Annotated in this window: 52 protein-coding genes and 4 tRNA genes (2 of these 56 running past the window's edge); 19 read left to right on the top strand and 37 right to left on the bottom strand. The window is 69.0% G+C overall.

The window, feature by feature from the left end:
- Positions 1 to 57 carry the 3' end of a cupin domain-containing protein gene (locus tag AJAP_RS16475; protein ID WP_038512503.1) on the top strand. 390 nt of this gene lie to the left of the window's left edge, so 57 of the gene's 447 nt are visible here — the last part of the coding sequence; its start codon lies beyond the left edge, outside the window; it ends in the stop codon at positions 55 to 57.
- A gap of 113 nt (positions 58 to 170) precedes the next feature.
- Here AJAP_RS16475 and AJAP_RS16470 read toward each other — a convergent pair whose 3' ends face one another.
- The 5 genes from AJAP_RS16470 to AJAP_RS16450 form a co-directional block, all read right to left on the bottom strand.
- Entirely contained in the window at positions 171 to 701 is a 531-nt protein-coding gene (locus tag AJAP_RS16470) for a DUF4262 domain-containing protein (RefSeq protein ID WP_038512502.1), read from the bottom strand.
- Positions 702 to 852: 151 nt separating this feature from the next.
- Positions 853 to 1,602, bottom strand: a complete 750-nt coding sequence (locus AJAP_RS16465) for a YebC/PmpR family DNA-binding transcriptional regulator (protein ID WP_016334762.1) — start codon at positions 1,600 to 1,602, stop codon at positions 853 to 855.
- Between the two features lie 51 nt (positions 1,603 to 1,653).
- Positions 1,654 to 2,283, bottom strand: coding sequence for a pyridoxal 5'-phosphate synthase glutaminase subunit PdxT (pdxT, locus tag AJAP_RS16460; protein WP_038512501.1), 630 nt, complete (start codon positions 2,281 to 2,283; stop codon positions 1,654 to 1,656).
- Between the two features lie 54 nt (positions 2,284 to 2,337).
- Positions 2,338 to 2,658 carry an AzlD domain-containing protein gene (locus AJAP_RS16455; protein WP_007034928.1) on the bottom strand — a complete coding sequence of 107 codons (321 nt, stop codon included), beginning with the start codon at positions 2,656 to 2,658 and terminating at the stop codon, positions 2,338 to 2,340.
- On the bottom strand, positions 2,658 to 3,371 hold the full coding sequence (locus tag AJAP_RS16450) for an AzlC family ABC transporter permease (protein WP_037338952.1): 714 nt from the start codon (positions 3,369 to 3,371) through the stop codon (positions 2,658 to 2,660). Before AJAP_RS16450 ends, AJAP_RS16455 begins: the two co-directional genes overlap by 1 nt.
- Positions 3,372 to 3,439: 68 nt before the next feature.
- Between AJAP_RS16450 and AJAP_RS16445 the strand changes: the two genes are divergently transcribed.
- On the top strand, positions 3,440 to 4,006 hold the full coding sequence (locus AJAP_RS16445; protein ID WP_037338954.1) for a helix-turn-helix domain-containing protein: 567 nt from the start codon (positions 3,440 to 3,442) through the stop codon (positions 4,004 to 4,006).
- Here the strand turns inward: AJAP_RS16445 and AJAP_RS16440 are convergent, their stop codons facing one another.
- Positions 4,007 to 5,383 (bottom strand): APC family permease, encoded by a 1,377-nt coding sequence (locus tag AJAP_RS16440; protein ID WP_038512498.1) that lies wholly within the window; start codon positions 5,381 to 5,383, stop codon positions 4,007 to 4,009.
- A 142-nt stretch (positions 5,384 to 5,525) separates the two neighbouring features.
- On the opposite strand from AJAP_RS16440, the gene AJAP_RS16435 reads away from it, so the two are divergent.
- The gene (locus AJAP_RS16435) at positions 5,526 to 6,137 is read left to right on the top strand and encodes a TetR/AcrR family transcriptional regulator (RefSeq protein WP_038512496.1); all 612 of its coding nucleotides are present in this window, start codon (positions 5,526 to 5,528) and stop codon (positions 6,135 to 6,137) included.
- On the top strand, positions 6,134 to 7,201 hold the full coding sequence (locus AJAP_RS16430) for a DmpA family aminopeptidase (RefSeq protein ID WP_038512493.1): 1,068 nt from the start codon (positions 6,134 to 6,136) through the stop codon (positions 7,199 to 7,201). Before AJAP_RS16435 ends, AJAP_RS16430 begins: the two co-directional genes overlap by 4 nt.
- Here the strand turns inward: AJAP_RS16430 and AJAP_RS16425 are convergent.
- The 3 genes from AJAP_RS16425 to AJAP_RS16415 all read right to left on the bottom strand — a co-directional run bounded on the left by AJAP_RS16425 (position 7,191) and on the right by AJAP_RS16415 (position 11,023).
- The gene (locus tag AJAP_RS16425) at positions 7,191 to 9,893 is read right to left on the bottom strand and encodes an AfsR/SARP family transcriptional regulator (RefSeq protein ID WP_051972485.1); all 2,703 of its coding nucleotides are present in this window, start codon (positions 9,891 to 9,893) and stop codon (positions 7,191 to 7,193) included. The genes AJAP_RS16430 and AJAP_RS16425 overlap by 11 nt on opposite strands.
- 89 nt (positions 9,894 to 9,982) lie before the next feature.
- A complete protein-coding gene (locus AJAP_RS16420) occupies positions 9,983 to 10,483 on the bottom strand; it encodes a peptidase inhibitor family I36 protein (protein WP_038512491.1) in 501 nt (166 codons plus the stop codon).
- Positions 10,484 to 10,606: 123 nt separating this feature from the next.
- Positions 10,607 to 11,023: a DUF6892 domain-containing protein gene (locus AJAP_RS16415; RefSeq protein ID WP_038512487.1), complete on the bottom strand. Its 417-nt coding sequence runs from the start codon at positions 11,021 to 11,023 to the stop codon at positions 10,607 to 10,609.
- Positions 11,024 to 11,099: 76 nt separating this feature from the next.
- Between AJAP_RS16415 and AJAP_RS16410 the strand changes: the two genes are divergently transcribed.
- Complete coding sequence (locus tag AJAP_RS16410; RefSeq protein WP_038512484.1) at positions 11,100 to 11,525, top strand: PaaI family thioesterase; 426 nt, start codon at positions 11,100 to 11,102, stop codon at positions 11,523 to 11,525.
- 60 nt (positions 11,526 to 11,585) lie between these two features.
- Here the strand turns inward: AJAP_RS16410 and pdxS are convergent, their stop codons facing one another.
- A complete protein-coding gene (gene pdxS, locus AJAP_RS16405; protein ID WP_038512481.1) occupies positions 11,586 to 12,500 on the bottom strand; it encodes a pyridoxal 5'-phosphate synthase lyase subunit PdxS in 915 nt (304 codons plus the stop codon).
- A gap of 195 nt (positions 12,501 to 12,695) precedes the next feature.
- Positions 12,696 to 14,114 (bottom strand): FAD-binding oxidoreductase, encoded by a 1,419-nt coding sequence (locus AJAP_RS16400; protein WP_038512478.1) that lies wholly within the window; start codon positions 14,112 to 14,114, stop codon positions 12,696 to 12,698.
- Positions 14,115 to 14,278: 164 nt separating this feature from the next.
- On the opposite strand from AJAP_RS16400, the gene AJAP_RS16395 reads away from it, so the two are divergent.
- The gene (locus tag AJAP_RS16395) at positions 14,279 to 16,387 is read left to right on the top strand and encodes an elongation factor G-like protein EF-G2 (protein ID WP_038512475.1); all 2,109 of its coding nucleotides are present in this window, start codon (positions 14,279 to 14,281) and stop codon (positions 16,385 to 16,387) included.
- A gap of 70 nt (positions 16,388 to 16,457) precedes the next feature.
- On the opposite strand, the gene AJAP_RS16390 is transcribed toward AJAP_RS16395, so the two are convergent.
- The 6 genes from AJAP_RS16390 to AJAP_RS16365 all read right to left on the bottom strand — a co-directional run bounded on the left by AJAP_RS16390 (position 16,458) and on the right by AJAP_RS16365 (position 20,781).
- Positions 16,458 to 16,919: an XdhC family protein gene (locus AJAP_RS16390; RefSeq protein ID WP_038512472.1), complete on the bottom strand. Its 462-nt coding sequence runs from the start codon at positions 16,917 to 16,919 to the stop codon at positions 16,458 to 16,460.
- A gap of 12 nt (positions 16,920 to 16,931) precedes the next feature.
- Positions 16,932 to 17,414, bottom strand: coding sequence for a hypothetical protein (locus AJAP_RS16385; protein WP_038512470.1), 483 nt, complete (start codon positions 17,412 to 17,414; stop codon positions 16,932 to 16,934).
- Positions 17,411 to 18,556, bottom strand: coding sequence for a glycosyltransferase family 4 protein (locus AJAP_RS16380; protein WP_038512468.1), 1,146 nt, complete (start codon positions 18,554 to 18,556; stop codon positions 17,411 to 17,413). Before AJAP_RS16380 ends, AJAP_RS16385 begins: the two co-directional genes overlap by 4 nt.
- Positions 18,557 to 18,578: 22 nt before the next feature.
- Positions 18,579 to 19,496: a phosphatidylinositol mannoside acyltransferase gene (locus tag AJAP_RS16375; protein WP_038512466.1), complete on the bottom strand. Its 918-nt coding sequence runs from the start codon at positions 19,494 to 19,496 to the stop codon at positions 18,579 to 18,581.
- A complete protein-coding gene (gene pgsA / locus AJAP_RS16370; protein WP_016334780.1) occupies positions 19,493 to 20,134 on the bottom strand; it encodes a phosphatidylinositol phosphate synthase in 642 nt (213 codons plus the stop codon). The genes AJAP_RS16375 and pgsA overlap by 4 nt, the downstream gene beginning before the upstream one ends.
- 104 nt (positions 20,135 to 20,238) lie before the next feature.
- Positions 20,239 to 20,781 (bottom strand): MarR family winged helix-turn-helix transcriptional regulator, encoded by a 543-nt coding sequence (locus AJAP_RS16365; protein ID WP_038523217.1) that lies wholly within the window; start codon positions 20,779 to 20,781, stop codon positions 20,239 to 20,241.
- A gap of 118 nt (positions 20,782 to 20,899) precedes the next feature.
- On the opposite strand from AJAP_RS16365, the gene AJAP_RS16360 reads away from it, so the two are divergent.
- Entirely contained in the window at positions 20,900 to 21,442 is a 543-nt protein-coding gene (locus tag AJAP_RS16360) for a YceI family protein (RefSeq protein ID WP_038512463.1), read from the top strand.
- Between the two features lie 84 nt (positions 21,443 to 21,526).
- Here AJAP_RS16360 and AJAP_RS16355 read toward each other — a convergent pair whose 3' ends face one another.
- The 5 genes from AJAP_RS16355 to AJAP_RS16335 all read right to left on the bottom strand — a co-directional run bounded on the left by AJAP_RS16355 (position 21,527) and on the right by AJAP_RS16335 (position 27,475).
- A complete protein-coding gene (locus AJAP_RS16355; protein WP_037338994.1) occupies positions 21,527 to 22,063 on the bottom strand; it encodes an HIT family protein in 537 nt (178 codons plus the stop codon).
- Positions 22,060 to 24,120: a threonine--tRNA ligase gene (gene thrS, locus AJAP_RS16350; protein WP_038512460.1), complete on the bottom strand. Its 2,061-nt coding sequence runs from the start codon at positions 24,118 to 24,120 to the stop codon at positions 22,060 to 22,062. Before thrS ends, AJAP_RS16355 begins: the two co-directional genes overlap by 4 nt.
- 138 nt (positions 24,121 to 24,258) lie before the next feature.
- Positions 24,259 to 24,873 (bottom strand): malonic semialdehyde reductase, encoded by a 615-nt coding sequence (locus tag AJAP_RS16345; RefSeq protein WP_016334785.1) that lies wholly within the window; start codon positions 24,871 to 24,873, stop codon positions 24,259 to 24,261.
- 108 nt (positions 24,874 to 24,981) lie between these two features.
- Positions 24,982 to 26,508, bottom strand: coding sequence for a sugar transferase (locus AJAP_RS16340; RefSeq protein WP_038512453.1), 1,527 nt, complete (start codon positions 26,506 to 26,508; stop codon positions 24,982 to 24,984).
- 895 nt (positions 26,509 to 27,403) lie between these two features.
- Positions 27,404 to 27,475, bottom strand: a tRNA-Val gene (locus tag AJAP_RS16335).
- A gap of 400 nt (positions 27,476 to 27,875) precedes the next feature.
- Between AJAP_RS16335 and AJAP_RS16330 the strand changes: the two genes are divergently transcribed.
- From AJAP_RS16330 to AJAP_RS16315, 4 genes are all read left to right on the top strand, one after another.
- Positions 27,876 to 28,301 (top strand): SsgA family sporulation/cell division regulator, encoded by a 426-nt coding sequence (locus AJAP_RS16330; RefSeq protein WP_005159130.1) that lies wholly within the window; start codon positions 27,876 to 27,878, stop codon positions 28,299 to 28,301.
- A gap of 136 nt (positions 28,302 to 28,437) precedes the next feature.
- A tRNA-Gly gene (locus tag AJAP_RS16325) sits at positions 28,438 to 28,510 on the top strand.
- Between the two features lie 25 nt (positions 28,511 to 28,535).
- Positions 28,536 to 28,606: transfer RNA gene (locus tag AJAP_RS16320), tRNA-Cys, on the top strand.
- A gap of 1 nt (position 28,607) precedes the next feature.
- Positions 28,608 to 28,682 (top strand) — tRNA-Val (locus AJAP_RS16315).
- A gap of 1,072 nt (positions 28,683 to 29,754) precedes the next feature.
- Here AJAP_RS16315 and AJAP_RS16310 read toward each other — a convergent pair.
- From AJAP_RS16310 to AJAP_RS16300, 3 genes are all read right to left on the bottom strand, one after another.
- Complete coding sequence (locus AJAP_RS16310; protein WP_051972484.1) at positions 29,755 to 31,917, bottom strand: DUF6461 domain-containing protein; 2,163 nt, start codon at positions 31,915 to 31,917, stop codon at positions 29,755 to 29,757.
- 270 nt (positions 31,918 to 32,187) lie between these two features.
- Positions 32,188 to 33,075, bottom strand: a complete 888-nt coding sequence (locus AJAP_RS16305) for a hypothetical protein (RefSeq protein ID WP_228694960.1) — start codon at positions 33,073 to 33,075, stop codon at positions 32,188 to 32,190.
- Positions 33,076 to 33,174: 99 nt separating this feature from the next.
- A complete protein-coding gene (locus AJAP_RS16300) occupies positions 33,175 to 33,789 on the bottom strand; it encodes a hypothetical protein (protein WP_228694959.1) in 615 nt (204 codons plus the stop codon).
- A gap of 260 nt (positions 33,790 to 34,049) precedes the next feature.
- Here AJAP_RS16300 and AJAP_RS45085 point away from each other — a divergent pair, with 260 nt between their 5' ends.
- A complete protein-coding gene (locus AJAP_RS45085; RefSeq protein ID WP_267284152.1) occupies positions 34,050 to 34,178 on the top strand; it encodes a hypothetical protein in 129 nt (42 codons plus the stop codon).
- A 140-nt stretch (positions 34,179 to 34,318) separates the two neighbouring features.
- Here the strand turns inward: AJAP_RS45085 and AJAP_RS42995 are convergent.
- From AJAP_RS42995 to AJAP_RS16280, 3 genes are all read right to left on the bottom strand, one after another.
- Positions 34,319 to 35,136 (bottom strand): IS5 family transposase gene (locus AJAP_RS42995; RefSeq protein WP_148311518.1). Its coding sequence is split into 2 segments (ribosomal slippage): positions 34,319 to 34,788 and positions 34,788 to 35,136, totalling 819 coding nucleotides; the frame shifts between segments, so codons are not numbered across the junction.
- Between the two features lie 209 nt (positions 35,137 to 35,345).
- A complete protein-coding gene (locus AJAP_RS16285) occupies positions 35,346 to 35,771 on the bottom strand; it encodes a DUF4267 domain-containing protein (RefSeq protein ID WP_038512441.1) in 426 nt (141 codons plus the stop codon).
- Between the two features lie 44 nt (positions 35,772 to 35,815).
- A complete protein-coding gene (locus tag AJAP_RS16280) occupies positions 35,816 to 36,457 on the bottom strand; it encodes a hemerythrin domain-containing protein (RefSeq protein WP_038523208.1) in 642 nt (213 codons plus the stop codon).
- A gap of 115 nt (positions 36,458 to 36,572) precedes the next feature.
- On the opposite strand from AJAP_RS16280, the gene AJAP_RS16275 reads away from it, so the two are divergent.
- The gene (locus AJAP_RS16275) at positions 36,573 to 39,839 is read left to right on the top strand and encodes a BTAD domain-containing putative transcriptional regulator (RefSeq protein WP_051972481.1); all 3,267 of its coding nucleotides are present in this window, start codon (positions 36,573 to 36,575) and stop codon (positions 39,837 to 39,839) included.
- 266 nt (positions 39,840 to 40,105) lie between these two features.
- Here AJAP_RS16275 and AJAP_RS44090 read toward each other — a convergent pair whose 3' ends face one another.
- From AJAP_RS44090 to AJAP_RS16260, 3 genes are all read right to left on the bottom strand, one after another.
- Positions 40,106 to 40,618: an MmyB family transcriptional regulator gene (locus AJAP_RS44090; RefSeq protein ID WP_158509799.1), complete on the bottom strand. Its 513-nt coding sequence runs from the start codon at positions 40,616 to 40,618 to the stop codon at positions 40,106 to 40,108.
- Positions 40,618 to 41,571 (bottom strand): Dyp-type peroxidase, encoded by a 954-nt coding sequence (locus AJAP_RS16265; RefSeq protein ID WP_038512438.1) that lies wholly within the window; start codon positions 41,569 to 41,571, stop codon positions 40,618 to 40,620. The genes AJAP_RS44090 and AJAP_RS16265 overlap by 1 nt, the downstream gene beginning before the upstream one ends.
- Before the next feature lie 244 nt (positions 41,572 to 41,815).
- On the bottom strand, positions 41,816 to 43,045 hold the full coding sequence (locus AJAP_RS16260; protein ID WP_051972480.1) for a PucR family transcriptional regulator: 1,230 nt from the start codon (positions 43,043 to 43,045) through the stop codon (positions 41,816 to 41,818).
- 443 nt (positions 43,046 to 43,488) lie between these two features.
- Here AJAP_RS16260 and AJAP_RS16255 point away from each other — a divergent pair, with 443 nt between their 5' ends.
- The gene (locus AJAP_RS16255; RefSeq protein WP_038512435.1) at positions 43,489 to 45,756 is read left to right on the top strand and encodes an FdhF/YdeP family oxidoreductase; all 2,268 of its coding nucleotides are present in this window, start codon (positions 43,489 to 43,491) and stop codon (positions 45,754 to 45,756) included.
- On the opposite strand, the gene AJAP_RS16250 is transcribed toward AJAP_RS16255, so the two are convergent.
- Both AJAP_RS16250 and AJAP_RS16245 read right to left on the bottom strand, forming a co-directional pair.
- Positions 45,734 to 46,798 (bottom strand): FUSC family protein, encoded by a 1,065-nt coding sequence (locus tag AJAP_RS16250; protein ID WP_051972479.1) that lies wholly within the window; start codon positions 46,796 to 46,798, stop codon positions 45,734 to 45,736. The genes AJAP_RS16255 and AJAP_RS16250 overlap by 23 nt on opposite strands.
- Positions 46,799 to 47,023: 225 nt before the next feature.
- The gene (locus tag AJAP_RS16245; protein WP_051972478.1) at positions 47,024 to 47,671 is read right to left on the bottom strand and encodes an RNA polymerase sigma factor; all 648 of its coding nucleotides are present in this window, start codon (positions 47,669 to 47,671) and stop codon (positions 47,024 to 47,026) included.
- Positions 47,672 to 47,822: 151 nt separating this feature from the next.
- On the opposite strand from AJAP_RS16245, the gene AJAP_RS16240 reads away from it, so the two are divergent.
- Complete coding sequence (locus tag AJAP_RS16240; RefSeq protein WP_456061788.1) at positions 47,823 to 48,512, top strand: TetR/AcrR family transcriptional regulator; 690 nt, start codon at positions 47,823 to 47,825, stop codon at positions 48,510 to 48,512.
- 49 nt (positions 48,513 to 48,561) lie between these two features.
- Here AJAP_RS16240 and AJAP_RS16235 read toward each other — a convergent pair whose 3' ends face one another.
- Positions 48,562 to 49,938, bottom strand: a complete 1,377-nt coding sequence (locus AJAP_RS16235) for a sensor histidine kinase (protein ID WP_038512432.1) — start codon at positions 49,936 to 49,938, stop codon at positions 48,562 to 48,564.
- Positions 49,935 to 50,606, bottom strand: coding sequence for a response regulator transcription factor (locus tag AJAP_RS16230; RefSeq protein ID WP_038512429.1), 672 nt, complete (start codon positions 50,604 to 50,606; stop codon positions 49,935 to 49,937). Before AJAP_RS16230 ends, AJAP_RS16235 begins: the two co-directional genes overlap by 4 nt.
- A 101-nt stretch (positions 50,607 to 50,707) precedes the next feature.
- On the opposite strand from AJAP_RS16230, the gene AJAP_RS16225 reads away from it, so the two are divergent.
- Together AJAP_RS16225 and AJAP_RS16220 are read left to right on the top strand one after the other, a co-directional pair.
- On the top strand, positions 50,708 to 51,436 hold the full coding sequence (locus AJAP_RS16225; RefSeq protein ID WP_038512426.1) for an ABC transporter ATP-binding protein: 729 nt from the start codon (positions 50,708 to 50,710) through the stop codon (positions 51,434 to 51,436).
- Positions 51,436 to 53,895, top strand: coding sequence for an ABC transporter permease (locus AJAP_RS16220; protein WP_038523189.1), 2,460 nt, complete (start codon positions 51,436 to 51,438; stop codon positions 53,893 to 53,895). Before AJAP_RS16225 ends, AJAP_RS16220 begins: the two co-directional genes overlap by 1 nt.
- Before the next feature lie 29 nt (positions 53,896 to 53,924).
- Here AJAP_RS16220 and AJAP_RS16215 read toward each other — a convergent pair whose 3' ends face one another.
- On the bottom strand, positions 53,925 to 54,626 hold the full coding sequence (locus AJAP_RS16215) for an SMI1/KNR4 family protein (protein ID WP_202965568.1): 702 nt from the start codon (positions 54,624 to 54,626) through the stop codon (positions 53,925 to 53,927).
- A 51-nt stretch (positions 54,627 to 54,677) separates the two neighbouring features.
- On the opposite strand from AJAP_RS16215, the gene AJAP_RS16210 reads away from it, so the two are divergent.
- Together AJAP_RS16210 and AJAP_RS16205 are read left to right on the top strand one after the other, a co-directional pair.
- Complete coding sequence (locus tag AJAP_RS16210; RefSeq protein WP_038512423.1) at positions 54,678 to 55,391, top strand: hypothetical protein; 714 nt, start codon at positions 54,678 to 54,680, stop codon at positions 55,389 to 55,391.
- A gap of 2 nt (positions 55,392 to 55,393) precedes the next feature.
- Complete coding sequence (locus AJAP_RS16205) at positions 55,394 to 55,777, top strand: GntR family transcriptional regulator (protein WP_143202348.1); 384 nt, start codon at positions 55,394 to 55,396, stop codon at positions 55,775 to 55,777.
- 49 nt (positions 55,778 to 55,826) lie between these two features.
- Here AJAP_RS16205 and AJAP_RS16200 read toward each other — a convergent pair whose 3' ends face one another.
- A protein-coding gene (locus tag AJAP_RS16200) for a TetR/AcrR family transcriptional regulator (RefSeq protein WP_202965567.1) crosses the window boundary here: on the bottom strand, positions 55,827 to 56,107 show its 3' end. 316 nt of this gene lie beyond the right edge of the window; 281 of the gene's 597 nt are visible here — the last part of the coding sequence; its start codon lies beyond the right edge, outside the window — the gene reads right to left on this strand; it ends in the stop codon at positions 55,827 to 55,829.

The raw sequence follows: 56,107 nt of genomic DNA, 5'->3' as shown, positions 1-56,107 counted from the left end.
GCGTTGGCCGCCGAGTGGCCCGACGCGACGGAAGACCTGGCGCCCTGGCTTCGGTGACCCCGCAATTAGTCCTCTGAATGCGTGGACGCAGGTGCCCCGAACGCTATGAAAGGTCCTTTCCTTGCAAAATTTGCAAGGAAAGGACCTTTCATAGCACGCGCAGCGGTGGCTCAGGGGCCGTCGACGCCCGGGGTCCAGCTCTCCGGGTCACCGGATTCGGTCAGTACCGGCTGGTACCGCGCGAAGCCCTCGGGCGCGTCCGGATGCCACGGGAAGTGGCCGTCCGGCGTGGCGACGATCAGTTGCAGCGCTGGGAAGTCCCCGTCCGGGTAGATCAGGAACGCGCTCCCGAAGTACTCGGGATAGTGCCCCTTCGCGACCCGTTCGAAGACCACCGGCGCGCCCTCGAAGAAATCGTCGTAGCGCTTGCCGACCTCGAAGATCTCGCCGGCGGCCGCACGGTCGACGTAGGCGTCGAGAAGGACCGGCCCCATGTGCCCGGGCAGTCCGATCACGACCGCTTCCGCCACGTTGTGCAGCGCCCAGGCGCACGCGGTGAAGCAGAAGGGCGCGTCGTTCTCGTCGCCGTCGACCGCGATGACCGCGTTCCCTCTCGCCTGCGCCTGCGACTCGATCCACTGGATCAGTTCGGTTTCTTCGGCGGTGAGGGCATCGGCTTCGGAGGTCGTCACGCGCGACATTGTGCCCCACGCGAGCGCCCGTACCTAGTCCCGGGACCGATTTTCCGCGGCATGGCGGGAAAATCGATCAGCCGACCTCGGCCATGACCTCGTCGGACACGTGGAATCCGGCGCAGTGCGTACACGTTCTGCACGTCGGCGCGAGCAACCGTCAGCCGACCTCGGCCATGACCTCGTCGGACACATCGAAGTTCGCGTACACGTTCTGCACGTCGTCGCAATCCTCGAGCGCGTCGATGAGCTTGAAGACCTTCTTCGCGCCTTCGACGTCCAGCGGGACGCTGACCGACGGCAGGAAGGTGAGATCCGCGGACTCGTACTCGAAACCGGCCTCCTGCAAGGCTTTCCGGACCGGGACGAGGTCGGTGGCCTCCGAAACGATCTCGAAGTTCTCGTCGAGGTCGTTGACCTCTTCGGCGCCCGCGTCGAGGACGGCCATGAGGACGTCGTCCTCGCCGGCGTCACCCTTGGGCATGATCACGACGCCCTTGCGGTTGAACATGTAGGCGACCGAGCCCGGGTCGGCGAGCGAGCCGTTGTTCCGGGTGAGCGCGGTGCGCACCTCCATGGCGGCGCGGTTCTTGTTGTCGGTGAGGCATTCGATCAGGACGGCCACACCGTTCGGGCCGTAGCCTTCGTAGGTGATGGTCTGCCAGTCGGCGCCACCGGCCTCTTCACCGGCGCCGCGTTTGCGGGCGCGCTCGATGTTGTCCTGCGGGACCGAGTTCTTCTTGGCCTTCTGGATGGCGTCGTAGAGCGTCGGGTTGCCGTCCGGGTCGCCACCGCCGGTCCGGGCCGCCACCTCGATGTTCTTGATCAACCGGGCGAAGAGCTTGCCGCGCTTCGCGTCCAGGTTGGCCTTCTTGTGCTTCGTGGTGGCCCACTTGGAGTGGCCGCTCATCTCTCCTCCATCTACTCCTGTGCCCGCCGCTGAGCACAGTGTCGGTTTTGCTTAAGCCTGCCGCACGAGGTCGACGAACAGCCTGTGCACGCGTTCGTCCCCGGTGAGTTCGGGGTGGAACGACGTGGCGAGTACCGCCCCCTGCCGGACCGCGACGATCCTAGCGGCCGCGTCCTCGGAGCCCGGCATTTCGGGGACACTGGCGAGTACCTCGACCCCGTCGCCCGCTTTTTCGACCCACGGGGCGCGGATGAACACAGCGTGCACCGGGCCGCCTTCGATACCGGTGAAGTCGAGGTCGGCTTCGAAGGAGTCCACCTGCCGCCCGAACGCGTTGCGCCGGACGACGACGTCGAGCCCGCCGAGTTGCCGCTGGTCAGGCCGTCCGTCGAGGGCCTGACGGGCGAGCAGGATCATCCCGGCGCAGGAGCCGAACGCGGGCATCCCGTCCGCGATGCGCTCGCGCAGTGGCTCCAGCAGTTCGAAGGTCTCCAGGAGCCTCGACATGGTGGTCGACTCGCCACCCGGCAGCACCAGACCGTCCACTTCGGACAGTTCGCTCGCGCGACGGACCGGCAGTGCACGCGCACCCGCTCGTTCCACCATCGCGGCGTGCTCCCGCACGTCGCCCTGCAGTGCGAGCACGCCGACCACCGGCCGTGCCCCCGTCGCGATCGCCACCCGACCTCCCGAAAGACCTTCCCCTTAGCTTAGGCGCCTCGGGGAAGGGCCAGGTCAGGGGACCCCGGCCAGCCGCAGCAGGGCCGCGGTCGCGGCCGCCGCGACGACGACCAGCGCGAACGGCGCCTTGCGCCAGGCGAGCACGCCGCCGACCAGCACTCCGGCGGGCCGGGCGTAACCGGCGAACTCGTGTCCCTCGGTGAGCGCGGCGACCGCGACGAGGGCGGCCAGCAGGACGACGGCCGAGCGCGCCATCAGCTTCTCGGCCTTGGGCGAGACGGTGAACCGTGCCTTCAGCACCGGCCCGGCGAACCGGAAGGCGAAGGTCCCGGCGGCGAGCACACCGCCGGCGATGATCAGTTCCAGCGGATCCATCAGTGCACTCCCTCGGGTTCGCGTTCGGCGGGTTCCTTGGCGGCCACCCCGGCCAGCACGCCGACCAGCGCGAGCAGCACCGGCAGCCCGGCGGGCAGGAACGGCGTCGTGGCCAGCGCGACGGCGACGCCGACGAGCACCGGCAGCCGGGCGGCGCGGTCGCGCAGCGACGGCAGGACCAGCGCGAGCAGGACCGCCGGGAAGGCCGCGTCGAGCCCGAACGCGTCGGTGTCGCTGATCGCCGTCCCGGCGTAGGCCCCGGCGAGGACGCCGACGTTCCAGCAGACGAACAGCCCGATCCCGCACACCCAGTACGCCGCCTTGCGCCGCTCTTCGTCGCGCTGGGCCAGCGCGAACGCGACGGATTCGTCGATCATCAGGTGGCTGCCGACCACCCTCGACGACCATCGTTTCCCGAGGACGTCGCCGATCGCGAAGCCGAAGGGCAGATGCCGCGCATTGGCCAGCAGACCCGCCGCGACGGCCGCGACCGGGCTGCCGCCCGCGGCGATGATGCCGACGAACATGAACTGCGAGGCGCCGGCGAAGACCAGCACCGAGAGGAGCATCGGCGCCCAGATGGGGAAGCCGGAGCCCACCGCGATGGCGCCGTAGGAGATGCCGACAATGGTGTCGGCGAGGCAGACCAGCCCGATGTCACGGAGAAGATCGCGCCCCAGGACACGAGTGGTTGTTCGCCATATCGAACGCATAGCGTCATACAATGAACGAACGCAGCCGTGTTCGTCAAGGCGAACGCAACGACCGATGGAGCGAACGCATGTCCCCGACCGCGTCCGACGGTGCCCCACTGGACGTCATCGCCATGTCCCTGCGCCGGGAACGTGCCCGCACCGGGCTGTCCCTCACCGAGGTCGCCAAACGCGCGGGCATCGCGAAATCCACGCTCTCGCAGCTGGAGTCCGGCACCGGGAATCCGAGCGTCGAGACGATCTGGGCGTTGTGCGTCGCGCTCGACGTCCCGTTCTCGCGGGTGGTCGAGCCGGAACGCCCTCGCGTGCAGGTCATCCGCTCGGGCAGCGGCCCGACGGTGTTCGCCGAACACGCCGATTACGCGTGCACGCTGCTCAGCTCCTGCCCTCCCGGCGCCCGGCGCGACGTGTACCTGATTCGCGCCGAGCCCGGGAAACCGCGGCTCTCGGATCCGCATATGAGCGGCATCGTCGAGCACATCGTCCTCAGCGCGGGCCGCGCCAAGGTCGGGCCGCTGGACGAGCCGATCGAACTGCTGCCCGGCGACTACATCTGCTACCCCGGCGACGTGCCGCACATCTTCGAGGCGCTCGAACCGGGTACGTACGGCGTGGAGATCGCCGAGTACACCTGATCAGGCCGGCTCCTCCGCCTTCTCCTCGGTGACGTCGGCCAGCTTCCAGCCGCCCTTCCGCCGCAGCACCAGGACGTAGTACGCGATCGACAGCAGGGCGACGCAGGCGGTGACGATCAGGCTCGGCCGTCCGACCGCCGGGTCGAGCACGTTCTGGTAGACCACGAACACCAGGACGCCCAGCGCCAGCACCGGCGCGACCGGGAACCACGGCATCCGGTACTTCGCGTGCGCGGTGGCGCCGGTGCGCCTTCCGACGATCGCGCCGAGACAGAGCGCCGCGTAGACGGCCACGATCGACGTGCTGGTCACCACCAGCAGCAGTTTCGGGTCGACGAAGCAGAGCAGCGCGGCCACCAGCCCGGTGCCGACGGTGGCGACCCACGGCGTCCCGAACTTCGAGTGCACCGAGGCGAGCGCCCGGTTGACCGGCGACGGCCACGCGCGGTCGCGGCCGCTGCTGAACAGCATCCGTGAACTGATCAGCACGATCGCCAGTACGGCGTTGATGATCGCGAGCGCCACCGCCAGGCCGATCACGGTGTCGAGAGTGCCGCCGCCGCGCGAACCGATGAAGTAGGACAGCATGTTCTCCGAGGTGAACAGCGCGTTCAGATCGGGCGCGCCGAGCAGGACCGCGGTCACCGGGATCAGTTCGGCGAGCACCGTGATGCCGAGGGCCATCAGGATCGCGCGCGCGATGCCGCGCGAGGCGTCCTGCGTCTCCTCGCCGAAGTACACCGCCGAGCCGTAGCCGTTGTAGGCGAAGATCGCGACCGAGGTGGCGATCGCGATGGCGCCGACCGTGGCCGGGCCGCCGTCCGAGGCGACCGGATGGGCCAGCAGTTCGGTGAACGAGCGCGCCGGGTTCAGCAGCCCGAGCGCGCTGACCACGATCAGCGCGAGGATCTCGATCGCCAGGAAGATCCCGGTGACCCAGGCGTTGAGCTTGATGTCGAACACCCCGACGACGGCCGCGACCACGCAGGTCACGGCGGCGATCACCGAGCCTGGGACACCGGGCAGGAGCACGCCGAGGTAGGTGCCGACGCCGAGCGCGATCACCGCGACGATGAGCACCTGCGTGATGATCATGAGGCCGAGTACCGCGAAGCCGGGCAGGCGCCCGAGCGTGCGGGTGACGATCGCGTACTCGCCGCCCGCCAGCGGGAAGGCCGACGCGAGTTCGGCGTAGACGAAGGCCATGAACACACCGACCACCGCGGCGGCCACGAAGCTGTAGAAGGCGCCCGTCCCGGCGCCGGAGATCACCCCCGGCGCGATGATGAAGACCGACGAGGCGGGACTGATCGCGGAAAGCGTGATGAGCAGCGTGCCGAGGGTGCGCAGACCGCGGCGCAGGGCGGGAGTGGACACGGCCGACCTCCTACAAGGTGGGTTCCTTGAATCTCCTTCGAAGAACTGTTGAGCACGCATCAAAGGCCCTCCACGGTGTGACGTCAAGAGCTGATCGCGCGCAGCCCTTGCGTTTTTCGAACAAGATTCGAAGAATGAAGGCATGGCGAGACCGAGCAAGGCACCGGAGCGACGGGCCGAACTGATCGAGGTGGCCAGACAGGCCGTCCTCGACCGCGGCGTACTGAACCTGCGGCTGAGGGACGTCGCCGAGGGCGCGGGCCTGTCGCCGGGTTCGGTCCTGTACTACTTCCCCACCCTCGCCGATCTGCTCCAGGAGGTGCAGCGCGAGGCGGTGGCGCGGTTCTGCTCGGCGAGGGAGCAGGCCGCGGGCACGAAGACGAAGCCGTCCGACCGGCTGCTGGCGATGATCCGCAGCGGTCTGCCGACCGGTCCCGACGACGAACTCTGCGTGCTGCTCTACGAACTCGGCACGATCGCCCGCCGCGATCCCGCGTACGCCGCCCGGCACATCACGCTCTACGAGCAGCAGGTCGGGATCTACACCGGCATCCTCGAAGCCGGCGCGGCCACCGGCGAGTTCACCCTGACCGCGGAGCCGGTGTCGATCGCGCGGAACCTCGTCGCACTGGAAGACGGCTACGGCCTGCACCTCACCCAGGCCGTGCCGACGATGGAAACCGCCACCGCCGAAGCGATGTTGCTCTCCTATGCCCGCACCGCCACCTCGAACCCCTTGGAGGACCGTCCATGACCCGCGCCCGCGACCTGGGTGTCCCGCTGCCCGGCCGGACCGGCGAGCACAACGCGCTCACCGACGTCCCCGGTGTCGAGATCGGTTTCACGACCCTCGTCGAGGGCGAGTCGGTGCGCACCGGCGTCACCGCCGTCCTGCCGCGCGGACGCGAGGACTTCGCCGTGCCGTGCGCGGCCGGGACGTACGCCCTCAACGGCAACGGCGAGATGACCGGCACCGCGTGGCTGGCCGAGACCGGGTCGCTGACCCTGCCGGTGCTGATCACCTCGACGCACGCCGTCGGCGCGTGCCACCGCGGCACGATCGACTGGGTCGTCCGCGAGCGGCCCGACGTGGCCGCGGAATGGCTGCTGCCGGTGGTCGCCGAGACCTGGGACGGCTATCTGAACGACAGCACCGCACCGACCATCCACAGTGGACACGCCATCGCCGCGATCGACGCCGCGCGGCCGGGCCCGGTCGGTGAGGGCTCCGTCGGCGGCGGCACCGGGATGACCTGTTACGGCTTCAAGGGCGGCACCGGTACGGCCTCCCGTGTCGTGTCCTACGGGGACGACGAGTACACCGTGGGAGCGTTGGTACAGGCCAACTTCGGCTCACGCCGCGAGCTCACCGTCGCGGGCGAGCACGTCGGAGCGGAACTCGGTGCCGACAACCCGATGGAGGAGACTTGGGCGGCGCCGTCCGGTGCCGGGTCGGTGATCGTGATCATCGGCACCGACGCTCCCCTGCTGCCCGGCCAGTGCACGTCGCTCGCCCGCCGGGTCCCGCTCGGCCTCGCCCGCACGGGAACCGCGGGTTCACACTTCTCCGGCGACCTCTTCCTGGCGTTCAGCACGGCGAATCCGGGAGCGCTCACCAGCCGGTTCCCGCGTACGGACGAGGCCGAGTACGAAAGCATGCGGTTCGTCCCGTGGGGCAGGCTCGATCCCTTCTTCGAGGCCGTCGTGCAGGCGACCGAGGAAGCGGTGCTCAACGCGCTGTTCGCGAACGAGGAGATGACCGGTCACCGCGGGCGCCGGGTTCCCGCGCTGCCGACCGGACGCTGGTCTAGGTCCTGATCAAGACCTTCCCCGACGGCGGCCGGTCGCTGGATCTCGCACGGATTCGCGCGAGATCCAGCCGGACCCGCGAGGCGCAGATCTCGTCGGATAGCGAGTCGAGCAGTTCGAGCGCGCGGCACAGGCACGACATCGCGCCCCGCCGGTCGCCGCGCCGAAGGTGCAGTTCTCCCCGCCTGCGCAGGACGAGCGCCGTGCGATGCGGATCGTTCAGCTCGGCGCAAAGCCGCCCGGCCTCGTCCAGTTCCGCTTCCGCCTCGTCGAGCAGACCGAGATCCGTGCTCGCGACGGCGTACGAGGTGTGGGCGTGCGCCATCCCGAGGACGTCCCCGATCTCGCGGAAGAGGGCCAGCGCCCGCCTCCCCGTCGCGCGCGAGGTCTCGGGCCGCCCGGCCGCCCGCGCGAGCACGCACAGCCCGGTCAGCGCTCTGGCCCGCCCCGCCCGGTCGCCGATCCGGTCGCTGATCCGGCAAGATTCGGTGAGCGCCTCGCGCGCCGTCCGGAAATCGTCGCGGTAGAGGTGGATCTGGCCGATTCCCCGCAGCAAGGCGGCTTCCCCGCGCGCGCATCCCGACGCCCGCGCCGCGGTCAGCGCGCATCGGTGGCACCGCGACCATTCCGCGTACAGTCCACTGTGGTCGAAGTACGACGCGGCCACGACGGCGAGTTCCCAGGCGAGCTCGCCGAGCCCGGCGTCCGCCGCGTGCGAGACCGCGGCCTCCAGCGCGGGAACCTCGTCCCGGAACCACGAAAGCGGTTCGGCCACCAGTCCTTCGTCGAGCGAGGTCCGGACGGCCGTGCCGGGCTCCGGCCGCAACACGCTGCGGGACAACCGGTCCGCGGCCTTCTCCGCGAGCCAGAGCCAGCCGCCGAGCACTCGCTCGGTCGCCTCCGCGCGGACCTGTTCCGGTTCGACGGCGACCTCCTCGACCGCGAACGCGCGCAAGAGATCGTGGACCCGGTAACGAGGAGCGCCGGTGGCACGCGGGGCGGGCTGGACCATGTTCCGATGCCGCAGGTCTTCCAGCGCGCGAGACGTCGTTTCGGGCTCTCCGTCGTCGGCGAGCGCCGCCGCCCAGGCGGGGAAATCGGCCGGAGGCAGCAAACCCAGCCTGCGGAACAGCCGCTGCCGGTCCGGCTCCAGCTGCTGATAGCCGAGGGACAGGCTGCCGCGGACGGCGAGATCCCCCGCGCACAGCCAATCCAACCGCCGCCGTTCGACCGCCAGCTCCCCCGCGACGTCGGCGAGCCGCCAGCCCGTGCGGTCGCCGATCCGGCTGCCGACGATCCGCAACGCCAGCGGGAGCCCGCCGCAGTGTTCGAGAACCTGTTGGGCGGCAACGGGATCTTCGTCGGTATCGGTGAGCTTGGCGAGAAGGGCTTCCGCGTCCGCCAACGACAGGACGTCGACCGGGACCTGCCTGCCGAGTTCGAGCCCGGCCAGCACGAACCGGCTCGTGACGATCACCGCGCAGCCACCACCGGCGGGCAGCAACGGCCGCAGCTGGGCCTCACCGGCGGCGTCGTCGAGGACGAGCAGCACGCGGCGATCGTGGACCAGGCTGCGGAAGAGGCAGGCGCGGTCGTCGACGTCCGCCGGGATCCCGTCGGCCGGAACACCGAACGCGCGCAGGAATCCGGTGAGCACGGCCTCCGGAGTCCTGGGCTCGTCCGTGGTCCCGCGCAGGGCCGCGAACAGCCTGCCGTCGGGATAGTCGTCGGCGACCTGATGCGCGAGCCTGATCGCGAGCGAGGACTTCCCGATCCCGCCGGCGCCGGTCAACAGGACCACGGGCAGGGTGTCGCGGCCGTCGTCCCGCCGCAGTTCCGCGAGCAGATCCGCGATCAGCGCGTCCCTGCCGACGAAGTCCGGGATACCCGGCGGCAGCTGGCTCGGCACGGCGGGTTCCTGGTACGCGGGATATTCGCGCGCCGTCATGCCTTGGCCGTCGCTCAGGATCTCGCACTGCAGGGAGCGGATCGACGGCGACGGCTCGACGCCGAGTTCGTCGACCAGCCTGCGTCGCCATCCGGCGTAGACGTCGAGTGCCTCCGCCACGCGGCCCGCCCTCGCGAGCGCGGTCATCAACAGCCCGCAGACCCGCTCCCGGAACGGGGCGGCCGTGAGCAGGTCGCGGAGTTCGGGCACCAGCCGGTCGTGCTCGCCGAGCCCGAGTTCGGCCTCGGCCTTGTCCTCCAGCAGCGAAAGCCGTTCCTCCTCCCAGCGCGCGACGACCTCCGCCGCGGCCGGGATCCCGGCCAGTACCGGCCCCCGCCACAGTTCGAGCGCGTCCCGGAAGTGCCGGGCGGCCTCACGATGGCGGTCGCGGGCCAGCAGTTCGCGGCCCCGCGCGGCGAGGCAGATGAACCGGCCGGCGTCGGTGTCCTCCGGCCGCGCGTCGAGCTGATACGCCGCTCCCCTGGTCAGGATCGGCTGGTCGCCCCGTGGCGAGCGCAAGGCGCGGCGCAGGCCCGAGATGAGCCCCTGGATCTGGACTTTCGCCGAGACCGGTGGCGTTTCGCCCCACAGCTCGTCGATGATCCGGTCCGACGGCACCGGGCGGCCGGCCTCGATCAGCAGGAGCGCGAACACCCGGCGCGCCTGTGGCGGGCCGAGTGGCAGGTCCGTGCCCTGCCACTCGGCCGCGGGTTCACCGAACAGGCGATAGAAATAGAAACTCTTTTCCTTCACCGATTTCTCCCCCAGTAAAACGAGACACCCCAGTCGAGAGTCTCAGAAATATCCGGGGGCGGCGTCCGGCATTCGAAGGAACACTTCGCTCAGCAGGCGCTGGCCGACGTGTAAATTCTCAACGAACTCGCCTGGTCGTTGTCGGCGTTCCCGACATACGACGACTGCGAGTTCGCCTGCATGCAGCGACTGGTCCCGCTGCCGATGTTGTAGTACCAGCGGGCGTCGACGGAGCGTCGGTTGTGCCAGGACGACATCTGGTCGTTGAATCCGTAGTCGACCAGATTCTTCAGCCCCGGGTCCCGGAACTGCAGCCGCCGTCCGCCGAAGTCGCGATGCTCGTACAGGCACACGAAGTTCGCTTGGCAGTTGCTGGCCGCGCTGGGCGACAACGACAGAGTGGTCTCCCCACCGTTCCAGACGACCTGGTCTCCGGTGACCTTCCATCCGGGAGCGAGCTTCGCCGCGTCGATGCCGGCGGCGCGCAGCGTGGCCGGCCCTTCCGTCGCGGCCGAAGCGGGTGCCGCGGCGAGTGCCGTCGCGATCGCGGCGGCCCCCAAAGTGGCGGAAACGAACCGAAGAGTGCGCATTTGTCCTCCTTGATCCCGGCGTGCCCTCCGCACGCCGGGATCAAGGTCCCGCGCACCGCTTCCCGATGCCTAAGCAGTCGAAAAGGGACCGCGGTTCCTCCGCTTAGCTCCGCAGGTCGCCGATCAGAGCCAGTCCGCCTCGATACCGCGGGCACGCAACGACTCCAGCGCCTCTTCGTTACCCGTGAAGAGCAAGGTCATCGACTTCAGGTTGGGAAAGTGTGCGACGTCGGCGAACTCGTCGACGTCGAACAGCGAGTCCTCGCCGTCCCAGTTCGGCGCGATCTCGAGGTAGATCTCGTTGCCGCCGTCCATCTCGATCTCGGTGATCTTCTCCGCGAGCTCGGCGGGGACCTCGAGCGCCTCGAAGTAGGCCGACGCCTCGGGGACCGCCTCGACGCTCCCGGCGTCGTAGGTGAAGCCCTTCTCGGCGGCGTACTCCCGCAGGTCGAACTTCGGGAGGAGTTCCTGGTTGTACATCAGCTCTTGGACCACCGCGAGCTTGAAGTTGAAGTCGGTGAACGGAATCGTCTGGCTCATGCCCGGACCTTATAGCGCGGCATGTCCGGACAGGTCGGGTTCCGGAGAAGTCGTCCGATGGCAGGATGGTGGCCTGATGACAGCACTGACACTCGAAGACGCCCGGAAGGGCCTCGCCTCGCAACCGTTCAGCGTCCTGCTCGGGGCCAGGGTGGCCTCGTTCGGGAACGGTGCCGCGACCCTGGAACTCGACATCCGCGATGATCTGTTGCAACAGAACGGGTATCTCCACGGCGGCGTGCTCGCCTACGCCGCGGACAACGCGATCACCTTCGCGGCCGGGACCACACTGGGTCCGGACGTCCTCACCGGCGGCTTCAGCATCAACTACCTGCGGCCGGCACAGGGAATCCGGCTCGTGGCGGAGGCCAAGGTCCTGCACAGCGGCCGGCGCCAGGCGACTTGCCGCTGCGACCTGTACGTGATCGGCGAAGACGGGACCACGACACTCAGTGCCGCGGCGCAGGGAAGCGTGCTGACGAGGAACGGCCCCACCCGCTGATGGACGCGGGACGGCCCGGCACTCTTCGAGGAGTGCCGGGCCGTCCCGAGATCGTGTGACTTACCAGCCGCGCTCGGAGAGACGGTGCGGCTCGGGCACGTCGTCGACGTTGATTCCGACCATCGCTTCCCCGAGGCCACGCGAAGCCTTCGCGATGACGTCCGGGTCGTCGTAGAACGTGGTGGCCTTGACGATCGCCTCGGCACGCTGCGCCGGGTTGCCGGACTTGAAGATGCCGGAGCCGACGAACACGCCCTCGGCACCGAGCTGCATCATCATCGCGGCGTCGGCCGGGGTCGCGATACCGCCCGCGGTGAACAGCACGACGGGGAGCTTGCCCTTCGCGGCGACCTCCTTGACGAGCTCGTACGGCGCCTGGAGCTCCTTCGCCGCAACGTAAAGCTCGTCCTCGGGCAGCGAGGAGAGGCGGCGCAGTTCCGCGCGGATCTTGCGCATGTGCGTGGTCGCGTTCGAGACGTCGCCGGTGCCGGCCTCGCCCTTGGACCGGATCATCGCCGCGCCCTCGTTGATCCGGCGCAGCGCCTCGCCGAGGTTGGTGGCACCACAGACGAAGGGCACGGTGAAGGCCCACTTGTCGATGTGGTTCTCGTAGTCGGCCGGGGTCAGCACCTCGGACTCGTCGATGTAGTCGACGCCGAGCGACTGGAGCAGCTGAGCCTCGACGAAGTGGCCGATACGGGCCTTCGCCATGACGGGGATCGAAACGGCCTCGATGATGCCGTCGATCAGGTCCGGGTCGCTCATCCGGGCGACGCCGCCCTGCGCGCGGATGTCCGCGGGGACCCGCTCGAGCGCCATCACCGCGACGGCGCCGGCGTCCTCGGCGATCTTCGCCTGCTCGGCGGTGACCACGTCCATGATCACACCGCCCTTGAGCATCTCCGCCATCCCGCGCTTGACCCGGGCGGTGCCGGTGAGCGAGGTGGTGGCCGTGTTCGTGGAGTCGTCAGACACTGCTGGACCTTTCGGAAAGCACACGAGTGAGGGTGACGCCTCCGAGAGTAGGCCGCTTTTGGACCTCTGAAGCAGGCCAGTTCGCGGCGATTTCAGCAGTCCACTGGGTGATCTGGCCCGCACCTCTCCCCCGCGTTTCGTCCTCTGGATGCGGTGGTTCGACAGCGAACTACCGCATCCAGAGGACGAAACGCGTCAACGGGCCAGGCCCTGTTCGAAGGCGAACAGGCCGTCGGGGTCGTACTTCCGCGCGACTCGACGCAGCCGCGGCAGGCTTTCGCCGTAGTACGCCTTCGCCCACTCAGGCATCTCCGGGTCGATGTAGTTGATGTACCCGGCCTGCCCGTACTCGCGGCCGAGTTCGTCCCGGACCCCGCCGATCACCTGGCGCGCGTACGCCTCGCCGCCGTCCAGACCGCGGGTGATCTGGACGCTGCCCAGCGCGGACCGGTGCGGGAAGCACGACTCGCTCGACGGCACCCGCGCGATCGCGCCGCCGTAGGCGTCCACGATCGAATACAGATGCGGATCGCTCGCCAGCAACCCCGCCAGCGCGTCCGGATCGGGCACCGGATGGGTCAGCATCCGCGAAGTGGCCACGTACTCCCCGCGCTGCGCGACCGCGGCGGGGAAGGCGGCCTCCTGGGCGAAGGTCCGCATCGTGGCCAAGTGGCCTTGTTCGGTCACGTCCCGTTGGAGCGGCTGAACGCCGACGCGGCGGACCAGATCGTCCAGCAACGGGTTCACCTGCGCGGCGGAACCCACGAAACACCCACCGCAGTTCGCGGCCGCGGCGCCGAGCCCCATCCCCGACCACAACTCGTCCGGCATCGCGGGCTGCCACTCCTGCCAGGCCGCCACGAGAGCCGCCAGCGCGGCGGGCGGGAAGACCAGGTTGAAGTTCGTCAGCGTCCTGGCCGCCGCCGTGCGGAAGGTGAACGACGTGACGATGCCGAAGTTGCCGCCGCCACCGCCGCGCAACGCCCACAGCAGGTCCGGCGCCGTCTCCTCCGACACCAGGCACGCCTTCCCGTCCGCGCCGACGAAACGCACGGACTCGACGTTGTCGCAGGTCAGGCCATACTTTCGGGCCAGGACCCCGATCCCGCCGCCGAGGGTCAGCCCGGCGATGCCGACCTGAGGGCAGCTGCCGGCGGGCAGCGCGCGGCCCGCCGCCGCGAGTGCCTCGTACACCCGGCCGAGCTGCGCGCCCGCCCCGATCTCCGCCCGGCCACCGGAAAGGATCCGGACCGCGTTCAGCCGGGACAGATCGACGACGAGCCCTTCGTCCACTATGGAATAGCCGGCGTAACTGTGCCCGCCCGACCGGGCCGCGATCGGAATCCGCTGCCTGGCGGCGAAATCGACGCACCGGCGGACGTCGTCCTCGTTCGCGCAGACCGCGACACCGGCGGGCAGCCGATGGTCGTAGAGGCTGAAGAACCCGAGCCTCTTTTCGTCGTAGCCGGGGTCGCCGGGCCGGAACAGCTCCCCCGCCAACCGGGCACGCAGCCTTTCCCACGGACCACCGCCCTCGGGAATCGCGGCGGGCACCGCCGCCATCATCGGGACCGCCCCCGCCAGCCGTAACACCGTGCGTCTGTCGAGCTCCATCGCTCATCCCCCACCGTCGGATCCGCCTCCGGGTGTCCGCCATCGAGCATAACGGCGCGTCGACATTCGGGGGGTCCCTCGCCGGTCGCCTTGCCGCGACGCCCGTCGCGGGTGTGTGATCGAGGACACACCTGTATGCGGCATCGTGTGGTGAGGAGATCGGCATGGCCGACAAACAGAGCAAGAACGGAGACTCCGGGGCCGCCGTCGCTGTGGACGACCCGGCGAAGGTCCGCAACGTCGTCCTGGTCGGCCCCTCGGGATCAGGCAAGACGACACTCGCCGAGGCCTTGCTCGCCGCGTCCGGCACGGTGACGCGGGCAGGCTCGGTGGTGGAAGGGACCACGGTGTGCGATCACGATCCCGCCGCGGTCCGGCAGCAACGGTCGGTCGGCCTTTCGGTCGCGCCGGTGTTGCACCAAGACCACAAGATCAACCTCATCGACACCCCCGGGTACGCCGATTTCGTCGGTGAGCTGCGGGCCGGACTCCGCGCCGCCGACGCCGCGTTGTTCGTGGTCTGCGCGGCGGAAGGCGTCGACGCCGCCACGGTCGCGGTCTGGGAGGAGTGCGCCGCGGTCGGGATGCCGAGGGCGGTGGTCGTCTCCCGGCTGGACCATCACCGCGCCGACCCCGAAGGCGAGATCGCGGCCTGTCAGGAGGCCTTCGGCGCCGGCGTCCTGCCGCTGTACCTGCCCGCGCGCGACGGGCTCGTCGGGCTCATCACGCGCCGCTATTTCGACTATTCCCAGGGCTTCCCGCCCGAAATCGGCGAGCCGAACGAGGCCGAACTCAGCCGGATGACCGAGGCCCGCAACGAACTGATCGAAGGGGTCATCGCCGAGAGCGAAGACGAGTCCCTGATGGACCGGTACCTCTCCGGCGAGGAGATCCCCGAGGACACGCTGATCGCCGATCTCGAAACCGCCGTCGCCCGTGGTTCCTTCCATCCGGTGATCCCGGTGTGCGCGACGACCGGGGTCGGGCTGGCCGAAGTCCTCGACGGGATCGTGCGTGCCTTCCCGTCGCCGCTGGAGCACGTCCCGCCGGAGGTCACCTCGCCCACCGGGGAGCCGCACGCCGGGCTCCGCGCCGACCCCGACGGCCCGCTGGCGGCCGAGGTGGTCCGGACCGCCGTCGACTCCTACGTCGGCAGGGTCTCGCTGGTGCGGGTGTTCTCCGGGACACTTCGCCCGGAACGGCCGGTGCACGTCTCGGGCCACGGCCTCGCCGAACGCGGCCACGAGGATCACGACGCCGACGAGCGGGTCGCGCATCTGTACTCCCCGCTCGGGGCGAACCTGCGCGAAGTCCCGTACTGCGTCGCGGGTGACCTCTGCGCGCTCACCAAGGTCGGCTCGGCGGAAACCGGCGACACCGTTTCCTCACCGGAAGACCCGCTGATCATGAAGCCGTGGGCGATGCCGGAGCCGTTGCTTCCGGTCGCCGTGATCGCGAAGACCCGCAGCGACGAGGACACGTTGGCGCGCAACCTCTCCCGGCTCGTCGCGGGCGACCCCACGCTCCGGCTGGACCGCAACGCCGAGACCAACCAGCTCGTGCTGTGGTGCATGGGCGAGGCGCACGCCGACGTCGTGCTGTCGCGGCTGCGCGCGGGAGGCGCCGACGTGGGCACCGAACCCGTCCGCATCAGCCTGCGTTCGACGTTCGCCGGGCCGGCTCGCGGGCACGGACGGCACGTCAAGCAATCCGGCGGGCACGGCCAGTTCGCCGTCTGCGACATCGAGGTCCAGCCGCTGCCGAGGGGGTCGGGCTTCGAGTTCGTGGACAAGGTCGTCGGCGGCTCGGTGCCGCACCAGTTCATCCCGAGCGTGGAGAAGGGAGTTCGGGCGCAAGCCCAGCGAGGACTCGTCGACGGTCATCCGCTGATCGACATCCGGGTGACCCTGGTCGACGGCAAGGCGCACAGCGTCGACTCGTCGGACGCCGCTTTCCAGACGGCGGGCGCGCTGGCGCTGAAGGAGGCCGCCGCGGCGGGCAAGATCGCGTTGCTCGAACCACTCGAAGAGGTGGCCGTACGGCTTCCGGACGAGCACCTGGGCACCGTGCTGGGTGATCTCTCGTCCCGGCGCGGCCGCGTACTCGGCACCGAATCGGGTGAAGGCGGCCGCACGGTCATCCGCGCCGAGGTGCCGGCCGTGGAGTTGCTGCGCTACGCGATCGACCTGCGTTCTCTGACCTCGGGCACCGCGACGTTCACCCGCAGGCATGCGCGGTTCGAGCCGATGCCGGAAGGGGCGGTGGCCTACTGACGCCCGCGTTTAGTCCTCTGAATGCGGTCCTTGCGCGCGCAAGGACCGCATTCAGAGGACTAAACGCGGCCTAATGGAACTCGAAGCCGCCCGGCCGCCCGTTCCGGTCGGCCACCAGACCGGCCAGGGTGGCGACGGCGATCTCGGGCGGCGTGCGTGAGCCGATGTTCAGACCGACCGGGCGGTGGACGCGCGCGATCTCGTGGTCCGGGACGTCCAGTGCCTTGAGCGCGGCGACGTGCGGGCCCGCGTGGCGCGGATTGCCGAGCACCCCGACCCACCGCGTCGGGCGGTCCAGCACGGCCTTGAGCACGTCGCCGAGTTCGGGCCGGTCGTGATCGGTGACGACGACGTCGGCGTCCGCGCCGAGTGCCGGCAACGTCGTGACGGCCTCCAGGCCGGGCTCGACGTCCGTCACGCGTGCGCCGTCCGGCTCGAACAGCACGGCCGTGTAGCCGAGATCCTTGCCGTAGCGCAGGAGGAACGACGCGACCGGCGTCGCGAACACCGCCACCAGCAGCCGATCGCTCATAGGTCCGTCCTCCTAAAGTTCAGGCTCGGCGATCTCGAAGTATTCCGGAAGCCGGGCGGTCCCGGCGAGGCCGAAGTACCGGACCTTCCGGCGCCGCCTCAGATGCAGGGTGTCCCGGACGGCGTCGTTGTGCACGCGGCGCGCGATGACGACACGGTGCTCGGCGTCGGTCAGCTCTTCGGCCAGCGTCGACGGCAGAGCCGCACGATCGACGCGCGCCAGCCGCAGCGTCAGTTCGCTTTCCTCGGCTTCGCGATCCGGCCTCGGCGCACGCTCGGCGCGTTCGCCCAGCGTGCGTAGCTCATCGTCACCGAGGATCGCGGCGGCCGCCCTCGCGACGACGGCGCGCCGTGCGAGGGCGGCGTCGAGGGCCGCCCAGCCCGCGTCCGTGCGGACGTGCAGCCGGTCGAGCCGGTTCGCCGTCGCGAGCAGGAACAACCCGCCCAGCACCACGATCGCGGCCACCACACCGCCGATCCACACCCAGGTCGTCACCGGCTGAACTCGCGTTCGCCCGCGCCGACCCGCCGGGGGTCGGCGGCGATCGCCGTCTCGTACACCCGCAGGACCTGCGTCGTGACCACGGACCAGTCGAACATCGCGACGCGCTCCCCCGCGGCCGCCGCCAGCGACGCCCGTCGGGCCGGGTCTCCGAGCAGCTCGCGCAACCCGTCGGCCAGCGCCGCCGCGTCGCCGGTCTCGGTCAGCATCCCGGCCTTGCCGTCGTCGAGGACCCGGCGGAACGAGTCCAGGCCGCTCGCCAGCACGGGCGTTCCCGCCGCCATCGCCTCGGTGAGGATCATCCCGAAACTCTCGCCGCCCGTGTTCGGCGCGCAGTAGACGTCGACACTGCGCAGTGCCCGCGCCTTCGTCTCGTCGTCGACCTGGCCGAGCAGATCGATGTGCGGCGCCAACTCCGGCCCGGCCTCGCGCCGGAGCTGATCGGCGTCGCCGCGGCCGACGACCAGCAGCCGCAGCTCCTCGAACTCCGGCAGCAGTATCCGCAACGCCTCCAGCAGCACCCCCATCCCCTTGCGGGGCTCGGTGTACCGCCCGACGAAACCGACCGTGCCACCCGCTCGCGGGTAGCCGTCCAGCGGGAGCGCGCGGGAGAAGAAGTCGACGTCGACGCCGTTGGGCACCTCGACCGCGTCACCCCCGGCGTGCTCGACCTGGACCCGGCGGGCCAGCGCCGAAACCGCGATCCGCGCGGTGATCTTCTCCAGCAGCGGCCGCAGCACCGGCTGGAACGCCGCCAGTGTGCGCGAACGCGTCGTCGCGGTGTGGAAGGTCGCCACGATCGGGCCGTCCGCGACCTTCAGCGCCAGCAAGGAAAGACTCGGCGCGGCGGGCTCGTGCAGGTGCAGGACGTCGAAGTCGCCGTCGCGGATCCATCGCCGCACGCGGGCGTAGGACACCGGGCCGAACTGCAGCCGCGCGACCGAGCCGTTGTACGGGATACCGAGCGCTTTCCCGGCGGGGACCACGAAATCCGGGACGTCGGAGTCCTCGTCCGCCGGTGCGAGCACCGAGACCTGGTGCCCGCGCGCCAGCAGCGCCTTCGCGAGATCGATGACGTGTCCCTGCACACCGCCCGGCACGTCGAACGAATACGGGCAGACGATCCCGATCTTCATGACCCGCGACTGAGCCATCCGTTCAGCTCGCTTCGCCGGGTTCGGCCTGTTCCCCGGCTTCGAAATCGGAGAGCCAGAACTTCTGCATCATGTGCCAGTCGGCCGGATGCGCGGCGATGTCCCCCGCGAAGATGTCCGCCAGCGCCTGGGTGGCCGCCGGGACCTCGGACCGGTTCGTGACCCGGATCCGCGGGTGCAGGCGGATCTGCCAGCCATCCTCGGTGAACCAGCACCCGGCCGGGATCAGCGCGGCGCCGGTGGTGGCGGCCAGCCGCGCGGGCCCGCCCGGCATCTTGGTCTGCTCGCCGAAGAACTTGACCGGCACGCCGGAGTTCGTCAGGTCCCGGTCCCCCACCAGGCAGATCGCCTTGTTCTCCCGCAGCCGCTTGAGCAGCACGCGCATCGCGGAGCTGTCGCCGGTCAGCGGGACGATCTCGAAACCGAGCGATTCCCGGTAGGACACGAACCGCTGGTACAGCGACTCGGGTTTCAGCCGCTCCGCGACCGTGGTGAAACCGCCGAGATAGTCGGCGAGCCAGACGCCGGCGGCGTCCCAGTTGCCGCTGTGCGGCAGCGCCATCACCGCGCCGTTGCCCTCGGCGAGGGCCGCGTCGAGGTTCTCCACGCCGGTGATCGACTGGGCGACCTTGCGGCTGACCTCCTTGTGGTCCATCGAGGGCAGCCGGAACATCTCGTGCCAGTAGCGGGCGTACGACCGCATCGCGCGGCGGGTCAGTTCGTCGAGTTCGACACCGTCCGCCTGCGGCACGACCCTGGCGAGGTTGCGCCGAAGCTGGCGCACCCCGCCGCCGTCCCGCCGGACGGCCAGATCGGCGCCCAGCCCGAAGGTCACCGAGCCCATCGACTCCGGCAGCCAGCGCGCGAGCCGCCAGCCCGTCGCGTAGCCGAGGTCACCGAGCCGCTGGGAGAACCCGCTCATGCCCCGCCCTCCGCGGCGGGTGGCCCCGCCGCCTTGGCGGCCCTCGCCGCCTTGGCCACCGCGGCCGTCCGCTGCAGCAGGGTGATCACCGAAAGCACCGCGAGGAGCCAGAGCGTGATGTCCACGGTGTACGGAACGCCCAGACCGTGCAGTCCGGTTCCCACGAGGGCGATGATCAGGCGTTCCGCGCGTTCGACGAGGCCGCCGTCCGCCTCCAGCCCGGAGGCCTCGGCGCGGGCCTTGACGTACGAGATGACCTGCGCGAGCACCAGGCAGATCAGCGCGGCGGCCGCGGCCGGGCGATTGTCGTCGTGGACGAAGCACCACCAGGCGATCGCGGCGAACAACGCGCCGTCGACCAGCCTGTCGCAGGTCGCGTCGAGGACGGCCCCGAACGCCGTGCCGTACCCGCGGGCGCGGGCCATCGCGCCATCCAGCAGGTCCAGCATCGCGAAGCCCCAGACGGTGAAGGTGCCCCACAGCAGCATGTCGTTGGGAAAGAACCCGAGCGCGCACAGCACCGCCCCGGCCGTGCCGATGACGGTCATCGCGTTGGGGGTCAGACCGGCGCGCACGAGCACCTTCCCCATCGGGTCGGTGACGCGGGAAACGGAGGCGCGCGCGAAAATGTTGAGCATCGGTTCTTCAGGTGCACCTAAAGCAGCAGGGTCGGGTGGCCGCCCGAAGCCTATCCACCCGCACCGACACTCGTCGTCGCGCCCGCCCCTGGACCGGCTCCAGGTCAGTCCGCTTTGGCCAGTTCGGCCGAGCCGGCGAGGTCCGCGAGACTCTCTTCCCGCAGCGCCAATTCCGCCTCGGCGGCGGCGCACTTCGGCGACAGCCGCGCCAGTACGGCGGCGCTGATCTCGCCGAGCGCCTTCACCTGTTCGGGGGTCAGCGGGTCGAAGAGGCTCTCGCGGACCGCCTCGACGTGCCCCGGCGCGGCCTCCTCCAGCGCGGCGAAACCGTCGGCGGTGAGCACCGCCCAGGAACCGCGTTTGTCGGTGGGACAGGACTCACGGCGCACCCAGCCGTTCGCCTCGAGGCGCGCGACCGCGTGCGAGAGCCTGCTGCGCGACGCCTTGCGCGCGTCGGCGAGCTCACTCATCCGCAGCCGCCGCTCCGGCGCCTCGGAAAGGGCGACGAGCACTTCGTAGTAGGTGTGAGGCATGCCCGCCTCGTGCTGAAGCTGGCCCTCCAGGTGCGCTTGCAGCATCCGCGTGGCCGCGGAGAAGTCGCGCCAGACTTTTTGCTCCTCGTCGGAGAGCCATCGGGGTTCGGACATGACGCCCATTCTACCCCTGGTTGAGCGCTCAACCAAATTGCGCTACAGTCGTTGTTGAGCGCTCAACCAGACGAGGGTTCACCACGAACGCACACAGACTTTTTGGAGATCGACTCACATGACCACCACCGAGATCCCGGGCTACGTCGCAGGCAAGTGGACGATCGACACCGCCCACTCCGACATCGCCTACACCGTGAAGCACCTCGGCCTGGCGAAGTCCCGGGGCAACTTCACCGCCTTCACCGGTGAGGTCGTCACCGCCGACAACATCCTCGACTCGTCGGTCACCGTCGAGATCGACGCCTCGTCGGTCGCCAGCGGCGTCGACGGTCGTGACACGCACCTCAAGTCCGAGGACTTCTTCCACGTCGACGAGCACCCGGTCATCACCTTCCGCTCGACCGGCATCCGCGAGGACGGCGGCGACTACGTCATCGACGGCGAGCTCACCTGGCGCGGCAAGACCGTCCCGGTCTCGCTCGAGGCGGAGTTCAACGGCATCGGCACCAACCCGGCCAACGACAACGCCACCACCCTCGGCGTCTCGGCCTCCGCCACGGTGAACCGCCGCGACTTCGGCATCGGCCCGGAGGGCAACGCCTTCCTGTCCGAGAAGGTCAAGATCGACATCGAGCTGCAGGCCGCGCTCAACGCCTGAGGCCCCCGAGTGTCATGAAAGGGTCGTTCAAGACGTTTTTCGTCCTGAACGACCCTTTCATGACATCAGCCACCGGCCAGGTAACTACCAGGCGTCCGCCAGCAGCTGCCGCGTCTCCCCCAGCAACTGCGGCAACACCTTCGTGTGCCCGATCACCGGCATGAAGTTCGCGTCGCCACCCCACCTCGGCACCACGTGCTGATGCAGATGCGCGGCGATGCCCGCACCGGCGATCACACCCTGGTTCATCCCGATGTTGAACCCGTGCGCCGACGACACCTCCCGGATAACCCGCATCGCGTGCTGGGTGAACTCCGCCACCTCGACGGTCTCCTCCGGCGTCAGGTCCGTGTAGTCCGCGACATGGCGGTACGGCACGGCCATCAGGTGACCGGGGTTGTACGGGTACAGGTTCAGCACCGCGTACACCGTCTTCCCGCGCGCGAGGATCAGCGCGTCCTCGTCACTCTTCTCGGGGAGATGACAGAACGGGCACCCCTCGTCGGGCCGCTTCGACCCCTGCACGTAGGCGAGCCGATGCGGGGTCCACAGGCGCTGCAACGCGTCCGGGACCCCCACACCGTCCTGTCCGACGACGTCAGGGCCATCGAGGCCCGTCACCGGAGTACCGCCTCCAAGCCCGCCACGGTCGGCGAAGCGTTCTCACGGCGCTGGACCCAGCCGGCGATCGCCTCGACCGCGTCGTCCACCGAGACACCGTTGATCTGGCCGCCGTCACGGAACCGGAACGACACCGCTCCCGCCTCGACGTCCTTCGCGCCCGCCAGGAGCATGAAAGGCACCTTCTGCGTGGTGTGGGTGCGGATCTTCTTCTGCATCCGGTCGCCGCTCGCGTCGACGTCGACCCGGATCCCCTTGGCCCGCAGCGCCTTCTCGACCCCGCGCAGGTGCTCGACCTGGTCCTCGGTGATCGGGATGCCGACCACCTGGACCGGCGACAGCCACGCCGGGAACGCGCCCGCGTAGTGCTCGGTCAGCACGCCGAAGAACCGCTCGATCGAGCCGAACAGCGCGCGGTGGATCATCACCGGGCGCTGACGGCTGCCGTCGCCCGCGGTGTACTCCAGTTCGAACTTCTCGGGCAGCATGAAGTCCAGCTGGATGGTCGACATCTGCCAGGTGCGGCCCAGCGCGTCCTTCGCCTGCACGGAGATCTTGGGCCCGTAGAACGCGGCGCCACCCGGATCCGGCACCAGTTCCAGCCCCGAGTCCACGGCGGCGGCGCGGAGCACCTCGGTCGCCTCGTCCCACACCTCGTCCGAACCGATGTACTTCTCGTCGTTCCGAGTGGACAGTTCGAGGTAGAAATCGTCGAGACCGTAGTCGCGCAACAGGTTCAGCACGAAGTCCAAAAGGGACTTCAGCTCACCGGGGACCTGCTCCAGGGTGCAGAAGATGTGCGCGTCGTCCTGCGTCATCCCGCGCACGCGGGTCAGGCCGTGGATCACGCCGGACTTCTCGTAGCGGTACACGGAACCGAACTCGAACATCCGCAGCGGCAGTTCCCGGTAGGAACGCCCGCGCGAACGGAAGATCAGGTCGTGGAACGGGCAGTTCATCGGCTTGAGGTAGTAGTCCTGGCCGGGTTTGCGGACCGAACCGTCCTCGTTGTGCTCGGCGTCGAGGTGCATCGCCGGGTACATGCCGTCGCGGTACCAGTCGAGGTGACCGGAGGTCTCGAACAGCGCGCCCTTGGTGATGTGCGGCGAGTAGACGAAGTCGTACCCGGCCTCGACGTGCCGCTGGCGCGAGTAGTTCTCCATCTCCTGCCGGATGATCCCGCCCTTGGGGTGGAACACCGGCAGCCCCGAGCCGATCTCGTCGGGGAAGGAGAACAGGTCCAGCTCGACACCGAGCTTGCGGTGGTCGCGCCGCTCGGCCTCGGCCAGGCGCTCCAGGTAGACGTCCTGGGCCTCGGCGGATTCCCACGCGGTGCCGTAGATCCGCTGCAGCTGCGGGTTCTTGTCGTCACCGCGCCAGTAGGCGGCGGCGACCCGGGTGAGCTTGAACGCCGGGATGAACTTGGTGGTCGGCACGTGCGGGCCGCGGCAGAGGTCGCTCCACACGCGCTCCTTGGTGCGCGGGTCGAGGTTGTCGTAGATGGTCAGCTCGCCGCCGCCGACCTCCATCACCTCGGAGGTGTCCACATCGGACTTGATGTCGACGAGTTCCAGCTTGAACGGCTCGTCGGCCAGTTCCTTCTTGGCCTCGTCGACCGAGTCGAAGACGCGGCGGGAGAACTGCTGCGCGCCCTTCACGATCTGCTTCATGCGCTTCTCGAGCGCCTGCAGGTCTTCCGGGGTGAACGGGGTGTCGACGGCGAAGTCGTAGTAGAAGCCGTCCTTGACCGGCGGGCCGATGCCCAGTTTGGCCTGCGGGAACTGCTGCTGCACGGCCTGGGCGAGCACGTGGGCGGCCGAGTGGCGGATGACGCTGCGGCCGTCCTCGGTGTTCGCCGCGACGGCTTCGACCTCGGCTTCGGCCTCCGGGGCCCAGGAGAGGTCGCGGAGGTTCCCCTCGGGGTCGCGCACGACGACGATCGTGTCCGGTCCCTTGGTCGGCAGCCCGGCTTCGCGGACCGCGGTGCCCGCCGTAGTGCCCGCCGGTACCACCACGCGCGGGGCGGTTGCGGCTGCTACTGACGACGGCTGGGACACGATGGACTCCTCGCGGTTAAAGCGGATGGTTCCCGTGATGTTAGTCGTCAGGTGCGGCGCGGCTCACGCGCATTACCCCTAACACCACGAAGGCCTCCTTCCCATCGGAAGAAGGCCTTCGCGTATCGAGGAACGAGGTCAGACGGTCTCGACGACCTCGTCGAAGTCCAGCCGCGGCAGGCGGTCGAACCAGGGGTTCTCGCCCGGCTTGCCGACGTTGATCACGACGAGGGACTTCCACGGCTTGTCCGCGAAGAACTCCTTGTCGATGCCCTCGGCGTCGAAGCCGGTCATCGGGCCGGCGGCCAGCCCGGCGGCGCGGACGCCGATGATGAAGTAACCGACCTGCAGCAGCGCGTTGAGCTTGGCGGTCTCGACGCGGCCCGCCTCGTCGGCGAACAGGTCCTTGGCGCCCGGGAAGTGCGGGAAGGTGCGCGGCAGGTTCTCGTGGAACTCGGTGTCGGCGGCCAGCACGACGGTCACCGGCGCGGCCTCGGTCTTGGCGCGGTTGCCCTCGGACATCAGCGGGGACAGCCGCTTCTTGCCCTCTTCGGTACGGATCACCAGCGCGCGCAGCGGCTGGTTGTTCATCGACGTCGGAGCCCATTTGACCAGCTCGTAGATCGCGCGGATCTGCTCGTCGGTCACCGGCTCGTCGCTGAAGTTGTTCGCGGTGCGGGCCTCGCGGAACAACAGGTCCTGAACGTCCTGCGGGAGGTTCAAGGCTTCGGTCGGCTCAACGCTGGTGGTCATGGGTGGATCTTCCTTCCGTACGCGTCCTGTACCCGTCCCAACCTAGTTGAGCGCTGAACTATTTCTCGCTCAACTATCTCTGCGTGTGGGTCCGGTCACAGGAAAGCGTCAGTAGGCACCTCGTCCCTGCACCACCGCGCGGAAGGTCTTCCAGAGGATCACCAGGTCGAGGGCCAGCGACCAGTCCTCGACGTAACGCAGGTCGAGGCGGATGCTCTCGGCCCAGCTGAGGTCGCTGCGGCCGCTGACCTGCCAGAGGCCGGTCAGCCCCGGCTTGACCAGGAGACGGCGGCGCGCGTCGGGAGCGTACTTCGCGGTCTCCTCGGGCAGTGGCGGACGGGGACCGACGAGCGACATCCGCCCGCTCACGACGTTGAGCAGCTGCGGCAGCTCGTCGAGGGAGTACCGGCGAAGCAGACCGCCGACCCGGGTCACCCGCGGATCCTTGCGCATCTTGAACAACGGGCCCGCGCCTTCGTTGTCCGACTGGAGCTCCTGCTTGAGCTTGTCGGCGTTCGTGACCATCGTGCGGAACTTCAGCATCGTGAAGGTGTGCCCGTCGCGGCCGACGCGACGCTGCCGGTAGATCACCGGGCCGTGGTCGTCCAGCTTGATCGCGACCGCGATCGCCAGCAGCAGCGGGGAAAAGAGGGTGAGGAGCAAGGCGGAGCCGAACCGGTCGAGCGCTTCCTTGACCAGACGGCGGCCGCCGGTGAACATCGGCGCGGTCACCCGCAGCAGCGGCATGCCGAGCACGCCGGAGACGTTCAACCGGGGCCCGGCGACCTCCATCAGCATCGGCGCGACCACCATCTCGGCCGACGTTCCTTCGAGGTCCCAGGCGAGCCGCTGGAGGCGCTTCGGGTTCCAGTGCTGATCGGCGGTCACGGCGACCACCCGGTAACCGCCGCGGCGGACGTGGCCCGCGAGGTCGTCGAGCTTCCCGACGATCGGGACGCCTTCCACCTCGCCGCTCCCCCGCTCCGCGCCGGCACCGGAATACGTACAGACGGCTTCCACACGCCAGCCGACATGAGGATCGGCCTTCGTGCGGGCGATCAGATCGGCGACCGTGTCGGGGCTTCCCGCCGCGAGCACCGGAAGGAGGCATTCACCGAGCCGCCTGCGCCGGTGCAGCACCTGTCTCAGCGCGTACCGCTGCAGGAACATGAAGACCGAGATCATCGGGACGACGATGAAGACCCACGGCTGCACGGCGAGCGCGCCGAAGAGCAGGCCGCCCAACGCGACGAGGACGGCGGTGGCCACGAGGCCGCGCCCCAGCGTCCGGTACTCCTCCGCACCCTCGCCCAGTACACGCGGACTCCAGGCACGGCAGACCGACAGCCCGAACAGGAAGGCCGCGGCGGTACCGAGCGCGTGCATGTCGTGCGGATCGGATCGATCGATCAAGAAGGCGCTCATCACGATGAGCACGAACGCGGTGAAAACGTCACTACCGATGACCCAGGCGCGGTAGCGCGATTCCCAAGCCGCGTAAGGGGGCCGCGCCGACGTGGTGTCGACCGCGGCGGCATCCCCCGCGCCCCGTTGCGGGGGAAGCGGAATCGACTGGAGGTCGATGTGCTGCGGCGTCCCGTTGACGGTGGACGACGGCCGCACCGACTCTTCCATCAGACCTCCCGGAGTGGGGATTCCCGAACGCCGGATCAACACGCTGAGTAAATGAGACTGATCTCGAAGAGTGATCAATTCTCAAGCTCTCTCAGCGGCCGATGGGGCGACACACGCCAAGGTATCGGCCACTCTCCGGCCATCGTTACAAGGATTTCCAGCCACACCCTGGGCGAGCATCCGGCAAATGAATGCCGTGTTGATAACAAGATGATGACGATGCGTAATAGACCGTATCCTCCGAACAACTACTCAAAGTAGTCACGAATTCCCACGACTCGCGGCCACTTGGAGCACCGGTTCCCCGATCGGCCGAACAGCCCGGAAAACTCCACAATGGACGGTTCGCGCGAGTCGATCTCCGGCCGGTCCACTGTGGATTTCACACCCCGCGAGGACCACGGCCCGCCGGAGGTGCCCACCGCGCGCCGACCTACCTTGTCAATCGGTCACCGGCGTGGCGTTTCGTCACATCACGTCAGCGTCACGGCGACCCCTCGGCCGGAGCCGGACGAGTGAGCCCGCCCGACCATGCCCCACATCACTTTCTTCATGGTCTGGACCTTTGCACGGACGTTTCGTGCCGAGGATCACAAAGAAGTCTCAATGGTCGGATCATGCGACATTTTCGCGTCGCGACACGAGATCTCCGGCGAATGTCCACACCGGCCGGAGGGGTGGGCTTCGGGGATCTTCGAACCGGCGGCACCCCCCGCGCCCGCGATCGCCCCGAGTGGATTCGCCCGCACTGGCCGGTCCGCCCGCGACGGCAGAAGTACCGCCCCCACACAACCCGCGTCCGACCTGGGGATCGAATGCCTCCGGACGGCTCACCGCCGACAGTGGCCGAGAATGAATCAAGGCCCCGGACCGATGGTCCAGGGCCTTCATCCGGTGGGCGATACTGGGATCGAACCAGTGACCTCTTCGGTGTGAACGAAGCGCTCTCCCGCTGAGCTAATCGCCCGCTCGCGGTGTCCGGCAGACTCTACCCCACGACTTTAGGGGGCCTGCAAACGGGTGGTTCCCTCCGACCACACTCCGCTCACCAGCAAATACGGAGCGAACAACCACGAGCTAGTCGGGGTTGTCACGGCCGGGGGCCGCCCGCGACGCGTTTCGACATTCGTGCGACGGTGCTATCGCGTGACGACTAAACCGCGCAGTATGTACATGTGGACTGCCTGCAGGGCGCATGTAGGGCTGCGCGTCGCGCGGGTGATGATGGGGTGACGGAGTATGGACCCGGGGTCCGATGACCCCGTCCGGGTGATCTGCGGCAAAACCGCGTTCCGATCAGCCGGCCGATACGTCACATCATCGCCACTCGGTTCGACCGGGCCGGGAAGGAGACGAAGGGTAGGACGATGCGCAACGATCACGTGACGCTCCGCTCGACGGCGGTGTTCGACCTCCTGGCGCCGCGGACCCCCGCGGTTCCGGTCAAGGTGGAACTGCGATACGACACTCGCGACCCGTACGCGGTCGTGGCCGCCTTCCGCACCGGCCGCGCCGGCTGGGTCGAGTGGGTCTACGCGCGCGATCTCCTCGCCGACGGCCTCCTGGCCGACGCGGGCGACGGCGACGTACGCATCCGCCCCTCCGTCGAAGACCCCGAGTCCGTCCTCATCGAACTGAACTCGCCGTCCGGGCACGCCATGTTCGAGGCGTCCGCTCAGGAGCTGGCCGACTTCCTCGACCGGACCTACGACGTCGTGCTCCCGGGCAACGAGCACCTGTGGGTCGACGTCGACGACGCCCTGACACACCTGATTCCCAACGATCTGGCCTGATGACGGCCTTGCGAACAGCAAGTGGCACCCCGGTTGCGGAGCCGTTTTCGGGATCGGATAGTGTTCACACACACCACGGCGACGGGGTGAGAGACAGAACCGCGAGGCTCTGAACTCCCATCCAGACCGAGGATGTGCGGATGTAGCGCAGCTGGTAGCGCATCACCTTGCCAAGGTGAGGGTCGCGGGTTCGAATCCCGTCATCCGCTCGGAAGGCCCTCTCGGGCCTGACACGGTGGAGTGGCCGAGAGGCGAGGCAACGGCCTGCAAAGCCGTGTACACGGGTTCGAATCCCGTCTCCACCTCGCGCGATTAGCTCAGCGGGAGAGCGCTTCCCTGACACGGAAGAGGTCACTGGTTCAATCCCAGTATCGCGCACCATCTGTTTTCGCAGGTCAGAAGCCCTGTCCCTCCTCGGAGGGGCGGGGCTTCAGTCGTTCAATGGCGATGGTCTTTCGGACCCGTCTCGAGCCGCATGTCATCGAACGTGGCCTGCAGATGTGGGAACCACTCCCCCAGCTTCGTCCGCTCGCTCGGGTGAGCGCGACCAACGACCCGATCCAACGTGTCTCGAGCGCTTGCAGAATCTGACGACGCATCAGCGGAGTCACATGGTCGTAGACCCTCGCGATGCCCTTCACCTTCTGCCCCAGGCGCGCTCGACCGCCGCAGCGGCGCGCCCTCAGCACTACAGAGCACGAACGGGAAGCCGTGGCTGTCCATCAGCTCCTCATAGAAGACCGCGATACTCGGCGGCAACTTCACGCTTCGCGTACCCGCCGGAGTCTTCGTCCGGCCCTTCTTCGCGCGGCCACCCTGCCGTCCCGGCGTCACCGGGCGAGTCGGCCGCGGACCCAAGTCGGCAAGCCGCGAAGTATCTACCCGGCGACCGCCTTTGAACAGACGTCCACCGATCTCCTTCAACGGCTCGCGGATCTGGATCGTCTGAGCCTCACTGTCGTACTCATGCCGCTGCTGACCGACCAACTCTCACCATCGCGACCCGGTGTAGAAGTCGAGCAGCCCGAGAACGAACCCGGCGAGCCGAGCCCGCTCTCGTAGAGCCGCATCGACGCCCTCGTCCGCGTCGTGCAACTCCGAGAGCCTTTCTCGATCTCGACGTAGCTGTTGAAGATTCCGGCCAGCGGCCATGACGACCACTGCGGGAGTAGATGGTTGTCCAGAAAGGACCGGTACTTGGCCGATGTCGTCGGCTCCAGCCGCGGACAAAGGACAAGCCTGCTCAGCACCGGGACACAACGAGTCACGTTCCAAGCCCTGGCCTCGCCCCAAGAGAACGCGCTCATCACCACCGACGACTTCGTCCAGTTGATCCGGCTGGCACTGGATTCCACGGCGAGGTCAAACGGGCGCCTGGCCCAAGGTTTCCTCACCGCACGCACCGGTATTTGTGTCCTCTGCTCGTCGAGGACTGAACTACGAGTGCCAGCTGCTACCGCTGGCGAACTACTCGGCGCGCGTGCTCCAGCAGGTCCTCACCGCCCGGTCCGGCCGCGTATCGTGCCGCGGACAGCGCACCGATCGCGGCGGCCAGCGGATCCGGATTGGTCGCGTTGTGCAGCGCCTGCCATAGCCAGGAGTGCTCCCGATACGCCTGCAGCTGCGATCGCCTGGCCGCGAGTTTCGCCTCCCGGCTCAGCCGGCGCTCCGTGAGCACTTCCGCGATGACCGGGTCTCCGGTGACGCCGGCGTGCTCGGCCACGGCCGACGCCGCCCGCCAGGCCAGCTCCCGCAACGTTTCCTCGGGTACGAAGGCCAGCCGATCGGTGTCCGCCCCAAGAGGACCATGACCGGGGAACGCGCGCGAACCGTCGGCGTCACGTGCCTCGGGATACAGTTCGGGCAGATGCGGCAGGATGCGATAGGCGACGTCCTCCTCGACCATCCGCTCGAGATCTTCCTTCCGCAGCCGGTATCCGGTGTACCGCTCGATGGCGAGCAGGCCCTTTTCCAGTCTGTCGCGATAGCCACCGAAGTCCAGGCCTGCCAACGCCTGGTTCACCTCAGGGTCGGCGATCTCCTCCGAGTATCCGAGTTCGGACGACGCGAGCACGTCCCCGTCGTCGGCGAAGGACAGCCGGGTCACGGCGTTGATATTCCAGAACAGGCTGCCCGTGCGACCTTCCCGTGACAACGGCTCCAGCACCGGCCGGTACGAACCTTGGAAACCGTTGAACTCGACGGCAAGCACCCCGCCCTCGACCGGAAGCACGGCCACCCAGGGATCAAGGTCGAACGCCGCCGCCAACTCCTGCGCGGACTCCGGTTCGGCCGGGTCCGCACCGAAGGCGCGGAGCACCCCAGCGGGTGAGGCGCCCCCGACCACCGTGACTGTCGCCGCCTCACCGAGCATGCTCTGGCGGATCCACCGATAGGCGGCCTCCGGAGGCGTCTCGATGTCGGGCACGGGTTCACCGCGGACGACGTAACCGAGCCGGTCACCGCGTTTGTGCACGATGTCCGGCCCCGGCGGCGCCTGCCACAGCATGAGTTCGTAGCGCTCGCGCTCCTCGCCGTCTCGGCCGATCGCGTGCACCCGCACACGGAAATCGCCCGGCCACGGCGGTGTTCTCACGTGCCGCCGCGAGTCACTTTCGCTCAAGGTGGCGTCGCCCCGTTCCGCCCGCCAGGAGAACTCGACGACCTCGTCCCACCAGTCGAGTTCCACTTCGTCCGGCGCTCTTTCGAGGATCCGCGTCGACACCGGCACCTGGCCCTCCCCCAGCCCGGTCCGGACGGCGATCCCGCCGGGGACGGCGACGGCCAGGCCATTCCCGCTGAAGTCGGGCTCGCCGAGGACAGTGTGCTCGGCCAGGGTGAACCGATGTCCCCGCACCGAGGCCGAACCCGACGCCGACACCGGCAGAACGTAGTCGGCACGGCGTTTCTCCAGCAGCGCGGCCGCGTACGCCGACGGCATCGGACTTTCGCTCAACAAAGCCGAAACAGCGCCCAGCGCCACACCGACGACGGCTGCGGACGTCCCCGCGAGGAGCGGAGCTCCAGCCCTCCGCAGCACCGGCGCGGCGGCCGCGACGGCCAGCGCGAGATGGGCCGCTCCGTGCGCCGCCGCCAGTTCTTTTTCACCGGTGAGCTCCGGCGGGGGCTCAAGCAGCGGGACCAAGGCCTCGTGCCCGGCCAGTTCCTCGACCAGCGCCACGATCAGTGTGGAAAGCCCAGGCCGCAGCTGATCGAGCAGGCGCACCGCGGTGACGGTCTCGGCGCAAGGCCCGCCGATCATCCCGAACCCGAAGGTATGCGGCGTCTCGTCCGGCCCTGGCACCGCTGCCTCGACCTCGTACGGAATGGGGACGGTCAACGCGTCCACCGTCAGTTCCAGCGCGCCGAGCAACCGCTCGGAGACAGGTTCACCGAGCGAACGCAGCCTGCTCAACGCCGCGGATTCGCCATGTCCCATAACCAGCGGTCCCACCACGAGGCCGAAGACGTCCGGCTTCGCATCCGGCGCTCCCAGCCTGCCGAGCGCCGCCGCAGGACCGCGCGGGATCCGACCGCGCAGCATCGGGACCAGATCCGCGACCACCGGCACGAGCGCATCCGCCAGCCCCGCCGGAACTTCCCTGTATTCCTCCATCTCAACCCCCAACGCTCGACAACGCGCGCACAGTAACGAATGCCACCGACAGATTCTTCCCACATCCACCCACGGTCCGATCCGCCACTACACGCGCAAGCTCTCGGCCATCTGGGATCGGCAGACCGAAGCCGTCCAGGGCCAAGGCGCCTTGCAGGGATACGCACATTCGATCAACCTGCAGCAAAAGAACGTGGCGTCACAACGAACACCGGTCGCCCCTGCCTTCGCCCCCCACAGCACACCGCACGCACTCTGGACTCTCACTGGTCACCTGCTACGGAGGGCGACGTGTTCGGTAATGAGGTTGACCGCGTGGGGGACTCGGTGTTCCTCGGGAGGTTCGCCGAAGCATCGTGCGAGTGCCTCATAGAGGACGTGCTCGAGTCGTTCTGGGGTGACACGACTGAGATCGGCGTACTCGTCGGAGATCAGAACGAGTGCTTCGCGCACGACGTCAGGATATTCCGGGGTCTGGTCGGGGTACACGATATCGAGGGGATCGGCTTTCTCCAGGCATTCCAGCAAGATCGCCGTGTTCCGCGGGAACGCTCGGTTCACAACCGCGTTGAGTGCCGCGTGTTGTTCCGTGGTATTCAGCGGCGCCCAGAAAGGCGGACTGAGCGGGCGTATGTCTTCTGAAAGTTCGCCTCCGTCGAAATCAGTTGCCGCCCACGTAAGGAATTCCCAGTCGATGGTCGCCGATTCAGTGCCGGCCAGTCGGGCCACTTCCTGTACTGCGCGAGGTTGGGGTAAGCGTCCGAGGCTACGAGCCATGCCTTCGCCGAGAATCTCGTGCAGCCGTCCGGCAGGAAGCCGGTCAAGGTTCCCGTTGAGATCTCCAAGAAGAACAAGAGTTTCTGCGATCACATCGCTGTCGCCGTCGAGGTTTTCCGGGTGGGCGATGTCGCAGGGGGACACCGCCGTGAAGCAGTCGGCGAGAAGACTGGTCAGGCGAGGAAACCGGCGATACAGCACATCGCGTACGACGCGACGTTCATCATCGGTCTCGAATCGCCAGAACGCAGCGACGCTCGCGACGTGAGCGGCGACGACCTGGTCTCTGGCGAGAGCCAGGTACTGGCCGCAGTCGAGGAAGTCCCGGATCCCGGCGGCAGGCCCGGCCAGGGCTTCCTCCGCAGCGTTGGCCAGGTTCACCTGTTTGTTCGTGCGGGCCTCCAGGGCAAGGCAACGGACCGCCGTTCAGCGACTGGCCTCACTGCCACAGGATCGACCGGAACCCGGGCATCGTGGTGGTCAGTTTTGGGTCACCGGCCAAGCCGCGGCGGGGTGACACCGCGCCGGGCACGCGAAGATGTAGACCATATTGCCGAGAAACAGGCCATACTGGTCGGAGTTGAACGTGAAGTTCTGCGCAGGCTGGTCCGGGTACTTGTCGAATCCGGTGTCCTCGGGCACCTGGCACACGAAAGCCAGCTTCTCACCGCAGGGACAGGTGTAGTTCTCGCGTTCCTGCGCCCAGCACGGGACACCACCGACCTTGAACTCGTTCACCCCGTTTCCCCGAGCGGCGAACACCTCGTCTGCGGGCCGATCGTCCAGCAGCGCGTCTCCGAGTGACCACACCGTGATCCGCTCGGTCGCCGGGCTGAGCTCCAGCAGGCGCGGTTGAAGGTACGACTCCACGTCACCGGCTGGGCCGGTGACGTCGCGGTGAAGCAAGATCCGCCAGAACGCGCCCTCACAGTGATCGCTCCCTGGCGGCCGGTCCCAGAACTGCTCCGGCAACCGCTCGGACCCGTCATCGGCTCCGACCGCGTCGTTGTGCACGGGGCACTGGAAGACCAGCAGATGCTCCCCGCCGAACACAGCGACGTCGACCGGAATGTCGACCTGGAAGAACAACACCATCCGTTCACCGCAGAAGCACACCGGCCACAGCTCTCCCACAGGAAGGATCGGCCACCCGCCGACCGAGTCGCGAGCGCCTGGCTCAACCGTCCCGATCCTCTCGCGTACCAAGTACATCGGGATACCCGGCTCGTGAACCACAGGCTGCTCCGCCAACGCGCTCATCCCCATACCGTAGCCGTCAGCCGATCTCGCGAAGGTGAAACGGCCGATGGCGCGATTACCCTTCGGCCGAACCGGGTACCAGAAGGATCATGTGGATGGCGCTGGTGATCCCGCTGATGCTCATGTCGTTCGCGCTACTGATGGAGCGCGTCGAAGTAGCCCTGCCCGAACGCGATCCGAGTCGCTCCCCTCGAACCGATCTAAGTCGCCATCCGAACGGCTAGCGGTAACCGATCACCCACACGCTCTGGGTCCGGTCGTACAGCTGAACGTCGGACGGCATGTCGGGTGGGCGCGTCACAGCTCCGATACGAGCGCACGGTGGGACGCGGTCAGCGCGAGTACGAGGCACTAAGAGCGTGTCTCATGTGGTGTGTTTGCGGAGTTTCTTGTGGCAGGTGAGTGCTGCGGCGAGGAGGAGGAAGGCGAGGAAGTGTTCGGCTTTGCGTTCGTAGCGCAGGGTCAGGCGGCGGTATCCGGTGAACCAGGCCATGGTCCGCTCGATGACCCAGCGGTGTTTGCCGAGCTTGTCGGTGGATTCGATTCCTCTGCGGGCGATGCGGACCTTGATGCCGCGGCGGGCGATCCAGGCTCGGAGGTCGGGTTGGTCGTAGGCCTTGTCGGCGTGCAGCTTGGCGGGCTTGCACCGCCGCGGGCCGCGCCGGGATTTGATCGTCGGCAGCGCCATGACCAGTGGTTTGAGCGCACAGCTGTCGTGGGTGTTGGCCGCGGAGATCGCGACGGTCAGCGGGAGGCCGTCGCGGTCGGACAGGGCGTGGATTTTCGAGCCGGGTTTGCCGCGGTCCACCGGGCTGGGTCCGGTCATGGATCCCCTTTTTTCGCGCGCACGCTTGCTCCGTCGACGATCGCGCGCGACCAGTCGATCAGGTCACGGCCACCGAGTTCGTCCAGAACCGCGTGGTGCAACCGCCGCCACAGACCGGCTTCGGTCCACTGGCCGAAGCGGCGGTGCGAGGTCTGGAACGGCACCCCGAACGACGGCGGCACATCCCGCCAAGCACACCCGCTGCTCAGCACATACATAATCGCCGTGAACACCGCGCGAGCGTCCAGCGGCGCCGTACCACCGCCCTGCGGGCGCGGCTCGAACGCCGGAATCAACGGCTCCGCCAATTCCCAGAGCTCATCCGGCACCAACCGCAGCGACAACCGATCCACCACGACCAAGATCATCCCTTACGGGCAACCGATCACCACGTAAGCCGCGCTCTAAGCTGGCCGCAGCAGTCCGTGCCAAAGCACCGGCCAGTCCTTCCTGCACAGGCTCGGCCCCGTCGGGCTCGACGAGGCCTTCGCCCGCCACGCCGCCCGCTGGAAGAAGCTCGTGCGCTTGGTGTTTCCTGGCTGACGCTGGCTGCTCGCTTCGCCGGTTACCCGACCTCGGCCATAGCGGGTGCCGGGGCGGCGGTGACCTCGCGGGTCTCGCGCAGGATCAGCAGGCCGGTGACCACCATCAGGGTCGCGGTCAGGCCGTGGATGCCGAACGCGGTGGCCACGGAGCCGTGGTGGGCCAGCACGGTGGTCATGTCGCCGTACGCGGCGAGCGCCTCGACCAGCAGCACCCAGCCCAGCGCCCGGCGGTGGCCCGTCACCAGCAGGATGCCCAGGACCAAAGCCAAGACGACGTCCCGGATTCCCTTGATGATCAGGAATCCGCCGCCGTCGCCTGACGGCCAGCTCGGCATGCCGAAGCCCGGTGCCGTCGTGTCCGGGCTCAGGATGAACTCCGCCCCGAACCAGAGGATGAAGAGGATGAAGGCGGCGGCCAGGACGGTGTTGATCTTCTTCAGCGACATTGTTGTCTCCTTGCGAGGTGCGTTCGTGCTGGGGAGGGGCGGGGTCAGGCCGCGCGGACGCGGCGGATGTGGCGGGCGTAGCGGGGGCGGCCGACGAGGTGCCAGATGCCGCGTACCGGTGCGGGGAGGGCGGACAGGAGCGTGGCGCGCTCGGCCGGGTTCGCGTCCTCCAGGACGAGGCCGAAGAGCGTGAGCATGGTGAGCTTGGGCGTGTTGGCCAGCATGTGGTCGCCCAGGGAGGCCCATTCCTCGTCGGTGCAGTGCTTGGCCGCGAGCGGAAGAAGAGTGGTCTCCTCGTCGTCGAGGTGTTCGAGCAGGACCGCCTGGTGATCGGCGAGGACCGCCACGAGGGTGTCGCGCTCGGCGGCGCCGGCGGTGGCTTCCCACGCCGGGACCGCGGCGTCCAGCCTGGTCAGCGTGGCCGCGATGCGCTCGTGCTGGGCCTCCATGCGCAGGACGATGTCCGCCTCCAGATCGACCCGGGAGAGCAGCGGCGGCCACAGCAGCTCGTCCTCACCCTCGTGGTGGTTCTTCAGTCCCAGCCGGTAGTCGCGGAAGTGGTCGGCGATCACTTTGGCGCGAGCGGTGTCGCCCGGGGCGACCGCTGCGACGAGTTCCTTCAGCAGCCGCGACTCGCGGCGGAAGGCGCGGTGGACGATCTCCATGTCCTGGGTGTTGACGGTCATCTGTTCCTGCCCCTTCATCTGTTCGACGTGCTCAAGACTGCTTCCGGGGGTTTGGAAGGCATTTGGAGCCGACTTGGAACGCCTGAGGCGGGCCGCGCATACGATGTGCCACGTCATGGTGTTGATCCGGGTGTTGGGCTCGTTCGCGGCCGAGGCCGGCGGCGAGTCCGTTCCCCTCGGCGGACCGCGGCAGCGAGGCGTGCTGGCCCTGCTGGTGGCTGCGCGTGGGCAGGTCGTCTCGGTCGACCGGATGGTCGAGGACCTGTGGCGCGGCGAACCGCCGTCGCGCGCCTTGGTGTCGTTGCAGGCGTACGTGTCCAACCTGCGCCGTTTGCTGGAACCCGGCCGCCCGCCGCGGGTCCCTGCCCGCCTGCTGGTGACCGCGGCGCCCGGCTACGCACTGCGGCTGCCGCCGGGGGCGGTGGACGCATGGCGCTTCGAGGAGCTGCTCGACGAGGCCCGCACGCTCGCCGATCCCCGTGACGCCCGCGCCCGGCTGGACGAGGCACTGGCGCTGTGGCGGGGACCGGCGTTCGCCGAGGTCGCCGACGAGCCGTGGGCCACTGCCGAGACCGCCCGGCTGCACGAGCTGCGCCTGGTCGCCCGCGAACTGCACATCGCGGCGGGACTGCGGCTCGGCGACCCCGCGGCGGTGGTACCCGAGGCGGAGCGCCTCACCCGCGACGATCCCCTGCGCGAGGCGGGCTGGCGCCTGCACGCCCTCGCGCTGTGGAGCAGCGGCCGCCAAGCCGACGCCCTGGCCGCGCTCCGCCGCGCCCGCGCCACCTTCGCCGACGAACTCGGCCTCGACCCCGGCCCGAACCTGGTGGCCCTGGAAGAGGCGATCCTCACCCAGCGCACGGACGTCCTCCGCGCAGCCGTCCCTCCGCCCCCAGCCGGCCCGCTCCAGGCAACCGCGCCGACGCTTCTGAACAGCAGGCCCGGCGCGCCCACTTTCGTGGGGCGGGAGGGCGAGCTGACGGCGCTGGTGGCGGCCGCTGGGCAGGCCGCCACAGAAGGGGCGCGCGTCGCGCTCGTCACCGGGGAGGCGGGGCTCGGCAAGTCGACGCTGCTGGAGTACCTCGGTGCGCGACTCGGACAGGACGGGTGGCTCGTGGCCACCGGGCGCTGTCCCGAGGTGGACAGCGCGCCGCCCGCGTGGGCGTGGGTCGAGGCGCTGCGCAGGGTGGCCGTGAACGTCCCTCCGGGGGAGTTCGCGGACGACCTGGCGCCGCTGCTCTCCGACTCCGTGCCGGTGGACGGCGACGCGGCGGCCGGGCGGTTCCGGCTGCGGCAGGCCGTGTGGAACTGGCTCGCGGCAGTCGCCGCCGACCGGCCGGTCGCCGTAGTCCTCGACGACCTCCACTGGGCGGATGCCGCCACGCTGGAACTGCTCGGCGGCGGTGTCGGCGCGCAGGCCCCGATCCTGATCGTCGCGGCCTACCGCGTGGACGAGAGCGAACGCCTCACGGACACGCTCGGGTCCCTCGCCCGCAGCGCGCCCCTCCGGCTGGATCTGCCCGGGCTGAACGGCGACGCCGTCGCGGAGCTCGTCCGCGCCGAGTGCGAGGCCGACGACGCGACCGTGGCCGGGATCGCCGAACGGACCGGCGGCAACCCGTTCTACGTGCGGGAGAGCGCACGGCTGCTGAGCGGCGAGGGCGCGCTGGTCGCGCTTTCCGAGGTCCCCGAAGGCATACGGGATGTGCTGCGGCGCCGGCTGGCGAGGCTCCCCGAGAGCGGCGTGTCCGTCCTGCGGCTGGCGGCGGTGGCCGGCCGGGAAAGCTCGGTGGACGTGCTCGTGAAGGCCGCCGACGCCGACGAGGACGGCGTGCTGGACGCGCTGGACGCGGGCATCATCGCCGGCTTGCTCGACGAGCCAGGGCCCGGGCGCGTCCGGTTCGTTCACGCCCTGGTCAGGGACACGCTCGTCGCCGACGTCAGCCGGCTGCGGGCCACCAGGATGCACGCCCGGATCGCCGCCGCCCTGGAGAACTCCGGCGACGTCGCGGCGCTCGCCTATCACTATGCGCGAGCGGGATCACCGAAGGCAGTCGGCTATTGCGTACGGGCCGCCGAGCTGGCCGAGGCGCGCTACGCCCACGACGTGGCCGCCACGCTCCTCACCGACGCCGTCACCAACTCCAGCGAACCGGACGAGCGTGTCGGACTGCTCGGCAGGCTACTGCGCGCGCAGATCAGGGCCGGGGCCGTCGCCGCGGCCAGGAACACGCGCGAGCAGGCCGTGGAGTACGCGGAGTCGATCGGCCGCGACGACCTGATGATCGCCGCGTTCACCGCCTGGACCGAGCCCACCTCCTGGCAGGCCCGCACGTACGGCACGATCGACCGTCCCATCGTCGGCCGCCTCCGCCGCCTGCTCAGGCGGACCGACCTCGCCACCGACGTGCGGTCCCGCCTGCTCACCGCGTACGCCAACGAACTGGTGGGCGAGGACGACCCGACGGTCATGGCGGCGGCGCGGGAAGCACTCGACCTCGCCACCGATCCCCGCCTCCGGGCCGCGGCGCTCTGGGTCCTCGCCCGCGACCCCGGACGGGAGGACTACGCCCGCGAGCTGGTGGAGATCGGCGTCGAGCACGACCTGCCCGTCTACCGCGTGAGCGGGCTGCTCAACCAGGCCGTGAACGCCGCCACGGCCAACGACCCGGCGACCATGCGCCGCGTGACCGGGGAGGCACTCGACCTCGCCCGCGCCTACCGGATGCCGGAGGCGATCGGCGCCGCCGAGATCGCGCTGGCGACCCTTGTACTCATCGAGGGCCGGTACGCCGACGCCGAGCGCCTCTACGCCGAGGCCACCGAACGCATGGACCGCGCCGGATCGGTGCACGTGGGCTTCCTCCCCCTCGCGCAGGCGGCGATCTGGCTGAACGACGGCACGCTCGGCGACCACCTGGATGACGTGCGCACTCTCCACGAGGCGCTCGGCCCGATGGTCGCCGACCTGCTCGCGCTCGCCCTCCACGCCGCCGGCCGCGGCGACGAGGCACGCCGGGCTCGCACGTCACCGAGCCCGATCCGGCCTGACTTCTTCTTCACCTTCCTCACAAGCCTGCGCGCGATGGCGATCATCGCCCTCAACGACCACGACGCTGCCGAGGAGATCTACGCAGAACTGCTCCCCCACCGCGATGGCCCCCCTGCCGGCGCGGCGAGCCTGTCGCTGGCCCTGCGTCCGGTCGCCCACACCCTCGGCAGACTCGCCCTCCTCCTCGGTCGCGCCGACGAAGCCGCCGCCCACTTCGCCCAAGCCGCCACCATCGCCGACCGGTGGAACGCCCCCCACTGGTCCGCCGACGCCCGAATACACGCCGATCTTGCCCTCAGCGGCCGCGTTTCGCCCCCGCAGGAACGCTGAAGCAAGATCGGCGTTCCGGCAACCTCAGTCCACATTGTCCGGACAGCAAGGCGACGAGCGGTCCGTCATCGCCGAATCCTCGGCCACGTCTCCCATCGAGGTCACCGCCAGAGCCGGCCAGCGAAGCCGAAACCGCCGCCGCACCGGAAACGTCATCATCGACACATAGCCGGTGGTGGCTGACCCCGTCCGCCGGGCATCGTCATCCCCGACAGAATGATGATCAGATGCCCTTGGTGGTGAACAGGCCCGCGAGCGAGATCGGGCTATCCAGGAACCGGGACGACCCCGACGCGGTAATCGACCGGGAGGGTTCTGCGCCTGGTACGGGCCAAGGTCCGGAAGCGAGGGCTGGCCAGTGACAGCTCACCGGCTAGGTCGATGAAGCCCTGATCATCTGTATCGGTGCCCACGGACTGCCGGAAACCGGCGACCGGCCGCTCGGTCGCGCCCTCCCAGTCCGGATAGAGATCCTTCTCCTCAGGGTCGAGGAAGACGTCCCTGAGCCGGTTGCCGCCAACTACCAGGCGCGTCGACAGCGCGATAGCCGGTGGGTCGACGGCGAGGACGTCGAAGTATCGGCCTTCCACGAACGCGGGTAAGGGAAGCGTGGTCACCAGCATCGCGACGCCAGCAGGGACCGACTCTCGGCGTCTCGCCCGGGTAAGGGCCGAGGCGATCGACGGATCGCGACAGCGTGCCGTGTTCGACCTGCCGGGTCGTAGTGTTGTAGTACCACCCCGGATCCGGGGTGGGATCCGTGTCCGGTCGGTGTTCATCAGTCATGTCTCGCGCCTCCGTTGTTCGCTGGGCAAGGCGGCGGGTTCGCCAGGAAATCGAGTGCGGGGACGAAGAAGAGGCCGCCGGTCACCGCGGTGGACACTTCGAGGATGCGATCCGAACGGGCCGGCGGGTCGCCGAGGAACATACGGCTCAGCATCTCTTCGATCACTCCGGGATCGGCGGTGTAACCGGCGAAGTACGTGCCGTACTCGCCGTGGGCGATCGACCCGAAGGGCATGTTGTCGCGGAGGATCTTTCGTTCCGTGCCGTCGCCGTCTTCGATCGTGGTCAGTGCGACGTGCGAGTCGGCCGGTTTCACCTCGTCGGGAAGCTCGATGTCGTCGAGCATCCGGCGGCCGACCGCCAGTTCCCGTTCCTCGACCGGCATCGCGCTCCACCGGTCCAGGTCGTGCACGTACTTCTGCACCACCAGGTACGAGCCGCCGGAGAACCTGGGATCGTCGCGGACGAGTATCGCGGCGTCCGCGGCGTCGCCGGTGGGGTTCTCCGTACCGTCGACGAACCCGAGGAGGTCCCGCCGGTCGAAGTAGCGGAATCCGGCCACTTCGTCGGCGACGGAGACGGCGTCACCGAGGCAGCCGACCACTCGGCGGGCGAGTTCGAAACAGGGGTAGAGACGTTTCGCGCGCAGGTGCAGGAACAGGTCGCCCGGAGTGGCCGGTGCGCGGTGCCGCGGTCCGATCACCTCGCGGAATGGGTGCAGCCGCTCCGGTCGTGGACCGGTGAACAGCCGGTCCCACGCTTCCGAGCCGATGCCCACGACGCACGTCAGCGCCTCGTCGGGAAGCGGAAAGCCGACCGACCGGATCATCCCGGCGAGCTCCGGCAACAGCTCACGAGTGGTCGTCTCCCCTCCCGGCCGGATGGTCAGGGTGAGGAACAAGGCGCTTTCGGTCAACGGGGCGAGCACGTTTTGCTGCTCTGGCACCGATTTCTCCGATCATGTGATGGATACGGCGAGGAGAGCTCAGACCAGCCGCGGATCGTCCGGGATCAGTTCACAGGTGGGATCGACCTGCCGCCGCTCGGCGGATCGGACGACTTTCCCAGTGCCGCAACCGATCCACTTCACGGTGATGCCTTGCGGTTCGTCCTGTCCGGGACCGGCACCGTCCCGCGCGGAACCGGCGGGAGCGACACGATAGGTCCGGAGATCTTCCTCAGTGTCAGTTTTATTCGCTACCGGACCGCTCGGGCGCCGACGACGCCCCACGAGTCCGTCGCGTGGGATTGAGGCTCAAGGCCTGTGCCGCGGTCACCAATTCGGCGATCGCGCGCGGATCGGTCATCGACCGGCCGGTGAGTTCGCGGATCCGGCGCAGCCGGTACCGGACGGTATTGGCGTGGCAATGCAGGCTCTGCGCGGCACGTTCGGTGGATCCGCCGTGGGACAGATAAGCGTGCAGGGTCTCCAGGAGGAGGTCTCGTTCCTCGGCGGGCTGATCGAGGATCGCGCCGAGGACCTCCTCCGCCAGCCGCCCTCCCTCGTCCGGGTCGTAGGCGAGGAACGCGGCCAGCGGGCTGGGGTTGAACGCGCGGACGTCCGGCTTGCCCGGCGGGATCCCGGCGAGCGCCGTCCGCGCCAGGTGGAGAGCGCGCGGCGTGTCGACGAGCGACCGGTAGAGCGGGCTCACTCCCGCCCTGGTCACCGTCACTTCCCGCAGGGCGGCCAGCATGGTTTCGCGCTGTTCGTCGCGCAGGGACACCACCCCGGCCTGCAAGGTGGGGGTGAGCTGCCAGGCCGAGACGATCCCGAGGCTGGTCAGGCGCTTTTCGATCCCGACCAGGCTTTCCTCGGCCAGACCGCGCGTCTCGGCCGCCACCACCGCCAGCTTCCCGTCGAGGGACAGGCCGAGCAGCTTCCCCGCTTCCCACGGCCCGGCATCGAAGACGCGCTGGCCGGTGAACAAGGCCTCGGCCAGTGCGGAGCGGCGCCGCTGCTGGGCGACCAGCAGTTCCGCGCTCGCCGCCCGGTACGCCTCGGTGAGGAGCATCGCGTGTTCGTCGGTGACCTGCCAGAGCAGGCTCGCGACGTCGACGAGCGCGTCCATCGCGCCCGGCCTGGCGTGAAGCCGGGCATGGTTCACCAGGAGCTCCCAGAGCATCGAGCAACCGATCCGATAGACCTGCAGCACCTCCGGCAGCGGAGCGCCCTGGTGTGCGCGCCTGCTGCCCGTCTCGTGGGGGGCGGCCAGATCGTCGTGGGTCTCGGTTCCGGCGAGCGCGTTCACCATGAAGCGCATGTTGACCGCGATGGAGCGATGCAGGTCTTCGCGCGGCACCATCTTCTCGTCCCGGTACAGCGCGATGCGGTCGCAGGTGGCCGCGTACACGTCGTCGATCAGCCGGGGCAGCCTGGGCTCGACCCAGGCCACGAGTTCGGCGAGGGCGGCGTCCTTCACCCGGCCACCACCTTCGACGATGGTCGGCCGGGGTGGTGAAGGTCGTCCACGCCGCACATTTCAAGGATGCTACGTGGCGCCCCGTCCGCGGCGCACCCTCCCGGGCCGCGATCACGAATTGGTCGTACCGAGATCAAGGCCTACCGCTTTCGCCATAACGCACTCCCCTGAATCGACGATTCGCCGATCGGTCTACTGAAGGGACGAGGACAGCGTCAAGGCGAACGGCCCGTGTCTCGATTCTTTCCTGGGCGTATGTGGCGTCCCACAAAGAACTTTGTCGCGGGCCACACCGAACGGTCCCGAATCCCGTCACATCCACCGCCGATGAGGGAATCCCACACGATTGTGTGTTTTCATCGACACCGGAGACCCTGCCCTTCCGCCGGGGCGCGGTCCGTGGTCGGATGATCCGGAAACGGTGCGGAACAGGAGTGTGGACGATGAGCGATCAGGAACAGCCGCCGGAGTTCAAGCCCTACCACCATCCGGCGGCCGGCTGGGGAGCGGCGAAGAGCGTCACCGGGTTCCTGATCCGCGAAGGCGAGCTCATGGCGGGCCCGCGCGCGATTCTGAAGATGAATCACGAGAACGGCGGTTTCGACTGCCCCGGCTGCGCGTGGCCCGACGACACCAAGGGCCTGCATCTGGACATCTGCGAAAACGGTATCAAACACGTCACCTGGGAAATGACCAGGAAAAGGGTAGGCCGGGAATTCTTCGCCGCCCATACGGTGAGCGAATTGTCGGGATGGACCGATACCGAACTGGAGAGCCAGGGGCGGCTGACCGAGCCGATGCGATACGACGCGGCCACCGACCGATACGTCCCGATTTCCTGGCCCGAGGCCTTCGCTCTCGTGGGCGATACGCTGCGAGGCCTCGACAGTCCTGATCAGGCGGCGTATTACACCTCGGGAAGGCTCGGGAACGAAGCGACCTTCCTGTACCAGCTCATGGCCCGCGAACTCGGGACGAACAACCTCCCGGACTGCTCCAACATGTGTCACGAGGCGAGCGGCCGCGCCCTCCAGGCCGCGCTGGGCACCGGGAAGGGCACCGTCGACCTCAAGGACTGGGAACACGCCGACGCCCTGTTCATCCTCGGCGTCAACGCCGCCTCCAACGCGCCCAGGATGCTCACCGCACTCGCGGAGGCCTATCGCCGGGGCGCGCAGATCGTCCACGTCAACCCGCTGATCGAGGCCGCCGCGACGCGGACCATCATCCCCCACGATTTCGCCAGGATGGCGACATTCCGTGCCACGCGCACGGGAACGCTGAACCTGCAACCGCGCATCGGCGGCGACATGGCGCTGATCCGCGGGATGGCGAAGGCCGCACTGGAGCAGGCCGCCACGGATCCGGGTGCCCTCGACCTGACCTTCATCGAACGCCACACCACCGGTTTCGAGGAGTACCGCGCCCTCTGCGAGGCGACCTCGTGGGAGGAGATCGAGCGCCAGTCGGGCGTCTCCGTCGCCGACATCCGCGCCGCGGCCCGGATCTACCGCGACGCCGACCGCAGCATCGCCAGCTGGTGCCTGGGCGTCACCCAGCACGAGCACGGCGTCGACACCGTCCGCGAGATCGTCAACCTGTTGCTGCTGCGGGGAAACCTGGGTCGCGAGGGTGCCGGGCCGTCACCGGTCCGAGGGCACAGCAACGTCCAGGGGAACCGGACCTGCGGTATCGATCACCGCCCGGACGCCGCCTTCCTCGACCGGCTCGGCGAGGTCTGCGGCATCGCCCCGCCCCGGCACCACGGCCTCGACACGGTCGGCACCATCGAAGCGATGCACCGCGGCGACGTGACCGTTTTCGTCGGTATGGGCGGCAATTTCGTCCTGGCCGCGCCGGACACGCCGTACACGTCGGCCGCACTGCGCAAATGCGCGCTGACGGTGCAGGTCAGCACGAAACTCAACCGGAGCCATCTGGTCCACGGCGAGCAGGCGCTGATCCTGCCGTGTCTCGGCCGCACCGAAAAGGACGAACAGCGCGCCGGCGTGCAGGCCACCTCGGTCGAGGACGCGATGAGCATGGTCCACCTGTCCACCGGCATGAAACGGCCCGCGTCCACGCACCTGCTCTCGGAACCGGCGATCATCGCCGGGATGGCCCGCGCGGCACTGCCGGACAGCGCGACGCCGTGGGAAGCCTACGTCGAGGACTACGACCGGATCCGCGACACGATGTCGCAGGTCCTCGACGGCTTCGAGGACTTCAACCGGCGGGTCCGGCAGCCGCTGGGGTTCCGCATCCGCCAGCCCGCCAGGGAACTGGTGTTCCACACCGCTTCCGGACGCGCGGAGTTCTCCACCGCCGCCCTGCCGGACGTCATACCCGCACCCGGCACGCTCGCGCTGGGCACCATGCGCTCCCACGACCAGTGGAACACCACGATCTACTCGGACGACGACCGCTATCGCGGGGTCAAGAACCTGCGCACGCTGATCTTCATGAACGCCGAGGACATGCGCGACCGCGGCCTCGCGGAGTTCGACGAGGCCGACATCACCAGCATCGCCAAGGACGGCACCACACGGAGTCTCCAGCGCTACAAGGTGATCCCGTACGACATCCCCCGCGGCTGCGCGGCGGGCTACATGCCGGAAATGAACGTCCTGTGCGCCATCGGCGACTACAGCACCCAGAGCGATCAGCCGATCATGAAGCATCTCAAGGTCACGGTCGAACGGTCGGCCTAGCGCACGGGCCGCGGACGAAGACCGCCGCCGCGATTCCGGCGACGACCCCGATCAGGGTGTCGAGCACCCGGTCGGTGAGAAGCGTCAGCGGTTCGGCCGGAGCGGCCAGTTCCGTCATCACCATGATCAGTGGTGTGAAGAAGCCGAGCGCCAGTCCGTAATGACGGGACATGAACAGTTCCGTCGGGAACAGGAGCACGATCACCGACAAGGCCAGCAGCGTCCCACCGAGATCGGGAAGGAGCAGCAGCGCGGTGACGCCGAGTCCGGCGAACGTGCCCAGGACCCGGTGAACGCTGCGGTGGACGACACTGCGGACGCCGGGATGGAGCCGGTTGCGCGTATCGACGGCGGCCAACGGCACCGCCGCGGAGGCCATCGCCCAGTTCGCGTGCTCGACGCCCAGCAGCAGGCCGCAGAAGCCCGCCGCCGAAATCGCCAGCACGTAGCGAGCGGCGTGGACCAGAGCACACGACCTTCGGCGCCCTCGTGCGCAGGCTTCCTGCCCGCACATCACTCCCGGCGGTGGAACCGCCTGCCTGCCAACAGTTCTCTTCGGGCCGGTGAGTCCGATGAGGACACAGAACACGGCCGTCCCGGCGCAGATCGGCAACCCCGCCGGGTCGGCGGGAACGAGGGCGATGGCACCCAGCGCGAAGATCCCGAAGAACGGTCCTCGGGGGACGAGGTCGAGCCGGTTCGCCACCAGCGCACCCGCGAACGCGAAACCCGACTCGGTGACCACCAGGACCCACGGCCGGGCGTGACAGGCGGAGAGGAGCGTCCCGAAGGCGACGCCGGTCAGCAGGATCGCTCCCCCTTGCACCTGATGCCGAAGACGGAGCCCCCGGCACTCGGCCCGCCCATACATCCCGGTGAACGAACCGAAGGCGGCGAAGATGATCAGCTCCGGCCGCCCGGCGAAGAGCAATGCCAATCCCGGGACGAGCAGGCCGACCGCCACTCGGCAAGCGTGAAGCCAGTCGCCATCGGCGAAACCGAGCCCGGACGGCAGGCGTGCCGATGGCCGGGCAGTGCGCAAGGACGAGCTCCTTTCGGATCCGAAATCCAGTCTGCCGGACGACCTATCCGGAAGTCTCGCCGAAATGCTGTGGAGTGCCACGAAATTCTTTGTCTCTGTCCACTGTGGTGTCCGGCCCGGCTGACGACCGTTCCCCGGTTTCGCCGTCGTCGGAGACCGGCCAGCGGAGCCCTGCCTCGGCAACGAGCCTGTCGAAGATGGGAGTGGCCGTGTCCTGCGCCGCGCTCATTCGTCGTCCACCCGAGCCGCGGGGATCGGGCGGCGGACGCCCGGGCCGGAGCACCTTCCGACCACCTCGCGCACCATCGGCACAGTGGGCGTCTGAGCCTGGAGATATGCCTCTCGCAGACCTACTCGGGCGCGGTGGGCCAGCGCGGCGACGCCGTTCGGCGACACGCCCAGGACCGGTGCCAGCTCGGCCGGGGTGTGCCCTTCGGCAACGGTGCTCCACAGCACGGCGCGCCACCGCACGGGCAACGTGCGAAAAGCGGACCGGAGCAGCTGATCGGTCGACGCTCGCAGGGCCGGCCCGTCGGCTCCTTCGGTCTCCTCCGTCGCCGGGACCACCGCGTGGGGCTGGACCCGCAGGCGGTGACGGTTCCACCGGGCGGCGAGGTTGCGCATCGTGACGACCAGATACGGCCGCAACTCGTCGCGCGGTCCACCGCCGCCGCGGACCGCGGCCAGAACACGCGCGAACGCCTCGGCCACGAGATCGTCCTGCTCAGCGGGCTGACCGACCCAGCACGCGGCGATCCGCCGCAGCGGGCCGGAATGCCGCCGGAACAGCAGATCACCCGCACCGAGATCCCCACCCCGGAGCCTGGCGAGCAGCAGCGCGTCCGGCGGGGCATCGTCCACGGCATCCCACATCACATTCTCCAGATTCCTGTCGGTCAGCAACGGATTTGCGGCACATACGGGACTTTTCCGAGAGCTTCACACGAACCCTCCGCCACGGATTGGCACACAAAGTAACAGATACAACGACGTATCCCTTATCCATGACGGTATGCTCAGCGAAGTGATCACCCCTTCAGCGACCACCCGCTCCGGCGACGGCCGGGCCGCCCGCTGGACAGGGCAGCGCGAGCGCCGCCGCCGAGAGTTCGTCGAGGCGGCCCTGCGAGCGATCGCCGAACACGGACCACGAGTGTCGACGGCACGCATCGCCGACGAGGCCGGTGTCGCACGCCCTCAGCTGTACAAGCACTTCGACGACGCGACCGACCTGCAACGAGCCATCACCGTTCAAGCCACACGGCTCGTCGCGACCGCGCTGCGACCACTGTGGGAACTCCGGGGAAGCGCGATGGAGCTGATCACCGTCGCGGTCGACGCGCACACCGGCTGGCTCTCCGAGAACGGCAACCTCTACCGCTACCTGAGCCTGCACTCTCACGGAGACCGGGACGCGGTCACCGACGTCAGGACCGTCATCGCCCGGCAACTCACCCGGCTGTTCGAGCACTACATGACACTGCTCGGAATGGACACCCGGGACGCCGAACCCGCCGCTTTCGGCGTCGTCGGACTCGTCGACTCTTGCACCGCGCAATGGCTCGAGAACCCCCGCGACGTACCGAGAACCGAACTCGCCGCCCTGCTCACCCGCTGGACATGGCGCTTGCTCGACGACACCCTCCGCGCGGGCGGTGTCGAACTCGACCCCCACATCACGCTGCCGCCCGCCCCACCCCAGCCCACGATCTGATCGGTCGGACCGCTCGGCCGTCGTGCGAATTTGACGCTAGGCCGAAGGGTCAGGCTGCGGGGAGCCGGGCGACCAGCCGTGCACCGCATTCGGCGCCCTCGGCCCGTAATGACCCGCCGTGGCGGACGGCGATGTCCCGGGCGAGGGTGAGACCGAGTCCGGTACCGCCCGCGTCGCGGGTGCGGGAGTCGTCGAGCCGGGTGAAGCGGTCGAAGACGCGTTCGCGGTCGGCGTCGGGGATGCCGGGGCCGTCGTCGATCACTTCGAGGACCGCCTCTCCTGCCTCGTGCCGAAGCCGCACTGTGACGGACGAACGCGCGTGACGCACGGCGTTGTCGAGCAGGTTACGCAGCAGACGTTCGAGCTGGACGGGTTCGCCGCGCACCGGCGCCGGACCCTCCACATCGGACACGACCGTGGGCCCGCCGTCGTCGAGTTCGCGTTCGGCGACCTGCTCCCCCACGACGTCGGCGAGGTCGACGACGCCTTCCGGAGGGTCGGCAGGGTCGACCGCCAGCTGGAGGAGGTCCGCGGTGATGCGTTGCAGCCGCTGGACGTCGAGCAGGGAGCGGCGGGCGACGGCGGGCCAGTCGGCGCGATCGGTGTGGGTGAGCGCGACCTCGAGCCCGGTGCGGAGGTTCGCGAGCGGACTGCGCAGCTCGTGGCTGGCGTCGGCGACGAACCGTTCCTGCTGTTCATAGGCTTGCTGCAACCGGTCGAGGGTCTCGTTCGTGGTGGTGGCCAGCCGGGCGACCTCGTCACGGGACGGAGGCACCGGCACCCGGCGGTCGAGTCCGCTCCCGCTGACCTCGGCCAGTTCCCGGCGGATCGCCTCCACCGGCCGCAGCGCCCTCCCCGCCGCGAGCCACGCGGCCAGCGCGGTGATCAGCACCGCGAGCGGGACGAAGAAGATCAGAGTGTCGTCGAAGGTTCCCAGCGTCCGTAGGGTTTCCCACGGCGACACGAACAGATAGAACGTGAACCGTTGCCCCGCCCTGTCGATCACTTTGCCCACCACGGTGTATTCGCGGTATTCCCGCCACTGTGGATGGTCGCCGGGTTTCAGCGTGGCCTTCGTGGTGACCGTCCAACCCGCGGGCGCGCCGGCGGGAGCGGGTGGCAATGGTATCCACGCGGGATCCCATCGGCGCAGGTTCTCACTGCTGATCACCGATCGCCCGGTTTCGTCGACCACCTCGAAGAGGGCATCGCCGGCCGGTTCGACCGGAGCCATCGGCTGCCCGGCCCGGTAGGCGTCGGCCATCCGGTCCAGGTGGGCCCGCGTCGCCTCCACCGCGCTGTCCGACAATTGCCTGCTCAGCAGCTCCCGAGTGCCCAGCCAGCCGAGGGTGAACACGACCGCGCAGAGCAACGCCGCCGAGAGCGCGGTGCTCCGGCGCACCGACGAAGGCCACCATCCGCTCATCGGTCCTCCAGCCGGTAGCCGGCGCCGCGCACGGTCGCGATGGTGCGCCGCCCGAACGGCGCGTCCAGTTTGCGCCGCAGCGCGCTCACATAGACCTCGACGATGTTGGGGTCACCCCGGTACGCCAGATCCCAGACCTGGTCGAGGATCTCCCGTTTCGTCACCAGCTGCCCGCCATGCCGCAGCAGGCATTCCAGTACCGCGAACTCCTTGGTGGTCAACGACACCGGTGTTCCCGCGCGGCGGCATGTCCGCTTCGCCGGGTCGAGCACGAGGTCACCGAATTCCAGCACACCCGCCGATCCGGTCGCACCCCGGCGGATGAGGGCCCGCAGCCGGGCGGTGAGCACGACGTAGGAGAACGGTTTGCTCAGGTAATCGTCGGCGCCGGTGTCGAGCGCCTCGGCTTCGTCGTACTCGCCGTTCTTCGCCGTCAGCATGAGGATCGGCGTGCTCACCCCGCGCTCGCGCAGTGCCGCGCAGACACGGTAGCCGTTGAGCTTCGGCAGCATGATGTCCAGCACGATCACCTGATACGGGTACAGCTGCGCGAGTTCGAGCCCTTCGAGACCGTCGCGCGCGAGGTCGACCGCATAGCCGTCGGCCTCGAGTCCCCATTGGAGAGTCTCGGCCAACCGCGTTTCGTCTTCCACCACGAGCACCCGCATGTTCTGATCCTCCCAGATCGCCGGCGGGCTTCCTGAAGCGTTCTTCAGGTTGTTTCAGGAACCGTTCAGGCACCTTCGGACAAGCTCACGGCATGAACACAATGGACGGTTCCGCAGCGATCGCGACGGATGTGGTGAAGGTCTACGGCCGAGGCGACACGGCGGTACGGGCGCTGGACCGTGTGACACTGGAATTCCCGCGCGGCCGGTTCACCGCCATCATGGGTCCGTCGGGGTCCGGCAAGTCGACCCTCATGCACTGCCTCGCCGGCCTGGACACTGTGGACACAGGTCGAATCCTCATTGGACAGACTGAACTCACCGGGCTTTCCGACGCCCGGCTGACCAGGCTGCGCCGAGACCGGGTCGGGTTCGTGTTCCAGTCGTTCAACCTCCTGCCGACCATGACCGCCGAGGACAACATCCTGCTCGGGCTCCGGCTCGCGGGACGCCGCCCGGACCCGGCCTGGTTCGACACCGTCATCGACACACTGGGGCTCCGGCAGCGGCTGCGGCACAAACCCGGTGAGCTGTCCGGCGGTCAGCAGCAGCGGGTGGCCTGCGCCCGCGCGCTCATCGGCAGGCCGGACGTCGTCTTCGCCGACGAACCGACCGGCAGCCTCGACTCGCGCTCCGGCGCCGAAGTGCTCGACTTCCTGCGCACATCGGTCCGCGAGCTCGGCCAGACCGTGGTGATGGTGACCCACGACCCGGTCGCGGCCTCCTACACCGACCACGGGGTACTGCTGGCCGACGGCCGGATCGCCGCGCAGATCCCGCGTCCGAGCGCCGACGCGGTCCTCGGCGCCCTCACCGGTCTGGGGGCGTGATGCTGCGAACCATCTTCGCCGGACTCAAGGCCAGGCCGCTGCGGCTGCTGCTGTCGGCCACGGCCATCACACTCGGCGTCGCCTTCGTCGCCGGATCATTCGTGCTCACCGACGCGGTCGGCGCCGGACTGCGCGACGCCGTCGCCTTCGAGACACGCGGAGTGGACGTGTCAATCACCTCTCGACGAGGCGCCGGCCTCGACGACACGACCGTGGCGAAGATCCGGCAAGTGCCGGGCGTCGCCGCCGCAGAGGGCCGGACCACCGTCAGCGCGCCGATGCTCGGTCCCGACGGGCGCGCCCGGGACGCCGCCGCGACCGCGTCGGGCACGGACGAGGAGCTGCGGCCCTACGACCTCGTCGAGGGCCGCTTCCCCAGCAACGCCGGGGAAATCGCGATCGCACGGACCAGTCTCGCGGACGTCGCACTCGGTGGGGCGGTGACAGTACTGGACGAAACTGGGGAACGTCACGCGCTGACGCTGGTCGGCGTGTTCGACCGCCCGGTCGACGCGGGCCTGGGTGGGGCGAACCTGGTGGTGTCGCAGGAGATGCTGCGTCGCTTGGATCCGGCGGCGACGGTCGGCGAGATCGTGGTGCGGGCCGCACCGGGCGTGAGCCCGGCGAAGCTCGCCGCCGACCTGAAACAGGCCGTGGGCGGCAACGGGATCTCCGTGGTCACCGGCCAGGAGGCCGCCGCTCGGCTGCTCTACGAAACCGCGCCGAACGCCCCCGGAGTGGTGAAGTTCTTCACCGCCTTCGCCGTTCTCGCGATGGTCGTGGCCGCGATGGTGATCTCCAACTCCTTCACCATCCTCGTGGCCCAGCGATCGCGGGAACTGGCACTGCTGCGCTGTGTCGGGGCCGGTAAACGGCAGGTCTTCGCCAGTGTGCTCGCCGAAGCCGCTGTCGTCGGCACGGCGGCCTCCGTAGCCGGCCTGTTCGGCGGGCTGGGTGTCGCCGCCGCGCTGCAGGCCGTCGCGGGCCAGGAGAACGTGTATCTGCCGCTGACCGCGCGGACGGTGATCGCCGCGCCGGCGGTCGGGATCCTGGTGACAGCACTCGCGGCGGCCCTCCCCGCCTGGTCAGCGACCCGGGTCACGCCGGTGGAGGCACTCCGCACGCCGGGAGACGGACCCACCGCCCGCGCCGGACGGCTACGCGTGGTCGCGAGCACCGTCTTGCTCGTCGGCGGCGTCGGTGCCGGGGCGCTCGCCCTCCAGTCCGACGTGGACGACGCGGCACCGCTCGTCGTGGCGGCGATGGTCGCCGTGCTCGGCGCGACACTGGCCGCCGGGCCACTGATCGCGGGACCCGTTGTCCGGGCACTGGCCAGGCTGACACCAGGGCGACCCGCGAAACTCGCCGCGCTCAACGCCGACCGCAACCCCAAGCGGACCGCGGCCAGCGCCGCCGCCCTCACCATCGGGCTCGCCGTTGTCACCCTCGCGACCACCGTGGCGGCAGGCGTCGAAGCAGGCCGGAGCCGCGGCCTCGACGAACAACTGACCGCCGACTTCATGGTCACCTCCGCGGTCATCACCCGGCCGCTGCCCGGCACACTCGCCGACACCCTCGCGAAAGTGCCCGGCGTGGACGCCACCATGACCCGGCGGTCGTTCTCCGGTGACCTGGGCAAGTACGGCTCGTACGAGCTGAGCGCCATCCGCGGCGACCTGATCCGGCCCAAGGTGCTCTCCGGCCGCTTCGACCGGCTCGGCCCGGGCCAGATCGCCATCCACAAGGACATCGCACAGAGCACGGGTCTCGTGGTAGGCGACACCCTCCAGACCGAACGGGCGTCGCTCCGCGTCGTCGCGATCTACGACGGCGTCACCATGGCTGGAATCGACCTCGGATTCGCCGTGGTCGACCTCGCCCAACAGCCGACGATCGCCCCCAACGAGAAGAGTTACGACGAGAGCGTGCTGGTCAAGCTCGCCTCCGGCGCCGACCACACCAGGGTCGAAGCCTCCCTGAAACAGGAACTGTCGAGCGCGCCGCTCGCGATGCTGAAGAGCGTCACCGAGATCAAGGACGACGCGTCCGCGTCGATACGCGAAAGCCTCGACCTCATGTGGGCACTGACCGCGTTGGCCGTGCTGATCGCGTTCGCCGGGATCGCGAACACGCTCTCGCTGTCCGTGCTGGAGCGGACACGGGAGTCGGCACTCCTGCGCGCCCTCGGCCTCACCAAGACCGGACTCGGCGCCACAGTGACCGCCGAGTCGGTCTTCGTCGCCCTGTTCGGCGCCGCGTGCGGACTGCTCGTCGGCCTCGGCTCCGCATGGCTGATCACCGAAGTCGTGGCGAGCGGCGGCGACGCCATCGCCTTCGCGCCACCTTGGGAACGGCTCGGGGTCCTGCTGGGCGCGGCGATCTTGGCCGCCCCGCCGGCCGCGCTGCTGCCGGCAAGGCGGGCCGGCCGCGGCTCACTGACCGCGGCGCTGCAGGAGTGAAACGCCTGTGGGGGATTCCTGATGTCTGTTCAGGCGAACATGTCGGCGTAAGGATCGGGTTCGCCGGTCATGGGGTCCAGGCCCGCTTGGAATCGCCGTCGTTGCTCTTGGTGGTGGACGAAGGAGCCGACTCGTCCCCACAGCGACAGATCGCTGAGAGGGCATTCGTCGAAATCGGCGGTCATGAGCCCGCGGATGAATCCGGCCATGCCGCACTCGAACAGCGCCCAAGGCGGTGATTCGTGACGGCGCCAGACCACCACCGGCCAGAGGTCAGGGTCCGGGTCGGTCATCAGCCACCCCAGCTCGTCGCCGTTGCATCCGGTTCCCCAGGGCAGTACCCGGTCCGCGCCCGACGGAACACCAGGGACGCCTCCGTCGATGTCCCACAGATCGCGCAACTGCGTGCTGTGCTCGGAGATCGACCCCGACCAGCCGTTCCCTGTGGGCAGAGGCGGAAGGATGACCAGGTTATCGACGGCTCCCCCGCCGTAGGCAGCCATGAAGGCCTGGTAGTCGCCGGGCAATGAAGAACCCAGGTGCGCCTCGACCGCTACCCAGTCGACGCGCTCGTCGGCGCCGTGATCGTTGGGCATGATGCGCAGCAGCGTGTCGATGTCCGTGCTGCCTGTCATTCTTCCTCCCTGGTTCCGCAGGAGCCGCATCGTATCCGGCCGCACCGACAAGACATCGGTCGTGAACGGCGGCGCGAGCGGCACGCCTTGTTCCATGTCCTTGACACAAGTTGTACCGTGCATGTGACACAAGAGGGAGGTTGTCCGATGGCGTGGGACAACGTGCTGGGCGTCGCGATCGTGATGGGGATTTTCGGGCTGGGGATTCTCGTCGTCCTGTGGCCCGGAGAGAAGCACGGTCGGCGGTTGCTGACCCGATGGGGGATCGATCGTCCGTCCGATGAGGACGTCACGGAGGCGGTGCGTTACCTGAAACGCCGCCGCATCGCGTATCCGTGCCTGTTCGTGCTGTTGCCCGTGCTGGGGGATGCGGCCGGGCTGGCCGAGGACACTCCCTGGACGATTGTGTGGACGCTGTTGCTCGGCGGGCTCTTCGGCGAGCTGTTCGCGTTTCGGCCGCCGAAAACCGCGCAGCGGCGCGCGATGCTGGCGCACCGCAAGGTCCGCGACGTCATCCCCGCGTGGGCGCTCGTGCTGCTCGGGCTCACGACAGGTGCCGGACTGACGTACTACGCCGCCCATGGACGGTGGCAGGCCGTCGCCGTCGTCGCCGGATGCGGGCTCGTCGCCGCCGGAATCGTCGCACTCGCGGTCCGGCGGCCCGCCGCCGGCGATCCTGTCGTCGATCTCGTGCTACGCGCCCGCAGCGCCCGCGTGGCGACAGGACTCGCGATCGCGGTTCCCGGAGCACTGTTCGACGCCGAGATGAGCGCGGCCGCCGTCGGCGTGTTCGTGCTCGGCCTCATCGCCCTGCGCGTGGTGGCGGGGCCGCATCGCAGCGTCGCCGCGGCTGCGAGCTGACGATGACGGCCCTGCGCGTCACCATCGACACCACCAGCGGACTCGCGCCGTGGCGGCAGATCTACGACCAGATCGAGCGCATGATCGCGGGCGGGACTCTGGCCGCGGGCACCCGGCTGCCGCCGATCCGCCAGCTCGCACGGGACCTCGGACTGGCGTCCGGCACGGTCGCGCGGGTCTACCGCGAACTGGAGACCATGGACCTCGTGACGACGGCGCGCGCGAAGGGAACCGTCGTCACCGAGCCGGCCAAGCGCACACGGCCCGAGGCGCTGCTGACAGCAGGGGCGACCCGCTTCGCCGCGTTCGCCCACGATCTCGGCGTCGGCGAGGACGCCGCGGTCGACGCCGTCCGTGCGGCCTACGCTCGCGTCGCCGACAGCTAGCCCGCGCGGCCCGGAGCGTCACCGACTCCACCGCGTTGCGGTCGACCGATCAGCGGCGTGCTCCCAGGACGCGTTGGATGATGTCGTCGAGGAAGCCGGACGTCACCGGTACACCTTCATAAGTCGCGCGGACGAGGACGGCGCCGACCAGCAGCGACAGACTCGGCGCGACGTCATCCGGGGCAAGGTGTTCCGCGAGGATGCCACGAATCCCCCTCGTCGCGTTCTCGTAAAGCCGGTCGCGGAGATCACGGGCGTCGTCGCTCTCGCCGGCACGGGTGATGACTCCGGCCATCAGCTGGTCGTACCGGCCGTCCGCCAGCGTCTCCG

Origin of the sequence: Amycolatopsis japonica, assembly GCF_000732925.1 — a bacterium.
In the GTDB taxonomy this organism is placed as follows: Bacteria; Actinomycetota; Actinomycetes; order Mycobacteriales; family Pseudonocardiaceae; genus Amycolatopsis; species Amycolatopsis japonica.
This window is presented reverse-complemented; position numbering and strand designations above follow the sequence as displayed.

Bases quoted from the DNA above. Each gene is read 5' to 3' on its own strand.
- AJAP_RS16275 (WP_051972481.1), top strand. From the start codon at position 36,573: ATGGTGTTGATCCGGGTGTTGGGCTCGTTCGCGGCCGAGGCCGGCGGC.
- AJAP_RS16410 (WP_038512484.1), top strand. From the start codon at position 11,100: ATGACAGCACTGACACTCGAAGACGCCCGGAAGGGCCTCGCCTCGCAA.
- AJAP_RS16230 (WP_038512429.1), bottom strand. From the start codon at position 50,606: ATGCGGGTGCTCGTGGTGGAAGACGAAACGCGGTTGGCCGAGACTCTC.
- AJAP_RS16400 (WP_038512478.1), bottom strand. From the start codon at position 14,114: ATGGAGCTCGACAGACGCACGGTGTTACGGCTGGCGGGGGCGGTCCCG.
- AJAP_RS16360 (WP_038512463.1), top strand. From the start codon at position 20,900: ATGACCACCACCGAGATCCCGGGCTACGTCGCAGGCAAGTGGACGATC.
- AJAP_RS16245 (WP_051972478.1), bottom strand. From the start codon at position 47,671: ATGTGGGATGCCGTGGACGATGCCCCGCCGGACGCGCTGCTGCTCGCC.
- AJAP_RS16415 (WP_038512487.1), bottom strand. From the start codon at position 11,023: ATGAGCCAGACGATTCCGTTCACCGACTTCAACTTCAAGCTCGCGGTG.
- AJAP_RS16450 (WP_037338952.1), bottom strand. From the start codon at position 3,371: ATGCGTTCGATATGGCGAACAACCACTCGTGTCCTGGGGCGCGATCTT.
- AJAP_RS16465 (WP_016334762.1), bottom strand. From the start codon at position 1,602: ATGAGCGGCCACTCCAAGTGGGCCACCACGAAGCACAAGAAGGCCAAC.
- AJAP_RS16420 (WP_038512491.1), bottom strand. From the start codon at position 10,483: ATGCGCACTCTTCGGTTCGTTTCCGCCACTTTGGGGGCCGCCGCGATC.
- AJAP_RS16330 (WP_005159130.1), top strand. From the start codon at position 27,876: ATGCGCAACGATCACGTGACGCTCCGCTCGACGGCGGTGTTCGACCTC.
- AJAP_RS16205 (WP_143202348.1), top strand. From the start codon at position 55,394: ATGACGGCCCTGCGCGTCACCATCGACACCACCAGCGGACTCGCGCCG.
- AJAP_RS16340 (WP_038512453.1), bottom strand. From the start codon at position 26,508: ATGGAAGAGTCGGTGCGGCCGTCGTCCACCGTCAACGGGACGCCGCAG.
- AJAP_RS16390 (WP_038512472.1), bottom strand. From the start codon at position 16,919: ATGAGCGATCGGCTGCTGGTGGCGGTGTTCGCGACGCCGGTCGCGTCG.
- AJAP_RS16430 (WP_038512493.1), top strand. From the start codon at position 6,134: ATGACCCGCGCCCGCGACCTGGGTGTCCCGCTGCCCGGCCGGACCGGC.
- AJAP_RS16300 (WP_228694959.1), bottom strand. From the start codon at position 33,789: ATGGTGTTGTTCTTCCAGGTCGACATTCCGGTCGACGTCGCTGTGTTC.
- AJAP_RS16445 (WP_037338954.1), top strand. From the start codon at position 3,440: ATGTCCCCGACCGCGTCCGACGGTGCCCCACTGGACGTCATCGCCATG.
- AJAP_RS16365 (WP_038523217.1), bottom strand. From the start codon at position 20,781: ATGTCCGAACCCCGATGGCTCTCCGACGAGGAGCAAAAAGTCTGGCGC.
- AJAP_RS16285 (WP_038512441.1), bottom strand. From the start codon at position 35,771: ATGTCGCTGAAGAAGATCAACACCGTCCTGGCCGCCGCCTTCATCCTC.
- AJAP_RS44090 (WP_158509799.1), bottom strand. From the start codon at position 40,618: ATGAACACCGACCGGACACGGATCCCACCCCGGATCCGGGGTGGTACT.
- AJAP_RS16435 (WP_038512496.1), top strand. From the start codon at position 5,526: ATGGCGAGACCGAGCAAGGCACCGGAGCGACGGGCCGAACTGATCGAG.
- AJAP_RS16470 (WP_038512502.1), bottom strand. From the start codon at position 701: ATGTCGCGCGTGACGACCTCCGAAGCCGATGCCCTCACCGCCGAAGAA.
- AJAP_RS16225 (WP_038512426.1), top strand. From the start codon at position 50,708: ATGGACGGTTCCGCAGCGATCGCGACGGATGTGGTGAAGGTCTACGGC.
- AJAP_RS45085 (WP_267284152.1), top strand. From the start codon at position 34,050: ATGGCGCTGGTGATCCCGCTGATGCTCATGTCGTTCGCGCTACTGATG.
- AJAP_RS16280 (WP_038523208.1), bottom strand. From the start codon at position 36,457: ATGACCGTCAACACCCAGGACATGGAGATCGTCCACCGCGCCTTCCGC.
- AJAP_RS16310 (WP_051972484.1), bottom strand. From the start codon at position 31,917: ATGGAGGAATACAGGGAAGTTCCGGCGGGGCTGGCGGATGCGCTCGTG.
- pgsA (WP_016334780.1), bottom strand. From the start codon at position 20,134: ATGCTCAACATTTTCGCGCGCGCCTCCGTTTCCCGCGTCACCGACCCG.
- AJAP_RS16255 (WP_038512435.1), top strand. From the start codon at position 43,489: ATGAGCGATCAGGAACAGCCGCCGGAGTTCAAGCCCTACCACCATCCG.
- AJAP_RS16215 (WP_202965568.1), bottom strand. From the start codon at position 54,626: ATGGAACAAGGCGTGCCGCTCGCGCCGCCGTTCACGACCGATGTCTTG.
- AJAP_RS16380 (WP_038512468.1), bottom strand. From the start codon at position 18,556: ATGAAGATCGGGATCGTCTGCCCGTATTCGTTCGACGTGCCGGGCGGT.
- AJAP_RS16235 (WP_038512432.1), bottom strand. From the start codon at position 49,938: ATGAGCGGATGGTGGCCTTCGTCGGTGCGCCGGAGCACCGCGCTCTCG.
- AJAP_RS16220 (WP_038523189.1), top strand. From the start codon at position 51,436: ATGCTGCGAACCATCTTCGCCGGACTCAAGGCCAGGCCGCTGCGGCTG.
- AJAP_RS16345 (WP_016334785.1), bottom strand. From the start codon at position 24,873: ATGACCACCAGCGTTGAGCCGACCGAAGCCTTGAACCTCCCGCAGGAC.
- AJAP_RS16455 (WP_007034928.1), bottom strand. From the start codon at position 2,658: ATGGATCCGCTGGAACTGATCATCGCCGGCGGTGTGCTCGCCGCCGGG.
- AJAP_RS16210 (WP_038512423.1), top strand. From the start codon at position 54,678: ATGGCGTGGGACAACGTGCTGGGCGTCGCGATCGTGATGGGGATTTTC.
- AJAP_RS16375 (WP_038512466.1), bottom strand. From the start codon at position 19,496: ATGAGCGGGTTCTCCCAGCGGCTCGGTGACCTCGGCTACGCGACGGGC.
- AJAP_RS16395 (WP_038512475.1), top strand. From the start codon at position 14,279: ATGGCCGACAAACAGAGCAAGAACGGAGACTCCGGGGCCGCCGTCGCT.